Genomic DNA, 57,671 nt, shown 5'->3' on the forward strand with positions numbered 1-57,671 from the left:
TCCAATAACAAACAATTCAAAAAAATTTAAAATTATGATTAAAGTATGTATAGCCGATAATTATCCTGTTGTGCATTTTGGAGTAAAATCTTACTTTAAAGATAATGCTGACATCTCTATTGTAGCCAATGTGGGCAATTTCTTGATGGTACGAGATATACTTCAAACGAAAGACATTGATGTACTAGTACTGGATTTAGACTTGGAAGGACTTTCAAGTATCTTCGAGATCAAAACAATCTTGAAAGATTTCCCAAAAACAAAAGTGATTTTATACAGTGGCCTATCTGAACAGATTTATGCACCAAATGCCATTAAAGCCGGAGCATCTGGCTTTGTGCACAAATCCGAAAAGTTAGAAACACTAGGAATTGCTATTGTAAAAGTATCGCAAGGTAAGATCATCATGAATGAAACCGTGAAGAAAAACTTAGCCTTGATTGCAAAACAAAGTAAAAGTGAGCGTTTGTATCGCAAACTTTCAAACCGTGAGGTAGAAGTATTACGCTACTTGAGTGGAGGGAAAAAGAATCACGAAATTGCTGATATCTTAAACCTAAATGAAAAAACAATCAGTACTTACAAATTACGTTTATTAACTAAACTAAATGTTACCAATCTGGTTGATCTAGTAGACAAAGCAAAAAAATTAGAAATCGTTTAGTAATATCTTGACATTACTCTACCTAATTTTTTTGAAAAAGAATGGATTAAAATATTATAATCCATAACTAATGATAAAGGCTCTGTATTATCTGAATTTGGTTCAGATGATATAGAGCTTTTTAATTCTTCAATAATACTTCCTACAAGATACCAACGAAGCGTTAAAATAGTCTCTGAAACCTCTTGACCTATTGTTTCATTTTTAGTTTTTGGAAAAATATTTTGACCTACCCAATCATGAAGAACGAGTTGCTCATCTTCCATTAAAATATCTGTTACTTCTTGGGCAAAGTCAACATCCAAGCGCATTAAATACTGTTCCATACTAAAGGATTCATTCTCATTATAAAACGCTATAAGATCATTGTAAATTGCTCTAAATAATGGATTAGCAAGTTGCACCTCATCCTCTTGCAAACTGAGATAAATACGTTGGTAAACCTTATAATTTCTTTTTTCTGAAACAGTTTCAATTTCTCCTTCTGCATTTGTACGCAAAAAAACATCTTCAAATTCTTCTTCTAGATTGCCATACAACAGTAAAATTTCAATTATTTTACGTTCCAATCTATTTAATACATCAACTTTAGCGACAGCTATAGGATTTTCGTTTTTAACAATTTCAAAAGCTTGTTGCTCTTGTTTTTGTTTTTTTCCAACCTCGGCAACTTCTTTTTGAGATAATTGCGCCAGAGTACTTTGTAATACTTGCTCTGAAATATCCATAATTCGGGAACATTCCTGAATATAAATTTCGCGTTGAATTCGATCTGGAATTTTAGATATACTCCCTACCATATCTCGAATCAGGTCGGCCTTTTTTACCGGATCGTTTTTAGCTTCATTCATTAAGAGCGATGCTTTGAACTGAATGAAATCTTTAGAATTATTTTCAAGATAATAGACTAAATCATCGTACGACGTTTTTTTAGCAAAACTATCTGGATCTTCCCCATCGGGAAAAGTACATACTTTGACATTCATACCTTCTTCAAGTATCAAATCAATCCCACGCACAGAGGCGCGCAATCCTGCTGCATCACCATCAAATAAAACGGTAATGTTTTTTGTCAATCTATTTATCAGTCTAATTTGATCTGGCGTCAAGGCAGTTCCAGATGACGCTACCACATTCTCAATACCTGATTGATTGAATTGTATCACATCCGTATATCCTTCAACAAGGTAGCAATTGTTTAATTTTGCTATGGCTTGTTTGGCTTGAAAAATACCATACAGCACTTTACTTTTGTGGTAAATTTCACTTTCAGGAGAGTTTAGGTATTTTGCTGCTTTTTTATCATTGGTTAAGATACGACCTCCAAAACCTAAGACTCTACCCGACATGCTCTCAATAGGGAACATCACACGCCCCTTGAAGCGATCAAAAGGTCTGTCCTCTTTGGGAATTGTAAGTCCTGTACTTTCCAGAAATTCTAATTTATACCCTTTGCCAAGAGCTTCTTTTGTAAACGCATCCCAACTTTCAGGTGAATATCCTAGGCTGAATTTTTTGATGGTTTCATTTGTAAAACCTCTTTCCTTAAAGTAAGAGTAGCCTATGGCTTTTCCCTCTTCGGAATTTAAAAGTGTATTGTGGAAATACGTTTTGGCAAATTCCGAGACCAAATACATGCTTTCACGAGTATCTGTGAGTGCTTTTTCTTGATCCGTTTGCTCTGTTTCTTCAATTTCAATATTGTATTTTTTGGCTAGGTATCTAATCGCTTCTGGATACGTAAAATGAGAGTGCTCCATCAAGAAAGCAACAGCATTTCCGCCTTTTCCAGAACTAAAATCCTTCCAGATTCCTTTAGCCGGAGAAACCATAAATGATGGTGAACGCTCTTCAGAGAAAGGACTTAAACCCTTATAATTACTTCCTGCTCTTTTTAAATGAACAAATTCACCAATAACCTCCTCTACACGAGCAGTTTCATAAACAGTATCAATTGTAGCTTTTGAAATCAAGTTGAATAAAATATTTAGGGATTGAAAAATGTAAAATTACACAAATCAAATTGGATAATTCACAATCTAAAAAACAAAAAAGCACTTCTTTACAAAGTGCTGTTTTATGCTGCTAAAATACCATCAGCAATTAATTAAAATCAAAACGCAAACCTAGTGAAACGTTGTTTTGCTTGACAGCATTGTCTTTAAACAATGGGGTTAAATCGTATTTCAAGTATAAACTTGTAGCTTTATATCCTACATAAGTGCTCAATCCATAGACAAAATCACCTGTGTTAAAATCACCTTTTGTTTTTTCGGTTGATTTTAAATCTGAATTTTCATATTGTAAAATTTGTTTTGTTTTTAAGTTTACCCCTGCGTAACCGCCTAGTCCTACTCTAACACTTTGATGAGATTTAAAATAGGTTTTGTCGTTCTTAACCTCTGGCTTTGTAAAATCAAATTCTAAATGTAACGGAAATACCAAGCTTACATTTCTAAATCTAGAATCTTTTAATTCAATAGGATTCACCGTCAAATTAGTTTGATTGCCATTCACCTCAAAACTACGATTATCTGTAGGGCGGAGGTTATTGTACATCACTGACAAACCGTACTTGGCATGCAATAGGTTAGAATTGTTTAAAAGTCTAGAATTATAAGAAACGCCAATTTCATAAAAATGAGATCCTAAATACCTGAAATCTGATTTTTTAACTTCACCATCGGTAATGACATTGTTCAATCCTGCAGCAAAAACAAATTGTGACGTTGTTCTTTTGGATTGGCGTTCATCCTTATCCTCTTGTCCGTTGTACACTTTTAAAGAGGAAATATTAAATTCGGTTTGATTTGGTCCAAGCTCTTCAGAATTTGTTCCAAAAATAACCATTCTGCCACCACTTCTAGTGTCTTTAGCGTCTTGCACTTTTCCATCCACTTTATCTTGTACCAACTGGTTGAGTTTCTCTTCTTGAACACTAACTTTAGAATCAATATTTGCGGCGTGAACGGCTGCTTTCTTTAACTTTAAATCATCCGCTTGTTCCTTCGTAATTACTTTATTATCGAGATCTTTATCAATTTGTTCGATCTCTTTTTTTAAGGCATTTTTTTCTGAACTTATTATTGATTTAATTTCGTTACCAATGGCTTTAGCTCTGGTCTCAAATGGAATTGATTGGTGGTCTCTTCCCTTAGTAAGTCCCGTTTCAGGTGTAGTATCATCAACTATTTCCAATGCAATGTCTTTAAACCACATCTGACCTGTATCATCTAATAAAACTCCGTAGGAAATAGAAGTCGCATCTGCTGGCACATGCAACACAATTTCATATTTAGCCCAATCTTTTGTGCCTTTTATGGGATTTTTTCGCATGTTATCAAAAGCTAAAACAGCCACATTATAGTAATCGACACGCATCCATAAACCAGCCCAAGATTTAATATTATCACATTTAACATATCCCGACATTTTTACTGTTTTTCCTAAATACAAGTCTGGCTTAATTGATTTCATGATTGTACCAAAACCATTGATTTTACTTTTAACCGATTTAATGGTTAAGATATTTTCTTCTTTAAATTCGGAGTTCTTTTCAAGACTCATTTCATAATTTGGTGACACCGGTTGCCAATATGTCCAGTCCAAAATATTTTTATAAGTTCCGTTTTCTTGCGCATTAACTTTTGTTAAAAAGGCAGATAACAGTAGTACTGTGATTAAAATAATTTTTTGCATAATGTTCGATTTTTGATTGATGATTGATTATTCTTTTTCGTAATTTCTATTAGCCAAAACTGTTTTTATGGCGTTGTAATTTTTATTAAACTTGCTTATGGCCGACTCTCTAAAGGTTTGATTCATCTCTGTTTCTACATCCGACAATAAATTTTGAGGATTAACCGTGGTGCTTTTTATCGGTTTTTGATTGACTTGCAAACTAGTTGATGACTCCAGTTGTGTATTACTCACTTCTGCTAACAATCCAGATGCTGAAACATACCTGTTTTTAGTACCCTTTTTTAGATTATTATTTTCTACTAAAATGGTTAAACTATCATTTTTAGAATTCTTAATTTGGGCTGCAGCCAGTTCATTCTTTTCTAATTTCAATGATTTTTGCTGCGTTGAAGCTTGGTATTGAGGAGTAACAATGCCTTTTTGAACGTTAGGTTTTAAAGCATTTGACAGTGTATTTGTATTCTGTAACGTATCAGCTTTAGTAAAGTTGTTTTCTTGATTTTTTGAATCTTGAAATACAACTCCATTGTCTTGATTTACATTCACACTTTCTTTTTGATCAAGAAATAGGGTTCCAATAAGTAGAAAACCAACAAAACTTGCCGCCACATACAACCATGGGAATTTAGTTTTTTGTTTTTCTGTCTCAGAAAGCATTGTGTCGAGTTTATCCCAAGCCATGGCCGAAGGTTTAATTTCTCTAGCATTCAACTGCTCTTTTATTTGTATTTCAAATTTATTCGGTTCCATACTCATAATTTTTTATTGTACTAATTTGTACTTGCAGCATTTTTCTAGCATGCGATAATTGCGACTTTGATGTTCCTTCATTAATACCTAATAGGGTTGCAATTTCATGGTGTTTAAATCCTTCTATCGCAAATAAATTGAAAACCATTTTATAGCCATCTGGTAAATTATCTATTAAGGATTGAATGTAGTCTACAGATAATTGACTTTCAATAGCATTAAAACTTTCCTCATCGCGACCGATTACGAAATCATCTTCGATGTATTTAATTTTTTTATTTACTCTGATAAAAGAAATGCATTCATTAACCATAATCCTCCTGATCCAGCCTTCAAAACTTCCTTTGTTTTCGTAATTTTTAAGATTGGCAAAGACCTTCATAAAAGCAGTAATCATGACGTCTTCGGCCTGATGCATATCTTTTATGTATTGACGGCAAACACTTAGCATTTTAGGAGAAAACTGGGTATAAATTTGCTGTTGCGCTTGTCGATTATTTTCGACAGCCAACCGAATTAATTCCTTTTCCTCGTGATGTAAGTTGATTACTTTCATAAATAGTTTCAATGACAAAAATCAATATCAATGTCAATACATTTTAGTGCTGATGCAATTAAATCTTGATATTGAACCTCATCTCTATTTACATAGACGCTTTTCGATATAAAAAGGTTGCATGACATCTGATTTTTTTTTGATTTTGAACTTTGTAAATCAAAAAAACTAGTAAAATAAGGCGTTCAGAAGATAAAATATTTTAAAAAAAATTATTTCTTTCTTTCAATAACGTAGTTGACCATTAAAATTAGGGCGCTTTTATAATCGGATTCAGGGAAATCTTGAAGTAATAAAAGTGCTTCATGTTGAAAAGCAACCATTTTTGCTTCGGCATAAACCAAACCATTGTTATTTTTCACAAATGCAATAACCTCTTTAACGCGTTTTTTGTCTTTGTTGTGGTTTTTTATCGAATTGATAAGCCAGCTTTTCTCTTTTGGGGTACAGGTATTTAAAACATGAATAAGAGGCAAAGTCATTTTTTGCTCTTTGATATCAATTCCGGTTGGTTTACCAATGGCTTCATCGGTGTAATCAAATAAATCATCTTTGATTTGAAAAGCCATACCTATCAGTTCTCCAAACTTTCGCATTTTTTCGACTTGGACCTCATCTTCAATAACAGATTTTGCTCCAAGAGCACAACAAGCAGCTATAAGAGTAGCTGTTTTTTTTCGAATGATTTCGTAATAAATATCTTCGGTAATGTCGAGTCTACGTGCTTTTTCAATTTGAAGTAACTCACCCTCACTCATTTCTCGTACTGCAACAGAAATGATTCTAAGCAAATCAAAATCGCTGTTATCTATAGAAAGCAATAAACCCTTAGATAACAAATAATCACCCACAAGTACTGCAATTTTATTTTTCCAAAGCGCATTCAACGAGAAAAAACCTCTTCGGCGATTACTATCATCTACTACATCATCGTGAACCAGTGTAGCAGTATGTATAAGCTCTATCACACAAGCACCACGATACGTACGCTCATTTACAAGACCATTAGCAACCATTTTTGCTGTTAAAAAAACAAACATAGGACGCATTTGTTTCCCCTTGCGGTTTACTATATAATAGGTAATTCTATTAAGTAAAGCCACTTGCGAAGTCATAGATTCATAGAACTTTTTTTCAAAAAGTTCCATTTCTTTTAAGATGGGCTGTTTTATTTGAGAGGTGACATTCATTAAGAAATCAAAGTTACGTCTTTTAGTAAATATAAATACGCTAAAAACTAATTTTAGTATTCCAATTCTAAAAAAAACGTACTCCTAACATTGCTAACCTATCCTTAATCCTATTACGGTTTTTGTTAAAGTTACCTTAATCTCTTGACGATTCCTCCCTTCTAAGTTTGCAAAACAAAATAAAACAACAAACCAATGAAAATTTTAAGAAAAAATCTGCTCTTTCTTTTACTTCTATTTTGCGCACATATAACTACTGCGCAAACTAATGCAATATCAGGAAAAGTAACCGATTCATCCGGATTCCCGCTTACTGGGGCAACTGTTTTAGTTAAAGGAACTAAAACTGCAGCCACCGCAAATGAAAATGGAAACTACACTATTAATACCGAACTAGGCAAGACATTAGTTTTTAGCTACATGGGCTTTATTACTAAAGAGGTTGTGGTGACCTACCAACAAAATATGAATGTTACATTGCAAGAAGATTCTATATCACTTGGAGAAGTTGTTGTAACTGCTTTAGGAATTAAAAGAGATAAACGTGCTTTAGGATATGCTTCCCAAGAATTGAAATCAGAGGATATCAATAAAGTAAACTCGGCAAATTTTGTATCTAACTTAACAGGTAAAATATCAGGAGTACAAATTACTGGCTCTGGAAACGGAATCACAAGTTCTTCAAGAATTACTATCCGTGGAGACAAATCTTTGAACATCAATAATAACGGACCTTTGTTTATAGTTGATGGTATTCCAATCAATAATAATGTATATGGTATAGGAGGCGGTCCCACTACTCAGACTAACCTACCAACTGATTATGGCAATGGTGCTTCTGAAATTAATCAAGAAAACATTGAAAGCGTAAACGTACTAAAAGGTGCAGCCGCATCAGCACTTTATGGCTCTAGAGCAGCAAATGGTGTTATTGTTATTACTACTAAATCTGGCAAAAAAGGCAAAGGATTTGGTGTTTCAATCGCTTCTTCTTTCATGACAAGCGAAGCATTGCGCTTACCTGAAATTCAAGGTGTTTATGGTGCGGGATCAAAACAAGTATACGATCCTGGAGCAGATACAAACTTAGGTCCACGTTTTGACTCAGGAGTATCTTTATTACAGAATGGAAGTCCAGGATATTCAATAGGACAAGGACAAGTTTTACCATTTGAATTCAGATACAACTTAAATGACTTTTTTAGAAAAGGAAACTCGATTTCAAACTCAGTATCGATTTCTGGTTCAGATGAAAAAACTAATTTCAGGCTAAGCTATGGAAAAACTTCCAGCGAGGATATCGTACCTAATTCTAATTTAAAAAGAGAAAACATAAATCTCAACCTTAATTGCTCTATTTCAGACAAATGGAAAATTAGCACAGTAGCTACTTACACAAAAAGTGCTAGTGATAATACTCCAGTAACCGGTTACGGAAGTCAAGGGATTATGTACAATTTACTTTGGAATCATACCAATGTTGACTTAGATTGGCTTAAAGATTACTGGATTGTTAAAGATGTGAGGCAAAACAGCATGTTTGGTTGGGGAGACAATCCATTCAAAATTGCGTACGAAAACATTAATGCATTTAAAAAAGGGCGTCTTTTTGGGAACATTTCTTCCACTTATGAAATTGATGAAAACTTTTCGTTTATGGCTAGAATAGGAATGGACAATTCTAATGATTTTAGATGGTCAAGACGACCAATTGGATCTTCAAGATATGTTTCAGGAATGTACCGCGAACAAACGATTGGTTTTACAGAATACAATGCCGATATGTTGCTGAGCTACGATCATAATTTTGGGGATTTTTCGGTTAAATTATCCTACGGAGCAAACAGCATGAATCAATACACATCTGAAAGTAAAATTGAAGGACAAGGAATCAGTATTCCTGGAATTTACAATTTGCAAAACATTAATGTTATGCCTATTTCATCAAGAGATATTTTTAAAAAACGCATCAACAGCATGTATAGTTTTGCAAATATTGGATACAAAGATTTCCTATATCTAGATCTAACAGCAAGAAATGACTGGTCTTCTACTCTTCCAGCAGACAATAATTCTTACTTCTATCCTTCTGCTTCATTAAGCTTTATTCCAACTTCATTATTTGAAATGAATGAGAATATTGATTTCTTAAAACTGAGAGTAAACGCAGCTTCTGTAGGGAACGACACTGATCCTTATAAATTAGTTAAAACATACAACAATGGAACTTTAGCGGGAACATTGACTAATCCTAGCACTATTTTAAATAGTAATTTGAAGCCTGAAATTGCTACATCATATGAAGTAGGTGTTGAAGCTCAGTTTTTCAAAAAAAGAATTACGCTAGATGCTAGTTATTACATCACCGATTCTAAAAATCAAATCGTAGGTTTAGATGTGTCACAAGCCTCAGGATTTAATTCGAATGTAATCAACGCAGGAAAAATACAAAACAAAGGAATCGAGATAGGATTAGGAATTACTCCTGTTCGAACAGAAAATTTTGAATGGTCACTTAATGCTAATTTTACTCAAAACCGAGGTACCGTAAAAGAATTGACTCCCGGTATTGATAATTACATCATTGCTCAAGGACCTAATGGTGGTACGATTGAAGCACGTGTAGGCGAACGAATGGGAGACATGTACGGGCGTGGTTATTTAAGAAGTCCTGACAATCAAATTGTTTTCGATACTAATGGTTCTCCAATTTTAGATACGAAAATCAAAAAAATAGGAAACTACAATCCAGATTGGATGTTGGGCCTTAGCACCAATCTTAAATACAAAAACTTCAATCTTAATGCATTATTAGATGTACGCCACGGTGGTAAAATATATTCAATGACCAATTCAATTGGGATGGAAAGTGGCATCCTTGCCGTTTCATTACCAGGAAGAGAAACAGGAATTATAGGTAAAGGTGTTGTTCAAAATACAGACGGATCATACAGACCAAACACAACTTCTGTGAGTGCAGAAAACTGGTATTACTACAATGCTTATCGTAGAGATAACATTGAGGCCAATTCATTTGACGCTTCTTATGTAAAACTTAGAGAGGTAAGCTTGAATTACAAACTATCTGACAAATGGACCAAAGCGGTAAAAATGCAAAACTTAAGTATTGGATTAGTTGGAAACAATCTAGCCCTTTGGACAAAAGTTCCAAACATTGACCCAGAAACTCAAGCAATAAGTGGCGGTACATTACTACCTGGATTCGAAGTATTGCAACTCCCATCATCCAGAAATTATGGAATCAAATTAAATGCTTCATTCTAAAAAAATTATCATGAAAAAAATCTTAGCCTTTATAGTACTATTAACTCTTAGTATTTCTTGCACCGATGGGTTTGAAGAAATCAACACTAATAAAAATCAACCTACTGCTTCACAACCTAAGCAGATGCTTCCCAACGTTATTTTTAACTTGGCCAATAGTAACGTGACCAACTCCTACGACTTTGGAGACATCGTCGCTCAATATGGTGGTTTCTATGAGTACAACCAACTAGACGTTTATGATTGGGGAGCTGACAACCGTTTCTGGGGATTGTACAAATGGCTCAATGATATCTACGATATTAAAAAACAAGCCATCGCATTAAATGACAAAAATTACGAAGCCATTAGTCTTGTTCTTGAAACATATACGATGAGTCTTATTACAGACACCTATGGTTACGCACCCTATTCTGAAGCTTCAAAAGGAGAGTCTGGAATATTAAAACCTAAGTATGATTCTCAAGAAGCTATCTATAAACAACTGCTTTTAAATTTAGACAATGCAAACGCTTTGATAAATGTTAAATCAAAAGTTGAAGGAGACTTATTATATGGTGGAGACATGTTAAAATGGAAAAAATTCTGTAACTCTCTACATGTTCGTCTCTTGGTGCGAATTTCTAACAAGGTCAATGTTAGCGCTAAATTAAATGAGATTGTTACTAAACCAGCACTATATCCTTTATTCCAATCGAATATTGACAATGCAAATTATGTTTACTCAGGAAGCTATCCTAATATTTCACCTATGAGTGATGGAGTGAACAGATTGTACGGTTACAATATTGTGATTCCTTCCACAAATTTAGTGAATACATTAATTGCGAATAATGACCCTAGATTAGACGAATGGATTGATCCTATTGCAGGAAAAACAAATCATTTAGGATTAAAACCAGGATTACCGTTAGATCAAATTGGGGAACCAACAAAATATTCTAGAAGAGCAGAAGATTATTTTTATGGGAAAACAAAAATATCTTCTCTATTCATGACCTATAGTGAATTGAACTTCTTGCTGGCTGAAGCGAGCCAACGCAATCTTATTACAACTGGATCAGCCAAAATGTACTATGATACCGCAGTAACAGCTTCTTTCGGGCAATGGAATGTAACGATGCCAAATAATTACTTGACGGTTACAGCACCATATAACGCTACAAATGAAGTGCTATACACCCAAAAATGGTTAGCTTTATACCACACTGGAATAGAATCATGGTTGGATTGGAAAAGAACTGGAAAACCAAGTTTTATACAAGCAGGTCCTGGAGCTAAAAACAATGGCAAAGTACCAAGAAGAATCTTATATCCAAGTTTAGAGCAATCTGTAAACAAAGAAAATTACAGCGAGGCGATACAAAAAATAGGAGGAAGCGACAATATTAACGCGAAAGTATGGTGGGATAATTTTTAATAAAAAATGAAAATGAAAAAAATATTATTAATTCTGATCCTTTTTGTTGCGGTGAATTCCCAAGCCCAAAAAGCAGAGAACATCATTATCATCACCACTGATGGATTTAGATGGCAAGAGGCTTTCAAGGGAATGGACGAAAGTCTAGCTAAGGACAAAAAATTCAATCAGAACGACAGTGCTTATATTTATAAAAAATATTGGGCTGAAAATATAAACGAACGAAGAGAAAAATTAATGCCTTTTATGTGGTCTGTTCTGGCTAAAAAAGGACAGATTTATGGCAACAGAACCCTTGGTAACAAGGTAAATAATGCCAATCCCTATTGGTTTAGTTATCCTGGTTATAACGAAATCATGACAGGCTACGCTGATACTTTAATCAATTCAAATAAGTATCCTGCAAATCCAAATGTTACTATTTTAGAATTCTTAAGCAAACAAGCTAAGATAAAAGGTAAAGTTGCTGCTTTTGGGGCTTGGGATGCTTTTGATAATATCCTAAATGAAAAAAGAGCAGGCTTTCCAGTGGTATCTGCTTTTGACAAGGTAGGAGGAAAATCACCTACAGAGAGACAAAAATTAATTAATGCTATGCTAGCAGATTCATTTAAACCTTTTCACGAGGAAGAATGTCTGGATGTATTTACACATTATGGCGCTCTTGAAGAATTGAAAACAAACAAACCAAAAGTATTATACATCTCTTATGGCGAAACGGATGAGTGGGCTCATGCTGGATTTTATCGTTCCTATTTAGATGCAGCACATCAAGTGGATGCTTGGATCAAAGAGATTTGGGACTTTGTACAAAACGATCCTCAATACAAAGACAAAACGGCTTTAGTATTTACAACAGATCATGGCAGAGGCGATCTCACAAAAGCAGAATGGACGAGTCATGGACCACAAATAAAAGACGCTTCAGAAATTTGGTTTGCTGCTATGGGACCAAAAATTGAAGCAAAAGGGGAAATGAAAGAGGAAAATCAATTGTATCAAGATCAATTTGCGCAAACCATAGCTAAGATTATGGGATATACATTTGAAGCCAATCATCCCATTGCGAAAGAAATCCCTTCAGTACTAAAATAAAAATAATATTTAAAAAAAAAGCTGTCCAAAAGTACTTTTCGGACAGCTTTTTTTATGCTTCTTTATTGGCCAGTTGTCCGCAAGCAGCATCAATATCCTTACCTCTACTTCTGCGCACTTTAACCACAATTCCGGTTGCTTCAAGTGCTTTTATATAGGCATTTATAGATTCTTCAGATGCTTGCTGGAATTCTCCATCATCGATTGGGTTGTATTCGATGAGATTCACTTTACAAGGAACATATTTGCAAAATTTGACTAGAGCATCAACCGCTTCTTTAGTGTCGTTGATGCCTTTCCAAACTACATATTCATAGGAGATTTTTGATTTTGTTTTTCGGTACCAATATTCTAATGATTCCCGTAATTCAGCCAAAGGAAAATTAGCACTAAAAGGCATAATTCGCGCACGAACTTCATCTATTGCCGAGTGTAATGACACAGCTAGTTTGAATTTTACATCGTCATCGGCTAGTTTTTTAATCATTTTAGGAACTCCAGAAGTGGAAACCATAATTCTTTTTGGAGACATCCCTAATCCTTCAGTGGAAGTAATCATTTCAATGGCCTTCAAAACATTGTTGTAATTCATCAATGGTTCGCCCATTCCCATGAAAACAATATTCGATAACGGATGATTGTAATACAAACGGCTTTCTTTATCAATAGCAATTACCTGATCATAGATTTCAGCAGGTTCTAGATTTCGCATTCTTTTTAATCGCGCTGTAGCGCAAAAGTTACAATCCAAACTACACCCAACTTGACTAGAAACACAAGCGGTAGTTCGTGTATTTGTAGGTATCAAAACCGACTCTACTACTAAACCATCGTGTAACCGAACCGCATTTTTTACGGTTCCATCTTCACTACGTTGCATGGTATCTACTTTGATGTGATTGATTACAAAATGCGTTTCCAGCATAGTCCTAGTTTGTTTCGAAACATTGGTCATGTCCTCAAAACTGTGAGCTCCTTTGCTCCACAACCATTCATATACCTGATTTCCTCTAAAGGCTTTGTCATTATTGGCAACAAAAAAATCACGCAATTGTTCTTTTGAAAGGGATCTTATATCTTTTTTTTCGATTTCCATGCTGCAAAGTTAATAAGTATTTTGAGGTTTTCGTTATTTGTGAATTTGGTTATTTGTAATTTTGTGAAAAATTTAAAATAATGCATTTCATTTCTCCAGAATTAGAAGATTACATTGAGCAACATTCTGAAAAAGAGCCAGCTTTACTAGCAGCTTTAAACAAGGAAACCTACCAAAAGATTTTGCTTCCGCGAATGTTGAGCGGGCATTTTCAAGGCAGGGTTTTGAGCATGTTGTCAAAATTGATTCGCCCTCTGAATATTCTGGAAATTGGCACGTATACAGGTTATTCAGCGTTGTGTCTGTGTGAAGGCATGCAAGAAAACGGACAATTGCACACAATTGACATCAAAGAAGAATTGGTTGATTTTCAACGCAAGCATTTTGACAAATCTCCTTGGTGTGCGCAAATTGTTCAACATCTTGGCGAAGCGGTTGACATCATCCCAACGATTGACTTAAAGTTTGATTTGGTTTTTATTGATGCTGATAAAGAAAACTACTTGAACTACTTTGAATTGATCTTACCCAAAATGAATAAAGGAGGGATTATACTATCTGATAATGTTTTATGGAGCGGGAAAGTTTTGGAACCACTAAATCCTAAAGATTTGAGTACGAAAATATTACTAGAATACAATCGTTTATTAGCAACGGATCCAAGAGTAGAGACCGTTTTACTGCCTATTCGTGATGGTTTAACGGTAAGCAGAGTTCTTTAGTTTAAAAATTCTGCTGAAAACAACTGCCCTAGCCCTGATAGAAGCGGCATCTCCCGATCTTAAAAAACAAGGCTCTTTTTGCCGTAGTTTTTTAGATCGGGAATACAGCGGATAGCAGGAAATAGCTCCTAAATAAAAAGAGTTATGAAAGCTCCTGAGGGAAATATTTCTTTTGTGCTTTTTTGTATAAAAGGTGCATTAGATACCCAAAAACAAAGCCGAAGAAATAGCCCGTGAGTATGTCTAATGGATAATGCAAGCCTAGATAAATCCTACTGTACGCGAAAACCAAAGGCCAAAGAAACAAGAATCCAAGATACTTGATTCTACTTTTGAATACAAAGTATAAAAAGCTAGCAACAGCCATAGAATTTGCGGCATGCCCTGAAAAAAAGCTATACGAACTCCTCGATTGAACCACCCTGATAAACGTATTAATATCAGGATTGTTACAAGGGCGTAAACGCTGAAAACCATTTTTGAAAGCGTTTGTAGTTTGATCTGTAAAGGCAATTAATAGTGCTACAAATAGCAGTAAATAGAGGGTTTGTTTTGTTCCTAATTTTTTGTAAACCAAAAATAATAGCAATAAAAAAAAGGGAAGCCAATTGATTTGTTTGGTCAAAAACAACCATGTAGAATCAAAGTTTTCATTGCCAAGACTATTCAAGTAAACAAAAAGTTCTACATCAAGTGCACGTAGTTTTTCTAGCATTACATTTGTCGTTTTATAGGTCCTGTAATTTCATCTTCAAGTGAAGAAGTTGCCTCTTCAACAGGTTTTGTTTCGGCAAGTAAACTATCTTTTACTTTTGTAATTTCATCCGTTACACCTGATGTAATAGAATCAAATGGAGAGGTATCGCCCAAGATAGATTCTTTTGCTTTATTAATTTCGCTATTGATCGATCCTGTTATGTTAGAAATAGATTTGGTGTCAAAACCATTTGTTTCTGCTCCTTTTTGAATTTCACTTTTTATATCATTTGTAGCATTTTTTAACTGCGCCATTGCTTTACCCATGGTTCTAGCAATTTCTGGTATCTTATCTGAACCAAAAAGCATAAGTACAATAAACATGATAAAAATTAATTCACCTCCTCCTATACCAAACATAATTTTATATTTTTTATGATTACAAAGATATTACTTTTTGAATGGTTGACTTTTAATTATTTCATAAAAATACCCCCAAAGAGCAGTTGCTTTTGGGGGTATTTTATTTTAAAAGTAATTAATCAAATTTTGATTTCACTTCTTCTTTTGGCCAAGTATTATTAGTTACATCAATATCAGCCGTTTCTAATTTTGGATCTACAATAATTTTTTTGATCGCTTTGTCTGTAGCGTACACTTTCTTAGCAGTGTCATTGTTTTTTCTCCAAATTTGAGCTGGGTATTTAAACGTTTCTTTTGAGTCATCCTCATACGTTAACTCCACAATGATTGGCATTAACATTCCTCCTGGCTTGTTAAACTCCACTTCGTAAAAATATTTTGGTGCTTTTAATGCTGATTTTTCCTCGGCAGTAAAGTTTTTTTCTACATACTCTGATAATAAACTTACCTCGTTAATAGCCAATGCTTTTTTATCTTTAGCGCTTAACTCCTCACTTGTAGCAGGAACTAAGTATACGAATGGTCCTTTTTCTTGACCAAAACGCCCTCTACGAACTACTGCATCTTTCAACTCTTTTGTTGCCGTTTCAGATACATAATATTGTTTTACCTCTTTTACACCAATGTCTACAAAATCAGTGGAGTAAAACCATCCTCTGAAAAACCAGTCTAAATCAACTGCCGAAGCATCTTCCATAGTTCTAAAAAAGTCCTCAGGAGTTGGGTGCTTGAATTTCCATCTGTTAGCGTAAACCTTAAACGCATGGTCAAACAATTCTCTACCCATAATGGTTTCTCTAAGAATGTTTAATCCTGTCGCAGGTTTTCCATAGGCATTAGCTCCAAATTGCACTATGGTTTCAGAATTTGACATGATTGGCTCTAAGAATTTTTGATCACCACTCATGTAAGGAACTATTTTACTTGCTGGTCCGCGGCTTGAAGGGAAATTAACATTCATTTCTTGCTCAGCCATGTATTGCATGAAAGTATTCAATCCTTCATCCATCCAAGACCATTGACGCTCATCTGAGTTTACAATCATTGGGAAAAAGTTGTGTCCCACTTCATGAATTACAACACCTATCATTCCGTTTTTAGTACGCTCACTAGTAACTCCTTTTTCATCAGGGCGACCGTAATTCCAGCAAATCATTGGGTATTCCATCCCTTGATCCTCTGCTGAAACTGAAACTGCTTTTGGGTAAGGATAATCAAAAGTATGTGCTGAATAGCTCTTTAAAGTATGCGCTACTGTTCTAGTTGAAGTTTCTCCCCACAATGGGTTGGCCTCTTTAGGATAAACAGAAACGGCCAATACGGTTTTATCATTTAGTTTCACCGCCATGGCATCATAAATGAATTTTCTAGAAGTTGCAATACCAAAATCTCTAACGTTTTTAGCACTGAATTTCCATGTTTTCTTTTTGTCTGAGAAACCTTTTTCAGCCGCCTCAGCTTCTGCCTGCGTTACAATAACCACTGGCTTATCATATGATTTTGTTGCCAATTCGTATCTTTTCACTTGCTCCGCAGTAAAGACTTCGCTTCTATTGGTTAACTCTCCTGTTGCTTCCATTACGTGATCAGCAGGAACTGTGATATTTACATCAAAATTACCAAATGGCAATGTAAACTCTCCTGTGCCCCAAAACTGCATGTTTTGCCATCCTTCAACATCGTTGTACACCGCCATTCTTGGATAAAACTGAGCGATTACATACAATTTGTTGCCCTCTTTTTCAAACAATTCATATCCAGAACGACCGCCTTCTAGTCTGTAATTATTAATGTTGTACCACCAGTTGATAGAAAAAGAAAATTTTTCTCCAGGTTTTAATGGTGATGCCAAGTTAATACGCATCATAGTTTGATTGATCGTGTACGATAAAGGATTTCCTTTAGCATCCTTAACTTGTTCAATATTAAAACCGCGTTCTGCTGGCTCTTTTAAAAATTTAGTAGCAAAACTTCCCGCTGGAAAAACTTGCTCCATTCTTTGGCTATCTGCCAATGGTGTCTGCGAGTTTTTAGCAGCTTGATTTTGATCTAATTGAACCCATAAATACTCTAACGTATCTGGTGAGTTGTTGGAATAAGTCACGGTTTCTGAACCTGTCAATCGTGATTTTTTATCGTCTAGTTCAATGTTAATTTTATAATCCGCTTGTTGCTGGTAGTAAGCAGGTCCGGGAGCTCCAGAAGCAGTACGAAACATGTTTGGCGTTGCCAAAACATCGTACATCTGGCTAAATTTGTTGTTGTCATATCTCCCTGTTTGCTTAGGAGTTACAGGTGCGGTTTTCTCTTGAGCAAATAGCATTGCCGGAAGCAGCAAGAATAAGGATAATTTTTTCATAGTTGGAAATCTGGTTATTTCAATGGGTGAAAATAATATTTTTTTTGTTTAAAAAAGCACTAATTAATATTTTAACACTCCTTTTGATGTTGATGTCGTAAATAAAAGTGTGTTTTTGACCCCTAAAACATTAAAATGCATAATGTTTTGTTGCTCAGCATTGTTTTGTGTCAATACTGCATTATATATATCTAGCGCCTTCATTTTTTTGATTTCTTTGATACTCAAATAACAAATAAGCACATCCCCTTCCATCTCTTTGCTCACAAAATTTATAACTTTGGTTTGTCCATCTACTTTCACAATAAACTTTTCATTAAGATATTTTTTTAAAAGCAGGACATCGTCTGCTGTCTCCATTTCTGAACCTAGATTTACTTTTCTATTTTGCTTTTTTTCCAAGGCATTATTCAAATCGTCTACAAAAATACGAGCAGTGATTTGAATCATTTTTTTCTCAGAAACATAATTTACTTGAAACAGGGCAACATAAAATTTGTGCGCCGCAAAAGATGACATGGAGAGAATGAGTACTACAAAAAGAACTCTTGTAATTATTTTTTTCATTTTTCAAAAGTAGTGAATCTTTTAAATTCTTTGTTCTTGTTGACCAAAAAATCCATTAGTAAAAAGGTATCTGTATCCTTTAAATACTTACTTGAAGCAGCATCGTTTTTACAATAATCTAAAAATAAATTGACTTCCGCTGGTTCTAGTTTTAAAGTATGCGAAAAAAAATAGCAATCAATTCGGGACAACACCATTTCTGGAAATTGATCCGTATTGTTGCTTTTAGATTCATCTACATTCTTCTTTGTGAATGCTTTTTTAAGCATTTTAAAAACGCGTACAAAATCTAATCCGTTTTCAATGGATCTATCCGATGGCATGGCGCTATTCTTTACAGCTGATTTTTCATCGCTTATGAATTTCATATCAACTATTTTTTGGGTGTTAGGCAAAGATGGTTTTGGATCTAACTTTCCTTTGACCACAACTTCTTTTAAGGCCGTCAACTGAGATTCCATATCAAATAAAGCGAGCGGCTTTAAAAAATCATTTTCAGAAACAATGATTTTTCTCGACTTAAAATTTAAACTAGAAATGAGCAACGTATCTTTGGCTTGAGCCAAAATATCAAAGAAACCCTGCTTGCTGATAAACGTTTTGGTCTTGGCATTCAAATTAAAAACATACCCATTATCTACAATGGTAAAATCATTGATCAATCGCGCATGCAATGGCTTTCTATCTTTATTTTGAGCCCATAAAACGTTTCCAAAAAGGATAAAAATAAGTAAGAGCTGCTTCATATTATTGTTTTTTCAAAATTGCTATTTCAGTTGCCTTGTAATTTATCTTTATATTCTTGTGCCAAGGGTATCATGCAAAAAATAATTTGATCTTTGTCCCGAGTGAGCAGTGTTTTTGTAAAGTTATCATTTTCAACTAAATAATATTTAAACCCACTGATATATTCCTGTTTAATTCCTAATTGATTTGTAAAAAAGGCATCTTGAAACTCCTCGGAAATCCATTTGATATTCAGTTCTTTCTTTTCGAGAACAATCAATTTTTTTAAGCGTTTGGTTCTACCGTTTATTTTATTAATTAAGGGATCTAATTCCATTGAACCACCTAATAGACCCAACAGCATGATGGGTTTCCAATCTCCCGCTGTTTGTAACTTTCGTTCTGCAGGAGTGAACTTTTTAGTGTTTTTTGACGCTATTCCTAAGGTGTAAGCATCAATTTTTTTCCCTTTGACAACAACTTCTTTCAATACCGTATTCTTTAGTTGCATCTCTATTACAGAATCTGCTTTTTCTAAATCGGCTTCTGTAATTATTTTTTGCTTCTTTTGTAAGTGAACGGCGTCAAAAACTAGAGTATCTTTGACATGAACTGTTATAGAAAATAAGCCATCTTGGTTTGTACTTACTTGCAAACCTGTTTTTTTATTGGTAATGGTTACACCTGCTACAATCTGATTGCTTACTATTACTTTTCCAGTATAAACCTTCTCAACAGTAGATTGGCCAAATGCAATTTGGAATAAAAAAAGAACACAAACTACTATTTTAAACTTATTGCGACGCATTCATTTCATTATAAATTTCGGCGAGCTTTACAATTCTGAACATTAATTTCCACTTGTTATTGCTTTTTAGAGACGAACTAAACTCTGCATCTTCTATACAATAATACTGAAACCCTTTGATGTAATCTTTGTCAATTTTTAAGGTTTCAACATAATATTTATCCTGAAAAATCCCATCAAGCCTATTTAATGCTGCTATATTCCGTTCTACTTTAAGAGCATTATCAAGCGCCGGATTTTTACCAGTTATCATTATTTTTATTGCTTGCAGTGGTCCATTAGGCTGGGAATATCTACCGCGTTGCGCTGGCGTTACTACTTTTTGATTTTTAGGAATTATACCTAATGCCCTTGCATTAATTTCTGGATGAGCATTAACGTAAACCACTTGCAATTCAATTGCTTTTATGAACATTTCAATATCTAAACGTTTTTGATGCATATTCTCTTCATCAATGCTTTGTCTATGGATTTCTAAATTCGGCGCTGTAAAAACCAAAAGATCGTCTGGTTTTGCCATAATATTAAAAACACCCAAACTATCACTTACCGTTTCTTTTTCATTAACAATATTCAAGACATGAACACCAGCTGCAGGCTTTGCATTTGCTATAATTTTACCTGTTAGGAGTTTTTCATTTATAACCTGTCCTTGAGTACAAATACTCAGTAATGTTGCTATTAGTGCTATACTATTATTTTGTTTCAAGAGCTATGATTTCGTTATAATTTTGAGCTAATTTGGATATTAAAAACATGGCCTTCCATTTATTTTTAGCAGCAAGTGCAGCTGCAAAGTCAACATCATCTACACAATAATACTGGAATCCTAAAATATGTTCCTGAGGGATTTCCAAGGTCTCTACATAATATTTATCTTCAAAAAAGTTGGCAAACCTGGCCAATAGTTGTTCCTTTTTCTCCACAATCATTTCTTTTTTCAGCATAGCCTTGCGTCCAGATATGGTGTTAAGTAACCCATCTATTCCTCCACCAGAGGTTGCCGTATACATCTTTCGCTCCGCGGGAGTGTACTTTTTTTGACCGTAAGGAATAATTCGCAAACTTTCTGCCGAAATACTATTATCATTGACAATAACCTCCCTTAAAACGATACTTTTGGGATTCATTTTTACCAATAAAAGCGTTTGCTCAAGATCTTGTTTCTCAATTTTTTTTCGGAGTCCTTCTAGATTTACAGCGGTAAAAACAAGTATATCACCTTCCTTTACAGGAATTGTAAAGAAACCATTTGCATCAGATGTTGTTGCTTTCTCGGTAGTTATATTTACAATATTAATGCGATCTACAGCAACAGAATCTGCTGCTATTTTTCCTCTAATTTCTTTTACAGCTGCATCTTGACTGTACATTGATTGCACCATCATAAACAGCACTAACAATAATGTATTTTTAATTTTCACGAGCTATTATTTCTTTATATTTTAATGCTAAATCTCCCATCAAAAACGCAGCTAAAGCAACATTTTTTGACTTTAAAGCAGCTATAAAACTATCATTTTCAATACAATAATATTCAAATCCTTTTACGTACAAAACCGGAATCTTCAATTTAGTAACAAAATATTCTGGAGTAAATAAATTCTCTATTTGTAAAATATAAAATTGATTTTTCTCTGCATTCAACTCCTTTTTCAGCATTTTTGTTCTACCTGAAATCCAGTTTAGCAATGGATCCACCGAGACTGAACCACCAGCCATTGATCCTGCATTAAAAGAAGCATTCAAGTCAGTTGCAGTATATAATTTTCTTTCAGCTGGAGTGTACGTCTTTTGTCCTTTTGGGATAATTCCGAGTGCCCTAGCATTGATTCCGTTTTGAACTACAACTTCCTTTAATTGATACGAGCGTAAGTTTGCTTGTACCGAAATAAATCCTTGAAGAAATTGCTGTGCCGATATTGGAAAATAAATATCTTTTATTTGCAATCCTGTAAAAACCAAAGTATCTCCAACCGCTGCAAGTATCGAAAAATTTCCTTGAGCATTTGTACGAGTGGTTTCTTTAGTCTTTTTGTTCACAACATCAACACCCTCTAAAACATCATCTTGCACCATTACCGAACCCTTTAGAGCAATTCTAGACATCTCTTGCGACTCCATTTGTGTAGTCATCAAAACAATAAGCAAGCACAGCACTTTAAACATTCGTTAAAAAAAGTATTGATTCGTTGTAAAAGTATCGTAATGCTTTGCAAATTAATTACTAATAGGATGGTAAAAAAATGTTAATTAAAAATCACAGTTAAAAAAGACGGTTTTAATATCTTTATAAAAAAAATAACACCTTAACAATGAAAAATATGATTATTGCAAGTACCTCAACACTTGCTCATCAAAGTTACTTAGAGTATCTATTGCCTACCCTAACCAAACATTTTAAGGATTGCAACAGTATCCTTTTTATTTCATATGCCAGACCTGGCGGTATTACTCACGAGGAATACACAGCAATTGTTAGATTGGCTTTCGCCAAAATTAATATTACTGTAAATGGAATTGAGGAATTTGAAAATCCCGTGCAAGCCATACAAGAAGCATCTGGAATTTTTACAGGTGGCGGAAACACCTTTGTACTGGTATCTCAATTGTATAAAAACAACATCATGCAACCACTTGCTGATGCTATTAAGAAAGGAACCCCGTATCTAGGCACAAGTGCAGGCAGTAATATATGCGGACTTAGCATGCAAACTACAAATGACATGCCTATTGTTTATCCGCCTAGTTTTAAAACTTTAGGAATGATTCCGTTTAATTTAAATCCGCATTACCTTAATCCAGATACAACATCTACACACATGGGTGAAACACGCGAAACTAGAATTAAGGAATTCCACGCATACAATTCGGTTCCCGTATTAGGATTGCGAGAAGGCAGCTGGCTAGAAGTAAAAGGAGATAAAATAACTTTGAAAGGCAATTTAACCGCAAGATTGTTTGGTCAAAATCAAACTCCCACAGAACTTGAAACAGAAACCGACTTGAGTTATATTAAATAATTTAAAGAAACTTTTGAAACAAAAAAAGCCGAAACATAAAGTTTCGGCTTTATAAAGCGAAAGACGAGGCTTCCCGTATCTCTTCGTTCACAGGATATCCCGAAGCTTCGGGACTAGCACAACCTTAAAACAAAAAAACCCCAAACAAAAGTTTGAGGTTTTAGAGCGAAAGACGAGGCTCGAACTCGCGACAACCAGCTTGGAAGGCTGGAGCTCTACCAACTGAGCTACTTTCGCATTATAACAGTAAAAAAATTTCTAAGTAAAACTTGAAACTTAGAGCGAAAGACGAGGCTCGAACTCGCGACAACCAGCTTGGAAGGCTGGAGCTCTACCAACTGAGCTACTTTCGCATTAACAACGGTGCAAATATACTTAATAAGTTTCCTTTAATGCAAGTTTTTTTTAGAAAAAGTCAAAGCTATCAACCGTTCAACCTTTACATAAACCCAAATTTAAAACCCTAAATAATTTAATATGAATTTATTATAACCCTTGAAAGCTTTAAAAAAAATTATAAAAAATATTTTAAAAACACCTGTTTTAAGTACTAATAAGATAAAAAACACTACTCAATATGCGTTCCTACCCATATTAAGATGCATTATGAAATGCTTTTATTTCCAAAAACTGTTGCTCTTGACGGATGATAAATAAAAAAACAAGATTTATTTTGTATCGTAGTGATGATCTCTTTAGACATTTCTGCGGGAACAGCCGGACATCCTTGGCTACGGCCTAAGCGTTGATTGTTTTTTATAAAAGAATCAGATACGTAATCAGCGGCATGCATGACAACACCTCTTGCGCGGGCATTATCATTTACTCCTTTTTCTAAACCATCTAAACGCAGTGACATACCGTGTTTTCCGGTATAAATTTCGCCCGTGGCATAGAAACCCAAGCTACTTTTATACGATTCTGAAGCATTAGAAAATTGAGAAGCATACTCTTCACCGGTGTTGCGACCATGTGCTACCAGTGAATGAAATAAAATTTCACCTGTATCAATATTAATAACCCAAAGTCTTTTAACATTAGATGACAAACTAAAATCAATGATAGTAAGAATCTCTTTTTGGATCATCCCTTTCTCCTTTAAAGAATAATATCCTTTAAGAGCCTCAGAGAAACTTTCCAGTTTTGGCAGTGAAAATTTATCCGAATTTAATCTTCGGTACACTTGTTCCATTTTTGATTCTTCGGTAGGTACAGCATTATTTGCATATACGTTGTGACTGCTTGGGGTTTTATCAACAAAACGTGGTTTTTCTGTCAATGAAGTAAATAAAAGCAATAAAATAGTAGGTAGCATCGTATAAATCATTCGAGTCTATTAGATTATAATTTGATTTGGAGTCGCAAAATTACACATAATAACATGTCATTCAACGGGTTTAACATAATTTTATTTAAAAATTACTTGATAATGAATGTTTTAAATCGCGTATACCTCCGCTACCACTACTCTACACCTACTTGAATTTGTATTGTTTTAAAAGTTTTAGTTCTTCCTAATGTCCATGTTTCACGAGGCAATCATACATTTAATGATTATTTGTTTTAATAAAGTGTAACAATACTATAAAAAATAAGTCTATTATGACAAACTATGGATTTACACAGAAAACATTACTGTAAAAGCAATGGTTTTACACATCAATCATTTTATAATCACTGCATGAAGAATCTATTTTTATTTTGTTTCATTACTTTCTCTTTCATTGGCTACAGCCAAAAGAAAACATTACAAACCAAGTTCATTTCTGAAAAAATAGAAATTGACGGTAAACTAAATGAAGCTATTTGGAACTCTGCAGCTGTAGCGGGTGATTTCATCACATTTGAACCTGATAATGGAAAGCCCATCCCCGAAAACAAAAAATCAGAGGTTCGGGTTTTATATGATAATGACGCCATTTACATAGGCGCAATGCTGCATGATGAAAATCCTGATAAAATTTTAAGAGAAATCACACAGCGAGATGATTTTGGGACTTCGGATATTTTTGGGGTGTTTATAAATGGATTTAATGATGGTCAACAAGATTTTCAATTTTTTGTAAATGCTGCTGATGGTCAAGCTGATTGTATTACAACCGATTCAAATGGAGAGGATTATTCTTGGGACGCAGTCTGGGAAAGTAAAGCTGTTATTACTGATAAAGGCTGGGTTGTAGAAATGCGAATCCCATATGCTGCACTTCGCTTTTCGGCAGAAAACAAACAAACTTGGGGACTGAACTTTTTTAGAGAAGTAAGAAGAGATCGATATAAATATTCTTGGAATTTTATTGACTCAAAACTAGGGACTTTTACACAGCAAAACGGAACACTAGAGGGTATTGAAAACATCAAACCTCCCGTTAGGCTTTTCTTATTGCCGTACTCCTCTTTTTATGTAAATGCCAATGCTAAACAAAAAACATATGGCACACTTAAAGGCGGACTGGATTTGAAATACGGTATCAACGATGCTTTTACGCTAGACATGATTTTGATACCTGATTTTGGACAAACAAAATTTGACGATCAAATCTTGAATTTGGGTCCGTTTGAACAGCAATTCAATGAAAACAGACCTTTTTTTACAGAAGGAACGGATTTGTTTAGCAAAGGAAATTTACTGTATTCGAGACGTATTGGCGGAAGCCCAAGCACTAGACCTAACTTAGCAACTAATGAAGTTGTTGATGCTAGTCCAGCCACTGTAAACCTAATTAATGCCTTTAAAGTTTCGGGTAGAACTAAGGGCGGACTGGGTGTGGGAATATTGAATGCCGTTACCGAAAAAACAACCGCATCGATTCGTAATACTGAAACTGGCGCTAGACGAGAAGAGCTTATTGAACCCCTAGCCAATTACAATGTACTCGTACTAGACCAACGCTTTCGCAAAAACTCCTCAGTTGCATTCATAAACACTAATGTTACTAGAAATGGGAATTTTAGAGATGGGAATGTTACTGCACTAGCATGGGATTTAAACACTAAGAAAAACACCTATAATTTAGCTGGAGATTTTAAGTACAGCTACATTAACACTACAGAAGATAAGAAAGGAATCAATTCTCAACTTAATTTTTCCGAAACTAGTGGTAAATACAGATACGGTATTGGTGCTGATATTATGACAAAAGATTTTGACAACAATGACCTGGGAATTAATTTTCAAACCAATTATTATAGTGTATACGGAAATGCAAGTTATAGAATTTTAAATCCTACTAAGTATTTTAACTCTTTTAATACCAGGATTAATGCTTATACACAATTTCAAAAAGAAACAGGAAAAATTCAATCCAACAACCTCAATATTCAAATCAACTCTGATACCAAAAAAAACCATTACATCGGTTTTGGCATCAATAGCAACCCACTAGAATCCTACGATTATTACGAACCAAGAGCTGAGAATAGATTTGTCATTATACCGGAGCGCATAGGTGGATTTGTATATGTATCTACTAATTACAACAACCGTTTTGCTATTGATTTGAATCCATCTTATGCCGTCTTTAATGAAAAAGGACGCGAATCTTATGGTTTTGCGATAGGACCAAGGTACCGTTTCAGTGACAAATTATCCTTGAATTACAACTTCAATTTTTTTAGACAAAACAACAATAAAGGATATATTGACACCTATATCAATCCTGACCCAAGTAGTAATTCAGATCAAACTATTGTATTTGCCAATAGAAATGTAGTAACGTATTCAAACACCTTGTCAGGAAAGTATGGCTTGAACAGTCAAATGACTTTCAATGTTGCAATGCGTCATTACTGGTCTTATGCCGAAAATAAAAACACATTATCCTTAGAACAAAATGGCAGGTTTACAGATTTTAAAGATTATACCGCAAACAAAAATTCAAGTTTTTATTCTTGGAATGCTGATTTGTCATACACCTGGTGGTTTGCTCCAGGAAGTCAAGTAACCGTCTTGTATCGAAATAATGCTGGTGCTTTTGAACGAAATATCAACAAAGAATTCAACAGCAATGTAACTCGACTACTCAATAATGATGCTTTGAGCCATGTATTTTCGATCAGCTTACGCTATTTTATAGACTACAATCAGGTGAAGAATACATTTTGAATGCATTAATTACAAAAATAGATGCCTCTCATAACTAAATAGTCATTTTTTGTATGCGTTCCCCTTTTAATATATAATAGTTATTTCTGGAGATTTGAACCTTTTTAGAAATACTTTATCTTTGTTTAAAAGACACGATAATGAATAAAAAAGTAATTCTTATGATATTGGATGGTTGGGGAAAATCACCAGATCCAAAAGTTTCAGCTATTGATAATGCAAATGTCCCATTTATAAATAGTTTGTATCAAAATTATCCTAGTGCTCAACTAAGAACAGATGGCTTAAATGTAGGTCTTCCAGAAGGACAAATGGGAAACAGCGAGGTGGGTCACATGAATCTGGGTGCAGGACGAATTGTGTACCAAGATTTGGCCAAAATTAACTTGGCGGTAGCTCATAGAACGTTAGCCCAAGAACAAGTACTTGTAGATGCATTCACTTATGCTAAAATTAATAATAAAAAAGTACACTTTCTAGGACTAGTATCTGATGGTGGTGTACACTCACATACTTCGCATTTACGAGGATTGATTGATGCATCGCAAGAATATGGTTTAGAGAAAGTATATGTTCATGCTTTTACAGATGGCCGTGATGTAGATCCTAAATCAGGAAAAAATTACATTCAAGATTTGCAAGAATACATTAGCAACACTTCTGTTAAAATAGCATCGGTTATTGGTAGGTATTATGCTATGGATCGAGACAGACGCTGGGAAAGAGTTAAACTGGCTTATGATTTATTGGTAAATGGAAAAGGCACACCAGCAACAAATGCTGTAAATGCTATACAAGAAAGTTATAATGCAAATATTACAGATGAATTCATAAACCCAACCGTAATCACTACCTACAACAGTGAACCAATCGCTGTAATTGAAGATGATGACGTAGTTATTTTCTTTAACTTTAGAACAGACCGAGGTAGAGAATTAACGGAGGTACTATCACAAATGGATTGTCATGAGCAAAACATGCACAAGCTTAATTTGTATTATGTTACCCTTACCAATTACGACGAAACGTATCAAAACGTAAAAGTAGTTTACAATAAAGATAACATCACTGAAACACTGGGTGAAGTTTTAGAAAAAGCAGGCAAAACACAAATTAGAATTGCTGAAACAGAGAAATATCCACACGTTACATTCTTCTTTTCAGGAGGTCGAGAACTTCCATTTATTGGCGAAAGCCGAATTTTAAAAAATTCTCCAAAAGTAGCTACTTACGATTTACAACCTGAAATGAGTGCGAATGAACTAACGGAGGCACTTATTCCAGAACTTGAAAAAGAGGAAGTTGATTTTGTATGCTTAAACTTTGCCAATGGAGATATGGTAGGGCATACAGGTATCATGAGCGCGGCAATAAAAGCTTGTGAAGCAGTTGACCAATGTGTTGAAAAAGTTATCACTACAGCACTTGCTCACAATTACACCACTCTTGTAATTGCTGATCATGGTAATTGCGAAACAATGATTAACCCTGATGGAAGTCCAAATACGGCTCACACCACAAATCCAGTCCCACTAATTCTAGTAGATAAGGACTTAACTATGATTAAAAACGGTGTGCTAGGTGATATAGCCCCTACAATACTTGAATTGATGGGTGTTGAAAAACCTGAGGTAATGACTTGTAATTCTCTACTATGAAAAAGTATATGATTGCGCTATTAACTATAACTTTATATAGTTGCAGCTCATTAGGAACAGGACATAACGGCAGCCCTGGTGAGAATGGCTCAAATGCAATAGGAAACGAGAATGGGAAAAGTGGCGCTCCTGGTAAAAACGGTAAGTCCCACTATAACTAACAATAATTAATAAAAAAGAGGCTTTCAAAAGTATTTTTGAACAGCCTCTTTTTTTGTTAAGAATACTCTCATATCTGAATAGTATTCACATCTTAAATTAAAGTTAAATAAACAATAACAATAGTATTACTATTAATTATGCTGTATTTTTGCTTGAATTAAAAATTCTTTTTATGAAAACATACTTTACAACTGTCCTTGTTCTTCTTATTTCAACTAGTTTGTGGAGTCAAATTAAGTATGAAAAAAATAAAGAATTCAATAATTTAAATGATGCTTTGAATAATCCCGAGCTTATTTATCGATTGAATTTAAGCAATCAAAACATAAAACTCGATACAGTGGATTGGTCTAAATTTATAAATCTAGAATACTTAAGTTTAAAAAACGACCATTTGACCGAAATTCCAAGCGGTATTTCAAACATAAAAACTTTGAAATCAATTGACTTAAGCGGGAATGATTTTGATGTCCTTCCTAGTGATTTCTCAAATTTAAAATTACTTGAAGAAGTACGATTAAACGATGAAAGTAAGATGGACTTACCCAAAACACTTGATGTTTTAGCTAAATTACCAATGCTTAAATCTTTGTACTTGGAAAATGATCAGCTCAAAACGCTACCAACTGAATTATTAAAAATAAAAAATCTTGAAAATTTATATCTTGGAAACAATGAAATTGAGAAGGTTCCAACTTTAAAAAAATTAGACCATCTTAAATATTTAGACTTAAAAGACAACAAAATCAAAAATGACTTGCAAGACATGAAAAATTTGAATTTTGGACTAAAAGTAAATTTCTAATAAGATTAAATTAAAACAGATTATAAATACAAAATTGAGCTTAAACAAATATTATGGACGCTATTTTATCAAATATAAGTATTGCTATTAACGAGAAGTTGTACGTTAAAAACCCCGAAACCTCCACTCTAGGCAAGAAAATAATAGAAAACAGTATCTTACTTATTGATGAAATTGGCTTTGATAATTTTACCTTCAAAAAACTAGGAGAACGAATTGGGTCTAACGAAAGTTCTATATACCGCTATTTTGAGAACAAACATAAACTCCTTTTATACTTATCGTCTTGGTACTGGGGATGGATTGAATATAAACTAGTATTTGCCACTAATAATATTCTTATACCCATTGATAGATTGAAAAAAGCAATTACAATCGTAACCGAAAAAATTGAGGATGATTATGCTACAACTCACATCAATGAAAACATCTTGAACAAAATTATTATTGCAGAGTTTACTAAAACCTTACTCACTAAAGAAGTAGACGAAGAGAATAAAGAAGGCTTTTTTTTAGTTTACAAAAGAGTCATAAACCGCTTAATTGAAATGATAGTTGCTATCAACCAAGAGTACCCTTTTGCAAAAAGCTTGGCCTCATCAATAGTTGAAGGAGCCTTGCACCAACATTTTTTAAAAGACCATTTAAAAACCATAACAAATTGTAATGAAACCATTTCGCCAACAGATTTTTACATAGATCTAGTAGAAAGAATTGCAAAATAAATACTATGAAAAACACTCCTTTAAAACGATTTTACAACTTACTTACCTTAGATAGAAAAGATGTTTACCAAATTTTCTTCTATGCGATTTTTGCTGGATTAATAAGTTTATCACTCCCATTAGGTATTCAAGCCATTACAAATTTTATACAATCAGGACGCGTGAGTGCTTCATGGATTGTGCTAATTGTTTTAGTTGTTTTTGGGGTAGCTTTAGTAGGGCTTTTATCTTTAATGCAGCTCCGAATTACGGAAAACTTACAACAAAAAATATTTGTGCGTTCCTCATTTGAATTTGGTGCTCGTTTACCCAAAATAAAAATAGAAGAACTCTACAACACCTATCCCCCAGAACTTGCCAATCGTTTTTTTGATACTTTAGCAATACAAAAAGGAACATCAAAATTACTTATTGACTTTTCGGCTGCCTTACTTCAAATTATTTTTGGTATTATATTGTTGTCTTTATACCACCCTTATTTTATTGTATTTGGAGCATTACTGTTTTTATTGCTTTATTTTATATTCAAATTTTCATACAAAGCTGGACTTGAAACAAGTTTAAAAGAATCTAAGTTTAAATACAAAGTGGCTAGTTGGATTCAAGAAATGGCTAGAAACAGCTACAGTTTTAAAAACGATTTAAATTATAATTTTGGGTTACAAAAAAACGACAATCTCGTGAGTGATTACTTGTCTTACAGAGAAAAGCATTTCAAGATTATTCAAAGACAATTCAGTCAATTGATTATTTTTAAAATAATAATTACAGCTAGTTTACTCTCAATTGGTGGTTTTTTAGTGCTGTCACAACAAATGAACATCGGTCAATTTGTGGCTGCAGAAATTATTATCCTATTGGTCATCAACTCTGTTGAAAAAATTATTTTGGGACTTGAGACATTTTATGACGTATTAACATCAGTTGAAAAAATAGGGCAAGTAACTGATTTAGAACTTGAGCAGGAAATGCCTTTTACGAGTGATACCTGTTACAATAAAATTTCACTTGAAATGGACGGAATGAGTTTTAAATTCCCTGATTCAACAAAAGAAATTTTAAATGGCATAACATTAAAAATTGACCAAGGGGAACACATAGCAATTGATGGTGAAAATGGATCTGGCAAGTCTACATTAATCCGAATTTTATCGGGTTTACTAGAGCCTACATCGGGTGCTTTATATATAAATGATGATACTTTCAAAAAAATAAACATAAAACAATATCGATCTCAAATAGGATCTATAATTACTGGAGAAACCCCATTTGAAGGTACTTTGCTCGAAAACATTACCTTTAATGATAAATTCATAAGCACTGAGGATCTAAGATGGGCAATAGATGGTGTCCAACTCACTTCATTTATAAAATCACTACCTAAAGGACTTGATACCAATATATTACCCGAAGGAAAACAACTTTCGTCATCGAATTGCCAAAAGATTTTATTGGCCCGAAGCATCATTCATAAACCTAAAATTTTGTTTTATGAAGATCCAACTGATAAAATGGATACCACTGTTGCAAATGAAATTATAGATTTTATAACGTCCGAGAAACACAAATGGACCATCATAGTTTCGTCAAAAAATCCATATTGGAAAACCAAATGCTCCCGAGTAATCATTATGAATAACGGTGTAATCGAACAAGATTTAAAAAAATAATTAGCCATGCTAAACATATCCGAAAATAACACAAAACTGCCTTCATTTGATCGTTTCACTACGGTACATAACCTTGCTAATAGACCTCATTATAAGATTTTAAATAAAATTATAGCGGCCGTTTCAATCATAGGAGTAATCGCTTTGTTCTTACCTTGGACACAAAATATATCTGGAAGCGGTAGCGTAACCACTTTAAAACCAAATCAAAGACCCCAATCCATACAAAGTGTAATATCTGGTAGACTTGAAAAATGGTATGTACAAGAAGGTGATTATGTAAAAAAAGGGGACACAATTGTTTTTATCTCAGAGATAAAAGAAGACTATATGGATCCTAACTTGGTACAGAACACTAGAAATCAAATTAACGCTAAGAAACAATCCTTAGAATCCTATAGCTCAAAAGTAAGTACATTAACCGGACAAGTAGAAGCTATTGAAAGAGAAAAGGATTTAAAACTGGAGCAAGCTCAAAATAAAATTAAACAATCTGTTTTAAAAATTAAAAGTGATAGTATTGATTTGGTAGCTGTAAAAACGCAACTAAAAATTGCGACAACACAATTCAACCGTTCTGTTGCGTTAAACAAAGAGGGATTAAAGCCATTGACTGATATCGAAGAAAAAAGATTGAAATTACAAGAAGTTGAGGCTAAGATAATCACTCAGGAAAATAAATATCTTACTAGTAAAAATGAATTTATAAATGCCAAAGTTGAAATAAATAGAATAAGTGCTGAGTATGCTGAAAAAGCATCCAAAGCTACTAGTGATAAGTATACCGCATTGAGCAGCCAGTTTGATACAGATGCACAAGTAAACAAACTAGAAAATCAATATGCTAATTACAGTATTAGAAACGGCATGTATTATATCAAAGCATCTCAAAATGGATATGTAAATAGAGCGTTGCAATCTGGTATTGGCGAAACCATAAAAGAAGGAACTCCAATAGCTACGATTATGCCTTCAGAATATGATATTGCTGTTGAAACCTTTGTGAATCCTATTGATTTACCACTATTAAGTAGAGGTGAAAAAGTACGTGTTTGGTTTGATGGATGGCCTACTATTGTATTTTCGGGTTGGCCTAACATGTCCTACGGAACCTTTGGTGGAAAAATTGTAGCGATTGAGAATTTTATCAGTGCAAACGGTAAATATAGAGTGCTAATTGCTCCTGATGAAAACGAAGACAAGTGGCCAAAACAATTAAGTATAGGAGCTGGTGCTCAAACTATAGCTTTACTTGACAATGTTCCTGTGTGGTTTGAACTTTGGAGAACACTTAACGGTTTTCCTCCTAATTATTACAAAACAGCAGATCAACCTACAAAAGATAAGAAGTAATGAAACAAATACTAGTAGCGTTTTTATTTTTTGCCATCTCATTATCCGCACAAACTACGGTTACAAAGGAGTTCTCTTATACTGAATTTTTAGGTTACGTAAAAAAATACCATCCTTTGGTGAAAAATGCTAACCTAGAAATAAACAAAGCTCAAGCCAACTTGATGATGGCTAGAGGTGGTTTTGATCCGAAAATTGAAGTCGATTTTAGCAAAAAACAATTCAAAGACAAAGAGTATTATTCTATTTTAAACAGTAGTTTTAAAATACCTACTTGGTATGGTATCGAAATTAAAGCTGGTTTTGATAACAATGAAGGCGTATATCTCAATCCTGAAAATACAGTACCTAATCAAGGGCTAACTTCTCTGGGAGTTACTGTTCCGCTTGGACAAGGCTTGTTAATTAATCAAAGAATGGCTGATGTTCGAAAAGCAAAAATGCAAATAAAACTAAGCGAAGCTGAGCGAAAACTGCAAGCCATTGCTGTACTTTATGACGCATCAGTGGCGTATTTTAACTGGAAAAAAAACTTCAATGAAGTACAACTTTACGAAGAATACAATCAAAATGCGCAAATTCGTTTTAAAGGAATACAATCCCTGATCAATCAAGGAGACAAACCTGCTATAGATAGTGTTGAGGCAGGAATTATTGTAAAAAACAGAGCTTTAAGCCTAGAAGATTCTAAATTAAAACTGACCAAAGCCAAATTAGAACTGTCTAATTATTTATGGCTGGAGAACAACATTCCGCTAGAATTAGCTGAAGATTTAATTCCAGAAATTCAATTGGAGTTTACCATTCAGGAAAGTTTAAGAACAAATGATCTGGTTAATCAAGACTTTTCGATTACCAGTCATCCAAAAATAAACGCGCTTGAAAGTAAAATCGACATGTTAACTGTAGATCAAAAACTGAAAGCCAATATGCTTTTACCCAAAATTGACATCGGTTATTCCTATTTGTCTGAACCGAGCTATATAGACAATTACCGCTTTGAAGATTATAAGGTTGGGGTTAACTTTTACTTTCCTCTATTTTTAAGAAAAGAAAGAGGAAGTCTTAAATTAGCTAAATTCAAAGTACAAGAAACAGAATTTGCCTTGAATCTTGAAAAAGTACAATTGACGAACAAGATTAATGCTCAAAAAATAGAAATCGAATCTTTATTAAAACAAAAAGAATTAATAAAAGGTCTGGTAAAAGACAATCAAACCATGCTGAATTCTGAGGAGCGCTTATTTTCATTTGGCGAAAGCTCACTGTTTTTAATCAATACCCGAGAAAACAATTTAGTGAGTGCGCAACTCTCAAAAATAGCATTGGAAAACCGCTTTTACATTTCAAATTCGGAGCTGTTTAAAATTATGGCCAATCCGGATTAAATAATTATAAAATCGTACTTTTGCCAACTGAAAATTCGAAATTATGATTATAGCAAAGTCACGTGAAGAAATAGAATTAATGCGCGAAAGTGCCTTAATCGTATCCAAAACTTTAGGAATGATTGCCTCTGAGATCAAAGAAGGAGTAACAACATTATACTTAGACAAACTTGCCGAAGCCTTTATTCGTGATCACGGCGCAGTACCAAGTTTCTTAGGATTGTACGGTTTTCCAAATTCACTATGCATGAGTCCTAACTCACAAGTAGTTCATGGAATCCCAAACAACAAACCATTAGAAAGCGGTGATGTAATTTCGGTGGATTGCGGTGCTTTCAAAAACGGATATCATGGTGATCATGCGTACTCTTTCGAAATTGGAGAAGTGGCACCAGAAACAAAAAAATTATTACAAGTTACAAAGGAATCCTTGTACGTAGGAATTCGCGAGCTTCGACTTGGAAATCGTGTGGAAGATGTGGGAAATGCTATTCAAAAATATACCGAAGCACATGGATATGGTGTAGTACGTGAGCTTGTAGGTCACGGCTTAGGCCAAAAAATGCATGAAGATCCCGAAATGCCAAATTACGGTAAAAAAGGTCGTGGTAAACTTTTTATTGAAGGTATGGTGGTTGCCATAGAACCGATGATCAATATGGGAACCCGCAACATCAAACAACACAAAGACGGCTGGACTATTACTACTGCCGATGGAAAACCAAGTGCCCACTTTGAACACGATGTGGCCATTATTGATGGAAAACCTGAAATTTTATCCACTTTTGCTTACGTTTATAAAGAACTGGGAATTGTGAGCAATGAGGAAGAAGAGTTTACAAAAGTGCCTTTGGTTATTTAAACACGAATTGCACGAATTACCACGAATCTAAAACTTATGAAAATTTCAGAAATAATGCCCTTGATTATTTAACCAATAACATACAAAATGCATGAACTTTATTTGAAAGAAGAAGCTTATTCAATAATCGGAATTTGTATGGAAGTTCACAAAATTCTGGGAAAAGGACACAGTGAAAAGGTTTATGGTGATGCATTAGAATATGAATTTAAGAAAAATAACATCCCTTATTCCAGAGAATCCAAATTCAATATTGAGTACAAAGAAATAATTTTACCAACTTATTATTTTGCTGATTTTTTGGTCTTCGACGAAATCATACTCGAAATTAAAGCAATACAAGAATTGAGTAAAAGTGAAATTAAACAAACACTTAATTACTTAGCAGCATCAAAAAATAAACTCGGAATTTTGATCAACTTTGGTGAAGATAGCCTTAAATATAAAAGAATAATCCTGTAACAAACACGCACTTTTTGGCTTTCAAAACAAAATCAACTTTTGTAATTAGTGCAAATTCGTGAAATTCGTGTTTTAATTAATATGTAAATGAAATCTGCTTTTAAACTTATCCTAAATACCATTCCGCGTCCGCTTTTAATTCGTTTGAGTTATGTGGCTCGACCAATAATAGCCTTTACTTTAAAAGGTGATAAATTCACTGATCCTATTGATGGTAAAAGCTTCAAATCGATGTTGCCGTATGGATATGAAACACAGCGTAACAACGTGCTTTCGCCAAGTACGCTTTCTTTAGAGAGACACCGTTTGTTGTGGTTGTTCCTCAACGAGCAAACTGATTTTTTTAAATCTGAACTTGATTCAGATTCTTTAGTTACAAACGCTAAAAGAATTAAACTGAGAGATGCTGAAACAAATTCAGCATTAAAAGTATTGCATTTTGCTCCTGAACAAGCTTTTTATAAATTGTTTCGAAAGCAAAAAAACTTAGATTATACCACTACTGATTTGTTTTCGCCTTTGGCAGATGTGAAAGCAGATATTTGCAATTTGCCTTTTGAAGACAATCAATACGATGTCATTTTGTGCAACCACGTTTTGGAGCACATTCCAGATGATACCAAAGCGATGCAGGAATTGTATCGTGTTTTGAAACCTGGTGGAATGGCCATTTTACAAATTCCGCAGGACTTAAAAAGAGACGTAACTTTTGCAGATGATAGCATTACCGACCAAAAAGAACGTGCCAAAATATTTGGACAATACGATCACGTTCGCATTTATGGTCGTGATTATTTTGACAAATTACGCCGTATTGGTTTTACAGTTGTTGAAGAAGATTACACTAATAAAATTACTCCTGAACTAGTCGAAAAATACTGTTTGGCTAAAGGAGAGATCATACCAGTTTGTTTTAAATAATATTTAACAGACTTAAATCCTACACAGATTCCACAAATTAGCACATATTAATCTGTGTGAATTTGTGGAATCTGTGTTTAAAAAATCTAAATAATTAAATAACGTATTGCTTTTGGAACCCGATAACCATTTCCAGTTTTGCTTTGATCTTAGTTTTGAAGCAAAACTCAATTGCTATATTCCTACTTCGTATGTGGTTGGGCATACGGAAACCATCACGTATTTACAAAAAAAAGCAAGCGCAGAAGTGCTGCAAAGCATGGGTATTGAGACAAAGCAACTCCCGCTTGCAACGCAAAAAACACTTAGCATTTGCGAAAGCTTGCAGCCAGATGTCCTGTTCAAAAAATACCGAACAAAAAGTAAAGCCGCCAAGAAAATTGAGGACTTATTGCAAGACGAAAAATTAAAATTCGGAATCACACAATTCATACAACTGCAATTAGCGTCCTTTTATGGTTTAGTTCGCGAACATAATTTTCCGCTTTCGTTTCAATTAGGTAAAGAAAAAGATTTTCGCATCAGTCGTATTGGCACTCAAAATCCAGCTTTGGAAACCGAACTCCATTTTGATAAACACGAAAACGGAATTTCATATACTTTAAAACTAAAGGAAAATGACCTTGCTTTTTATCCCTCGAACACTTCAGTAACATTGTTGTTGGACGAACCGGGATGGTTGGTTGCACACCATAAGCTGTATGCGTTAAAAAACATCAATTCTAAAAAAGTAACCCCTTTTTTAAATAAAAAAACGGTCGAAATCCCTTCAAAACTAGTCCCCGATTATTTTGAAAAATTCATTAAGGACATTGCCCAAAAAGTAGATATCAGCGCTACGGGTTTTGAAGTAATCACCCAAACCGCTATATGTACTTGCAACCTACAATTGGTGCATGATTTTTTTAAAAACACCTACTTCATCAGTCTTTCTTTTGATTATAACGGATACATTTTTGATGCCACTAAAACCAAAAACACGCATACCGAAATTGATTTAAAAAACTTAGAGAACATAAAATTAATTCAATACAAGCGCAGTCAAGCTGAGGGTAAATTCAGCGAATCCTTACAAAAACTTGGGCTTAGCAAACAAGAGAACCAGCTTTTTGGGATTTTGCAAAAAATAGAACAAAAAGATACTTACGCTTCTATTCAATGGGCATTAGAAAATCGTGTAAAATTAGAATCATTAGGTTTTTCGTTAGAGAATCTCAAAATCGACGGAAAAAATATTGATAATAATGCAGTTACCATTACATTCTCCAACACCATTCAAAACGATTGGTTTGATATTAAAATGACTGTGATTTGTGATGATTTTGAATTCAATTTCAGCGACTTAATTCCGAATATAAAAAGCCACAATCGCCTTTTTCTCTTACCCAATGGCAATTATTTTTTAATTCCGCTTGAATGGATGACGCGCTATGCAGCCATGGCTAAACTGGCTAAAATCAACAACGGAACTATGGCAGTACTCAAAAGCAATTTTGCGGTTTTTGAAGACATTCCGCAATTAAAACAGACTTTACACGTAAAAGAAACTGCTCAATACCAACCTTCGGATTTGGTTAAAGCCACGTTGCGACCGTACCAAATAGAAGGCGTACAATGGCTTCTAGAACATTACAACAACGGTTTAGGTGCTTGCTTGGCCGATGATATGGGATTGGGAAAAACATTGCAAACCTTATCCACGCTCGTCGCCGTTCAAGAAAAATTAGATTTTGAAAAAGCCGAAAACATGCAACTCGATTTGTTCGGCAATGAAATTCCTATTGCCAAAGAGTACCTAAAAGCTTTGATTGTGCTTCCCTCCTCTTTGGTGTTCAACTGGTACAACGAAGCTAGAAAATTTACTCCTCATTTCAGGAGAATTCAATATGTAGGACAAGATCGAAAACTAATTTCTAAAAAATTAGAAAAATACGACTTGATCTTTACGAGTTATGCGTTGGTGGCGAGAGATCTTTCCATTTTAGAAAAGTACCAATTTCGTTTTTTGATTTTGGACGAAAGTCAATACATCAAAAATAAAAATTCGAAAATTTTTAAGGCTATAAATCAAATAAAAACGACTCATAAAATCTCGTTGAGTGGAACGCCAATAGAAAACTCGTTAGACGATTTGTGGTCACAAATGCAATTTATCAATCCGAATATTTTGGGGAGTTACGCTTTTTTTGCGGAGCATTACAAAGTTCCCATTGAGAAAAAACAGGACGAAAACAGTCTATCAGAATTAAGAAATTTAGTCAGTCCGTTTATTTTACGTCGAACCAAAGAACAAGTTTTAAAAGACTTACCTGAACTCTCGGAACAAGTTTTTTATTGTGATATGGAACCCGAACAAGAGAAATTGTATGAAGAAGAAAAGTCAAAAGCAAGAAACGCACTTTTAAAAACCGATGGTTCTGGCATTGACAAAATCAATATTATCAATACGTTGATGCGCTTAAGGCAATTGAGCAATCATCCTAAAATGATTGATAAAAAATCAGAACTTGATTCAGGAAAATATATTGCAGTGACACGATATTTAGAAACCTTAGTGCAATCCAATCAAAAAACAATAGTTTTCAGTTCGTTTGTGTCTAACTTGGAATTTTATAAAAAATGGAGCATCGAAAACAAAATTGATTTTTGTGAATTAACTGGTGCAACCCCACAAAATGAACGCGCGTATCAAGTGCAAAAATTTCAGGAACAGGAGCGTGCTAAATTGTTTTTCATTTCCTTAAAAGCGGGTGGCGTGGGACTCAATATCACAAAAGCTTCGTATGTCTTATTTTTAGATCCATGGTGGAATCCCTTTGCTGAAAAGCAAGGAATTGGTCGGGCTCATCGTATTGGGCAGTTGAACAAAGTAAATGTCGTTCGATTCATCACTAAAAATACGGTGGAGGAAAAAATCATTCGATTACAAGAAAACAAAAAACTGCTTTCGGATGCATTGCTTGATGAAAACCACATCAGCCCTGATATTGAAGAAAATTTAGATTTTATACTAGCATAAAAAAAACCTGCTACTTCAATGAAATAGCAGGTTTTAGTTTTAAGACTAAAAAAATTATTTTTTCTCTGGCATCAATATACCTATCACTTTATCTTTTGTAAGATATTGTTTTGCTATGTTTTGAATGTCTTTAGCAGTAACTGCATTTACCATTTCTTCAAATTTGAAAACATCCTCTGGGCTGTATCCATTGATGTAAGATCTTGTTAGATTAGACAACCAGTATCTGTTTTCTTTACTGTCTTTTCTAAAATCAGCAAGTTCACCTTCCTTGAATTTAGCAATATCTTTCTCATCTGGTCCTTTGTCAATAATGTTTTGAAGTTCTTTTAATGCAGATGCAGTTAACTTCTCAGCATTTTCTGGTCCACAAGGGAAACCTATCGAAAAATTGTATGATCCGTAAGGCATTTTACTGATGCTACCTCGTGCATTTACACCATACACACCACTTTCGTTTTCACGCAATTGCTCTGTCAGTTTAATAGTAAGAACTTCGCCTAAAGCTTGTATACTCATAGCGTCTTTAGCAGAATATTTAGCATCCCCATAAAACATGATGGTAACGTTACTCTTTGGATCTGCTCCTTTATTTACTACTTTTTTCAAGTCTCCTTTTAGCAATCTGTAACCTAAATCTACTGCTTTTTCTTTGTTATTATTAGCTGGTAATGAAGCTATGTATTTTGCTGCGAATGCTTCGATTGTTGCATCATCAACGTTTCCAACAAAATAAAATTCGAAATCAGCAGCATTTGCAAAACGCTCTTTGTATTTTTCATACGCTATTTTATAATCTGTATCTGCCCATGATTTATCAGTAGGCATCACTCCGTTGAATCTTGGATTCTCCTTGTTCAAGTAGGTGTAAAACTCTTGTTGAAAATAGTTTTGAGGTGTAGAAGCCATGTTTTTGAAAAAACTAGACTGCTTTTGCTTAAAGCCTTCAAAAGCTTCCTGATCAAAATTTAAATCTGTAAAATAAGCATAAGTCATTTGGAAAAGATATTCTAAATCCTTAGGTGTTGAAGAACCACGTAAACCTTCGGTAGTAGCACCAATGTACGGATTTACTCTTGCTATTTTACCCGTCATGAATTTATTGATATCGTTCAATTTTAATCCTGAGAAACCTGCCTCAGCAAGTGCTCCATTGGCAAACTGAACTTTTTTCATTTCTTCATTCGAATACAAATTAGAACCACCTAAACTTACTGCCTCAAAAAGAACCTCATCATTTTTAAAATCAGTATTCTTGTAGGTTACCTTGGCACCATTAGACAAAACAAGTGTTTTTGTACCTAATTTTGCATTGCTTTCTCTGCTTACAATAGTTCCTGGTTTTACTTCGTTTCTTAGTAAACTAGTAGCAACGGCAGCATCTTCGTACGGTTTTAATTCGTCAGTATTCACTTTTATTGCAGCTAATACTTCTTGCTCTGTTACTTTTTTCAAGCCTTCTTTTTCAGGACCAGTTAGAATAATAACTCGGTTATCCTCTTTAACGTACTCTTTAATTAACCCATTTACATCTTTAAGATCAATCATAGGTAAGATTTGCTTGAAGGTTTGAAAGGTCCATTCAATTCCTGGAGCAGGTTCGTTTTCAAGGAAATTTGCTTGAAACTCCCCAACAAAGTTCTCTGAATTCGTTTTACTTCTATCATTGTATGCTTTTTCAATAGAAGCCATAAATTCAGACTTAGCACGATCTAATTCTCCTTGTGTGAATCCAAATTTCTTAGCACGCTCATTTTCTGTTACCAATACTTTTAAGGCGCTTAGTTGCTTATCTTCTTGAGACATTGCAACGGATTGATATGCTTTTTTGGTTCTTGCAAACGTTCCACCATAATAAGAATACCCGTAAGTAAATGGTGGTGTTGAAGAATTGGTCAACTCATCAAGACGCGTATTTAAAAGCGTTGCAAATAAATTCTCAATCATGTAATTTTTGAAATCACCTAGATTTACCATTTTCTTAGGTGCAGCATAATCTTTGTACAATAATTGTACTTGAGTACTTGAGGCTTCTTTGTCACTTTCTACAGCTACAAAAGTTTCTTTGTGATTAGGAACCTCAAATACCTTTCTTGGTTTTTCATTTGAAGGATTTTTATAAGCAGAGAAGTGAGAAATAATTTTTTTCTCCATTTCGGCTACATCAATATCACCTACTACAATAACACTCATCAAGTTAGGGCGGTACCAATCTTTGTAAAAATTAATTAAAGACTGATGTTTGAACTTTTCTAATACCTCTTTTTGACCAATTGGTAAACGAGTAGCATATTTAGAATCATGCATCATTTTAGAAAGATAACGACCCATCATTCTTTTTCCAGCACCTAAACCTAAACGATATTCTTCTAATACTACGCCTCTTTCTTTATCAATTTCTTCTGGTGTCAAAACAGTGTTGAACGCCCAGTCCTCAATAATTTGGAATCCTTTTTCTAATTTTTCAGGATCATCTGATGGAATTGGTAAAAAATAAACCGTTTCATCAAAACCAGTGTAGGCATTTAAATGTTGACCAAATTTTACACCAATGCTTTGTAAGTAATCCACCAATTGGTTTTTAGGAAAACGCTTGGTTCCATTAAAACACATGTGCTCAATGAAATGCGCTAATCCTTGTTGATCATTTTCCTCGAGAATAGAACCCGCGTTAACAACCAGTCTAAGATCTACCTTCTTTTCTGGTTTGGCATTTTTCTTGATGTAATACGTTAACCCGTTTGGTAGTTTTCCAGTTTTTACCGAAGGGTCTAAGGGAATTGCTGTTGAAAAATCCATTTGCTGTGCAAAAACAGCCGCTGGAAACAACATAATCCCTAGTACTAATTTGTTTAATTTTTTCATAAGTTTTGTTTGTTTGCAGTAAAAATAGCACCCAAAACCTTAATACATTACAACATTATGCTTTTTTTAACAGAATTTACATACGTAAAACATACTATAGGTGAATAAATAAATCTGCAACAAAGAGCAGTAATCCTTATATTTACACAATCTTAAGCATCCCATAATGAGTACCTTCTTTTCTAAAATAGTTCTACTTATCACTGCCATTAGCTTCAGCAGCGTAACATTTGCGCAGGCAGAAAAAGAGATCACACCACCTTTTAACATCAAAACAATTTCCTTTATTCAGAATGATCAAAACATCATTCCATTTTTAAAATTAGGCGAAGGATTTCAATTAGAATTTGATGATCTGTATGGCAATGAAGCCAATTATTATTATGAAATAATTCATTGTGACTACAACTGGATTCCCACCCCTATTCCCAAAAATGAATACCTCGAAGGTTTTGACAATCAAAGAATACAAGATTATACAAATTCCTTTAATACGCTTCAGATTTATTCGCATTACAAATTAGCGATACCCAACCAGTTTACGCAACAACTCAAAATCAGTGGTAACTACATGTTAAAGGTATTGGACGAAAACAAAGAGGTTGTTTTTTCTAGAAAATTCATTCTTTACGAAGACCTTGTTACAGTTCCCTTGCAAATAAAAAGAGCAAGAACAGTACAAAGCAATGATGCAAAACACAATCTTGATTTTAGCATTAAATCTAGCAGCATTACTTTTCAAAATCCAATTAAAAACGTGAAAGTTCTTATTTTACAAAACGCACAGTTTAAAACCGCATTAAAAAATATTAAACCTCAATATACAATAGGTAATGACCTGATTTACAAATACGATATTGAGACGCAGTTTTGGGCAGGTAATGAATTTTTATTTTTCGAAAACAAAGACATTCGCTCAGCAAGCAACAATGTGGCCCGAATTGATTCTAGCACACCTATTTATGGCACTTTTTTACACACAAATGCCGCTCGTGCAAATTTCCCGTATACTTTTACTCAAGATGCCAATGGTGCCTTTGTTACGAAAAATATAAACACAATAAAAAGTGAGATAGAAGCTGATTATGCTTGGGTATACTTCAACCTATCTGCTCCAACTTTCAGAATGAACAAAAATGTGTACGTAACAGGAATGTTCAATAACTACGCCTTAACTCCAGAATATCAGATGGAGTATAACCCAAAAAATGGCAGGTACGAAAAAGCTATTTTAATGAAACAAGGATTCGCAAATTTTCAATATACAATTGCCAATGATACTGGCATAATTGACCAAGAAAACAGTGTTGATGGCAACTTTTATCAAACCGAAAATGAGTACACCATATTGGTCTATTACAAAGAAAGTATTGATCGGTACGAGCGCGTGGTTGGTAAAGGCGTAGCGAGTTCCTTGAACATCATTAACTAGAAAAAACTTTTTATAGAATGGACTGATTTAAGACCATTTTTTTGTAAATTTGTCAATAATAAACACATATTCACTCTTTTAATATGGTTTCTCAAATAACAAGAGGCATAAAAATTTCAGTATTAACTAGTTTTGAAGGTACCTACTTCAAGAACTATAAGATTCACTTTGCCTTTAGTTATGTAATTACAATTGAAAATCACAGTAAGGATTCAGTACAATTAATCTCACGTCATTGGGAAATCTTTGATTCTCTTAACGATATAGAAATTGTGGATGGCGAAGGTGTTATTGGAAAAAAACCAGTATTAAAACCTGGCGAACAACATACTTACAGCTCAGGTTGCTTATTATCCTCACCGTATGGTGCCATGAAAGGATACTTCAACATGATTAATTTTACTTCAACTAGAAATTTCAAAGTAATCGTGCCTGCTTTTAGGCTATGTGCACCATTTGCACTTAATTAATACTTTTCATAAGGAGCTAATCCTGCTATTCATTACAAGTTTTTTTGTGTCAAGCTAATTTTGCTAGCACTAAAAAGAGCTTCTTTGGGTCGCTTTTTTAGCACTGCAAAAATAGGCTTTCCACTTCAAAAAGCTTTTCATTACTATCAGGGCTATACCTTTCAAAGTAACACCACGAGGATTTAGATTACTTTAAAAAATGTCAAATCTTTAAAGAAACCTTTGTACTTTTGTTTAAAGTTTAAAAAACAAGACAACACTATTTTTAACCCAATAAAAACATTAATATGTTAAAAGGATTTTTTCACGTACCCAACGCAGTAAACGAACCTGTAAAAAGTTATGCACCAAACTCACCTGAGAGAGCAGCAGTTTCAGCAGCATATGCCGAAATGTGGAACGCTACAGTAGACGTTCCTCTTTATATAGGAAACGAAGAAGTTAGAACTGGAGACATTAAAAAAATGTCTGCACCTCACGACCACCAGCATATTGTAGGGGTATATCACCAAGCCGAAAAAAAACATATAGAAGCTGCAATTTCAACAGCACTTGAAGCTAAAGAAGACTGGGCTAAAATGGCTTGGGAACAACGCGCTGGAATTTTCTTAAAAGCAGCCGAGTTACTAGCAGGACCATACAGAGCTAAGATTAACGCAGCTACTATGATTGCGCAGTCTAAAACAATTTACCAAGCAGAAATTGATGCGGCTTGTGAATTAATTGACTTTTTACGTTTCAACGTACAGTACATGACACAAATTTACAACGAGCAACCCAAGTCAACCTCAGACATGTGGAACCGAGTTGAATACAGACCTCTTGAAGGATTTGTATATGCCATTACTCCTTTTAACTTTACAGCAATTGCTGGAAACTTACCTACAAGTGCTGCCTTAATGGGTAACGTTGTGGTTTGGAAACCTGCGGCTACTCAAGTTTATTCTGCTAATTTATTGATGCAAATTTTCAAAGAAGCAGGTTTACCAAATGGTGTTATCAATATGGTAATGGGAGACTCAGGAATGATCACCGAAACCTTATTGGCTAGCCGTGATTTAGCTGGAGTTCACTTTACAGGATCTACTGGGGTGTTCAATGATATTTGGGCAAAAATTGGTACTAATATCAGCAAATACAAAACATATCCACGTATTGTAGGTGAAACTGGTGGTAAAGATTTCATCATTGCACACCCATCTGCTCACTCAAAACAAGTTAGTACAGGTATAGCACGTGGTGCTTTTGAATATCAAGGTCAAAAATGTAGCGCTGCTTCACGCGTATACATTCCACAAAGTTTATGGCCAGCTGTACAAGATGAACTAGAAGCTGATTTGAAATCAATGAAAATGGGATCGCCACAAGATATGAGCAACTTTATCACTGCGGTAATCTCTGAAGGTTCATTTGATAAATTGGCCAAAGCCATTGACCAAGCCAAAGCTGATACTGATGCAGAGGTAATTATCGGTGGAAATTATGACAAATCAAAAGGATACTTTATAGAGCCAACAGTGATTCTAACTACCAATCCAAAATATGCTACAATGGAAACCGAATTATTCGGACCAGTCGTAACTATTTACGTTTACGAAGATGCTAAATGGGCAGAAACATTGGAATTAGTAGACACTACATCAGAGTACGCTTTGACAGGAGCTGTTTTCAGTCAAGATCGTTATGCTATTGAAGAAGCTACTGTAAAATTACAAAACGCAGCTGGAAATTTCTACATCAATGATAAGCCAACAGGAGCTATTGTAGGGATGCAACCGTTTGGTGGGGCAAGAGGATCAGGAACTAATGATAAAGCAGGATCTATGCAAAATTTATTGAGATGGACCTCTGCAAGAACTATCAAAGAAACTTTTGTAACGCCGGTTGATTACAGATACCCATTTTTAGGAGAGTAGTTTTTAGTCCTAAAGTTTTAAAGTCAAAAGTCTTTTAAGCATTTTAGCAAATACCAAAAAGCCGAATCTAAAAATTTAGATTCGGCTTTTTTTTATCTAATTCTTTCTTTAGACTTTATGACTTTCGACCTTTAGACTATACCGTAAACTTCAACGGCAAGTGTACCACTTTCTTAGTCTCAAAAAACTCATCCTCAAAAAAATCAGCTAAGTTGTACTCGGTAGCCTTTGGGAAATCTTTTAACTCTTCGGTTAAGTCGCCTCCTTTTAGGTAGAGGATTCCGTTTTTCAATTCGTGTTTGTTGTTCTTTTTGATTTTGGTTTTTACCCAAGACACAAAATCAGGCATATTGGTTACCGCGCGACTCACAATAAAATCGAAATCACCTTTTACATTCTCAGCACGTATTTGCTCTGCTTTTACATTTTTCAACTCTAAACCTTCGGCAACAGCCTGAACCACTTTTATTTTCTTGGCAATAACATCAATCAAATAAAAACGCGTTTCGGGAAAAAGAATCGCCAATGGAATTCCTGGAAATCCACCGCCAGTTCCCACATCTAAAACGTACGTTCCAGGTTCAAATTTCATTATTTTAGCAATTCCAAGTGAATGTAAAATATGTTTGGTATATAAAGAATCAATATCTTTTCTCGAAATCACATTGATTTTTTCGTTCCATTCGTGGTATAAAAAATCGAGCTTTTCGAACTGTTCCTTCTGAAGATCACTTAAATTAGGAAAATACTTTAGAATCTCGTCCATCTATTATTTTTTTAACAAAAGTAATACTTTATGGTTAAAATATTTATCTCAAATTTGTATACCAAAAAATTTTTAATAATTACCTTTGAACCTTATCCTCATTATATGAATAACAATGCCCCTACTTTTGCTAAGCAAGATAGCCTAAAATTTTTTAGAACACTTAACTCTCGGGTTAACAACTACTTCAAAGAGAACAACATTCAAAAAACAGGCAACTGGCAATTATACCTGAAAACGATTATTTTATTTTCTGTTTTTCTAGCACCTTACTTTTTAATTCTAACCCTTGGTATGCCATTTTGGGCGCACTTATTATTGACAATCGTCATGGGAATTGGTATGGCAGGTGTTGGAATGAATGTGATGCATGATGGAAATCACGGATCATATTCAAACAAATCATGGGTTAACAAATTCATGGGCGGAACGATATACGTACTAGCCGGTAATGTGTACAACTGGCAAGTTCAACACAATGTTTTGCACCATACCTACACCAATATTCCGGGACATGATGAAGATCTTGATGCTGGTCGTGTTATTCGTTTTACCAAAGAAGCCAAGTGGTACAACTTTCACCGTTTTCAACAATACTACTCTATTTTCTTGTACGGTTTATTGACTTTCAATTGGGCGATTACTACCGATTTTAAGCAAATGCGTAACTACTTAAAAAGAAAATTATCTTACGGAGAAGCTAAGAGCCCAAAAATACTTTGGACAACGCTAATTATTACCAAAGTTATTTATGTTGCTATTTGGATTGTATTACCAATCGTAATTGGGATCACTTGGTGGAAAGTACTAATAGGATTTTTTGTAATGCACTATACTGCTGGTTTGATCTTGAGTGTTGTCTTTCAATTGGCGCACGTAGTAGAAGAAACTACAAACCCTACACCAAACGAATTAGGCGAAATGGACAATACTTGGGCCATTCACCAATTGTTTACCACTACTAATTTTGCACCAAAAAACGCAATTGTAAACTGGTACACTGGCGGATTAAACCACCAAATTGAGCACCATATTTTCCCAAATATAAGCCACGTGCATTACGGTAAAATTGCAAAAATTGTAAAAGAAACTGCTGCAGAATGCAACCTACCATACTACGAATATAAAACGATGAGAAGTGCCGTGATTGCTCATTTCAAACATTTAAAAGATTTAGGACAAAATCCAGCATTAACCGCATAAAAAAGCCCTTATGGGCTAGTAACATATTAAAACTAACTACAACTTAATACAAATGAATCCATTATCCGATAGAATAAATAATTTATCTACTTCACAAACCTTAGCCATGGCGGCTTTAGCCAGAGAATTAAAAGCACAAGGCAAAGACATCATCAGTTTAAGCCTTGGTGAACCTGATTTTAATACGCCTGATTTTATCAAAGAAGCAGCAAAACGCGCTATTGATGAAAATTACAGCACCTATTCTCCTGTTGAAGGTTACCTTGAACTGAAAGAAGCCATTTGCCGAAAGTTTAAAAGAGATAATAATTTAGACTATAAACCCACACAAATTGTGGTTTCTACCGGAGCGAAACAATCGTTGTACAACATTGCCCAAGTAATGCTAAATGATGGTGACGAAGTAATTTTACCAGCACCGTATTGGGTTTCGTATTTCGAAATTGTAAAATTATCAGGAGGTGTTCCTGTTGAAGTTCCTACATCTGTAGAAACAGATTTCAAAATAACACCTGCACAATTAGAAGCAGCCATTACACCGAAAACAAAAATGATGTGGTTCTCCTCACCATGTAACCCATCAGGATCTGTTTACAGCCGTGAGGAATTAACAGCGCTTGCTGCTGTATTAGAAAAATACCCTCACGTATATGTAGTTGCAGATGAAATTTACGAACACATCAATTTCTCGGGTACTTTTTGCAGCATCGCTTCCATCCCAGGAATGCTAGAAAGAACCATTACTGTAAATGGTGTAGCCAAAGCTTTTGCCATGACAGGTTGGAGAATTGGATACATTGGCGCTCCAGAATTCATTGCAAAAGCGTGTACAAAAATCCAAGGACAAGTAACCTCAGGAGCCAATTCTATAGCACAACGCGCTACAATTACTGCTGTTGATGCTGACCCAAGTGTTTTAAAACACATGGTAGATGCTTTCCACAGCCGTAGAGACTTAGTTGTAGGATTACTGAGAGACATTCCAGGAATCAAAATCAACGTTCCAGAAGGTGCTTTTTATGTATTTCCAGACGTTTCATCGTTCTTTGGAAAAACACTTAAAGGAACTTTTATCAAAGATGCCAATGATTTTTCTATGTACCTTTTAAGCGAAGCTAATGTAGCTACTGTAACTGGTGACGCCTTTGGGAATCCAAACTGCATTCGTTTCTCTTACGCTACTAGCGAAGAATTATTAAAAGAAGCATTGCGTCGCATTAAAGAAGCAGTCGCATAAAACTAGTATTTAAATATTTAAAACACAATGCCTCAAGATTTATTTCTTGGGGCATTTTTTTATACTTTACAGTAATGAAGCTATTATAAACAACAGTAAATCAATAGTAACAGAGTCGATTTCGATAACAAAAAAGTCACAAACATTAGCTTTAATTCTGTAACAATTTATCAAGCCAATAGCGCCAACTTTCAAGTAATTATTAACTAACAATATTTGCTATGACACACACAGATGAAACCAGAAAAGAAGCCATCGATACATTTGAAGGACTTATTTCGATTCTAGAAGACGGAAAGCTAGGCTACACAAATGCAGCAGAACATGTAGACAATCATGCTGTAAAAACCGATTTACTAGGGTATGCACGAGAACGAGACCTCTTTATTGTAGCCATGCAAGATGAAATTAATAAACTTGGAAAATCTACTGATACAGCTGGCGGTGGACTTTTAGGGACCTTACATCGTACTTGGATTGACATTAAATCATCTCTTACAGCAGGTGACTCTGATGCAATTTTAAATGCTTGCATCACAGGAGATCAAGCTGCAGTTATGAGATACCAAAAAGTATTAGAAGAAAATAATCTTGAAGCTACACAAATTGACATAATTGCTAAGCAATTAAAAAGCATTCAACACACTTTGACTGAAATTAAAGCCAAAAAAGCACACTAAACACCATCCAAATTTCGATGTTAAAACCACTTTGTTCTATCGCAAAGTGGTTTTTTATTTAGTATCAAAAATTTCATATTCTATTCTAAAATAGCTCTTTTGTAGTAGGACAATTTAAATCCGAATGGAGTACTTCTTTTATTTCTAAAAAATCACCTATTCATTAGAAATCTTGAATTATTTATTAGACCTTTGCTCACTTTTTTTTTGGAACCACCAAAAAAACTAAAGTGTTAAAAAACAACTAATTTATCATCAAATCGATGAAGAAAAAAATAGAAATTCTAGCACCTGCCAAAGATTTAATTCATGGTATGGCAGCTATCAATAGTGGGGCTGATGCCGTTTATATTGGTGCACCACAATTTGGAGCCCGTTCTAATGCCACCAACTCTATCGAAGATGTGGCTGCTTTGGTGGAGTATGCGCACCTTTTTAATGCACAAGTTTTTGTGGTAATCAACACGATCTTGTATGATAACGAGCTAGAAACTTGCCGTCAGATGATTTGGCAATTGTATGATATTAAAGTTGATGCTTTAATTGTGCAAGATATGGCCATCATGGAAATGGACTTGCCTCCTATCGTGCTACACGCGAGTACGCAAGCCAACAACCGTGACCCTCATAAGATTAAATTCTTAAAAGAAGCCGGAATGAAACGCGTCGTTTTGGCTCGTGAATTGAACCTACACCAAATCAAAGAAATCGCTGATACAGCTGATGTGGAATTAGAATTTTTTGTAACCGGTGCACTTTGCGTGTCATTCAGCGGAAACTGTTATATGAGTGTGGCCAATGGCGAGCGTTCGGCTAACCGCGGTTCCTGCGCACAAAACTGCCGTTTGCCGTACAACTTAATTGATGGTAATGGCGACACTTTAATCAAGAACAGTCACTTACTTTCGATAAAGGATTTTGACGTTTCGGATCAAATTCCAAATCTTGTAGAAGCCGGCGTAATGTCCTTTAAAATCGAAGGGCGTTTAAAAGATATCGTGTACGTAAAAAATAACGTTTCTTATTTACGTCAAAAATTAGATGCTTTCTTGGAAGGGAATGAAAACTACACCAAAGCTTCTTCTGGAAAATGTACTTTTACTTTTGACTCTGCTTTGAACAAAAGTTTCAATCGTGGATACACCGATTATTTTGTAAACGAAAGACATCAATCTATCGGTTCTTGGGAAAGTCCAAAATCAAAAGGGCAGTATATCGGGAAACTAATTCGTACTGTGGGTAACGCTTACGAAATAGAAAATGGCGAATTACTCAACAACGGCGACGGTTTGTGTTACATCAATGAGAACAACGAGGCTGACGGAATTTATGTAAACAAAGTCGAAAACGGCTTGGCTTACCCAAATGTATTAAAAGAACTAAAAGAGGGCACTTTTATTTACCGTAACAACGACGCAGCTTTTATCAAAATTGTAGAACGAGAAGACAGTGCGGTTCGTAAAATAAGTACCACTTTGCACTTATCCGAAACAGAAAATGGCTTTGAATTAAAAGCTACTGACGAAGATGGTAATGTGAGCAAGGTTCAATTGGCACACCCAAAAGAAAAAACCAAGAACAACGAGTCAATTGAAGAAAACTTCAAAATTAACTTGGCAAAAACAGGTTTCACGCCCTACACAGCCGATGAAATTACAATTGCATTTTCTGAAAATTGGTTCCTACCAATATCCAAAATCAACGAAATGCGAAGAACGGTTTACGAACAACTGTCGGAAATTCGTTTGGCTAATTACAAAGTTGAGGAACACCAATTGGTTAAAACATCGCATCCTTATCCGGAAACCAAATTGGATTTTATGTACAATGTTTCAAACAAACTGGCGCGTAAATTCTACGAACGTCACGGCGTTACCGAAATCGAGAAAGCCTTTGAATTGCAATGGGATCCTGGAAAATCACGTGTGATGACCACGAAATATTGTATAAAATACGAATTAGAACGTTGCCCAAAATACCATCGTGAAAATATGGACAAGAAGGTAAAAGAACCTTTGGTACTGAAACAAGGCGAATTAGAATACAAACTCAAATTCAATTGCAAACCCTGCGAAATGGAGATTTGGGAAAAAGATGCTGAATTCGAAATTGAAGAAGATCATTTTCATTAAAATACAAAACCGATGCTTTATTAAAAAAAGGCATCGGTTTTTTTATATCCAATTGTTTGTATTGCTTGCGCTAAAATACTTAAAAAAATGAATAACTAAAGGATTTGACAACTTCCAGAAAAGATGTCAAATCTTTACAATTCAAAAAATTGAGTCTATAAATTAAAGAACATTCCAAACTGATTAGTACTGCCTACCATCCCACCGTACTTGTTATCAAACGGCACCGAAACATTATAAAAGAGACCTAATCCTTTAACTTTAAACCCAACACCCATAACAAACTGACTTATATCTGTGTAACCAACTTGAAGCCAAAATTTATCTAAATAATTAGCACCAACGGTTGAAGTAAATTCGTACTGCTCATTTTCAGTCTGCAGCATTAAAACAGATGGAGAAACATCCCATTCTTCATTTAATACAAATTTATAAGCCGTATAAGCAGTGACTCCCCTATAATTTCCATTTTGTTGTACTACGGCTGGCATAGATAATGAAATTTGAAAATTATCATATCGGTACACTGCGCCAATTTCTAATCCTAAATCATTTTCAGTATAATTATCTTTATTTAAATAGGGATCACTTAAATCTACATATTCATTTGGATTAAATCCATTTTTATAGTTTAAAGACTCCCTATTCAATCCAAAGCTAAAGCCCACTGATAAGTTTTGCTTCTCAGAAAATTTAACTTTGTAAGCAAAAGCTTGTTTAATTTGCATTTGAGAAAAGTTACCTTGAGAAATATTTGAAAAAGTAGTTCCTGTTGATAAATTATCTTTCAAAGGAATCTCTAATGTAGCTTGTTGCCATAGATAATTATTTGCGTTTTCTAATTTCGTAGGGGTATAACTTCCAATCAATGCTATTCGAGTTTTACCATATTCACCAGCATAGGCAGGGTTTATACCGAATTTATTCTGTTGAACCATTCTATTATTTAATTGATATTGGGCCTTAGTTGTAATTGTAAAAAACAATACACCAATAACCAATGCAATATTGAATTTGAATATATTTTTCATTTGTAATTATTATTATATTAACATAAAACCAAAAGATTTCCTGTAGTATTAACAAAGTGTTTTTAGGAAAACACTTAATTAACGACTAAATTGATAACTTCTTTATAAATAAACTCTTCATTATTACTATTTTTTCCAATGAAGTACAAGTAGTATTCTCCTTGTGAAAGTCCCTCTCCAGACCAGTTATTTTTATATTGAACTACGCTAAACACAAGTTGACCTCTTACGTTGTAAATCGATAAATTATAGTCTTTGTAAAGTTGAATGTTTTCAATTACTAGGAAGTCGTTTTTACCATCGTTATTTGGGCTTACAAAGTTGTTGAAGGCTAATTTAGCTTCTATTTCATCTTTTATTTCAATTTCAACATTGACCGCGTCATTTAATTGTGGCGTTCCATTATCTGTAACAACTACTTGAAAAGAATATTTTGATTTTTTCTCATAATCAACTGCTCCGACTAAAGTGACAACACCATTAGCATCGATAGCAAAAGGCAATTTCTCATCTGAAACAATTTTATAAGTATGGCTATTAGCCTTATCTTGATCTGTAATTTCAATTTTACCAACGATAGTATCTTTTGGATCTAATTCAGATACCGAAAATGCTATAAGATTGTTTGCATTAGCATTCAGAATAACAGGATTCTCATTAACATCAACAACAGTGAAAAGTAAGGTTTGAGTAACCTCGCCGCCTCTTCCGTCATTACTAACTAAATCAAATTGAAAACTCTTTTGAGTTTCATAATCTAGTCGTTGCTTTAACAATAACTCATTACCCGAAATTTGAAAATATTTGTAATCCGATCCGGTATTTAAAAAACTATACTTAGCAACATCTGGATCTTGATCTTTAGTAGTAAGAACTGCAACTACACCGCCAATTTCAAAGTCCTCCTTAATACTATAATTAGTAGAGGTAATTAAAACCGGAGCATCATTGACATCATTAATGTGTATTACGAAATTAGCATACAACACATCTCCAATTGTGTTTTCAGCTTTGATACGAAGACGAAAAGATTTTTTATCCTCAAAATCATAAATTAATTTAGATTTCAAAGCACTACCAACCAATTCAAATGAAGTGTTATCTTCTCCTCCAACTCCATCACTCAATGAAAGTTTAAAATTATTTCTATTTTCTTTGACAACATTAAAATCACCAATGATAGTACCAACTACTAAATTCTCGTCAATATTATCTTTAGACAAGCTGAAAACTGTTGGTAAATTATCATCCTTAACGTTGATTTCAAAGGTTTGTTCTAAAATATCACCTCTTGTACTAACCGCTTTAACACGGATTCTGTAAGCGCTTTTAGCTTCAAAATCGAAAATACTTTTTACTTTTAATGCGTTGGCTATAATTTCAAAGGATGCATTATCTTCTGCTCCAGCTCCATCAATTAATGAAAGAGCAAATACAGAACGATCTTCTTTTACAACAGTGAAATCTCCTACTATACTCCCAACGGGTTTATTTTCGTCAATAACTACTTTTGACAAAGCGAAAACTGTTGGTAAATTATCATCCTTAACGGTAATTTCAAAGGTTTGAAGAAGGACATCGTTTTGAGCATTTGTAGCTTGAGCTCTAATTTTATATATGGATTTTGTTTCAAAATCAAAAATCGCTTTGTTGCGTAATTGATTATTTACAATTTCGAACGAAGCATTGTCATCTCCACCACTTCCCGAAACCAAGGTTAAATCGAATACATTTCTATTTTCTTTGGCTACATTAAAATCACCTATAACAGAATTAACAGGTAAATTTTCGGTAGTTTCATTTTTAGACAAGGTAAAAACAGTAGGTAAAGCATCATCAACAACAGCAATCTGAAAGGTTTTTACAATCTTACCCATTTTAGGATCTTCTGCTTGTATACGGATCGTATAACTACTTTTGGCTTCGAAATCTAAAGAAGATTTGGCATAAATAGCTCCATTAAGAATTTCGAAAGCTGTATTATCTTCAAAACCAACACCATCTAAAAAAGTAAAAACATGTGTATCAGAAAGATCTTCATCGACAACGTTTAAAGTACCAACTAGAGAAGAAGTAGGTTTGTTCTCCTGAATTGTCAAATTAGACATTGTCAAATCAGTAGGGACATTATTATCTTTAATTACAAGTGGATTAACAAAAGTTCCTACATTTCCATCCGCAATAAACTTTAATGGCAGTGTAACTGAGCTCGTTACTTTATTTGTAACTCTATTATACATCTTGAATGTAACCAACTCGTTGAGATTGTTACTATAAATTACAAAATAAGCTATGTAACGATTTGAAGCTACAATAGGTGTAATAGCTGACCCAACACCTCTTACTTCAGAACCAATAAAAGCAGCAACAACATCCTGTGTATCTCGAGATTCTACAGAACTCATATTCAAAACAGCAGTAACAGTCATTGAATTATTATATGCGCTTGGATTTACAACCCAAGTTGCTGGAGCTTGTGCATATATCGATGGCAAACTTAGAATGAATAAAGTAAATACCCCTAGTAGATTTTTTTTCATTTTTAATTATTTATACGAATTCACACTGCCAATATATAACTGGCAGTATGAATTTAATTTTACTTTATTTTTTTATTACTTTTTGAGACTCAATAACATTTCCATCAACATCATAAAATAAAAGAATATAAACTCCAGACGAAATCTGTTCTACACCCCATGTATAACTAGCCACAGATTTAGGTATTTCTACTGATTTCAAAATCCTTCCTTGCACATTGACAAGTACTATTTTAGAAACAGTGTGACCCACATAAAAATTTATATTAAGCTGATCTGCAAATGGATTTGGTGAAACTTGTAATGAATTTATTGATGCATCAAAAGTCCCTTTTAGTGTTAAAATAGTTGGTGTGGCTAATGCGCCTAACACAACATCTTTTTCAAAAGCTACAACTTCATTTACATCAACAACAGAACCTTTATCATCAACAAATTCAAATCGAACTTTTTCGATATTTGATTGACCATAGACTGTTACAAAATAAGAAGTCTTTTTTGTAAGAGGGTTAAAGACAGGAAGTGTTTCACCTCTTAATTCAGTTCCAACATAAGCTCTTAATCTGTTATTCATTGATTGATTATCTCCCAGAACCTCAGCCACTGCATTCATTGTATTGGAATACTTTGAACTTACTGGTAAAACTGAGGATTGAACAATTTCCTTACTTGTACTTGATTTATTTGTCGAAGCACTGTAACTCAAATTAGGATAGAAGAAACTTCCTGATTGAGCAGTTTTCATCATATAACCCTCACCCGGTTTCAAGCTTGTCAAATCGCCTACCCATCCCACATTTTGAGTATATATTGCTAAATTGTATTGGTTTTTTATCACATCGCCTTCGCTAACATTTCCAAATCCAGCTAATGCTTGATTGATTGGCGTATTTTTAAAACCAACATATCCAATCCAGTTCCAACCTTTTACAACATCAATTTTTACTTGATCGCCTTTTAACAAAAGACCATTATATTTTAATTGATTTGCATTAGATAAGAATATCTTATACCCTTTTCCGCTTTTAATTCCTCCTGTAGCAGAAATAGTTCCAGTCCAACCTGCCTGAGTATCATAACCATCAAAAATATCAATGGAACGAATTAAATCTCCATTTTCAGCTTTAAGTGGTTTTAACAAATCATTCGTTGTTAATTGTTTGTTCGGGTTATAATTATAATCCAAATGA

General features: G+C 34.3%; 46 protein-coding genes and 2 tRNA genes (1 of these 48 running past the window's edge). 25 read left to right on the plus strand and 23 right to left on the minus strand.

All coding sequences use genetic code 11. From position 1 onward, the window contains the following. The first annotated feature begins 34 nt into the window (after positions 1-34). A complete protein-coding gene (locus DNC80_RS03655) occupies positions 35-664 on the plus strand; it encodes a response regulator transcription factor (protein WP_182649317.1) in 630 nt (209 codons plus the stop codon). Here DNC80_RS03655 and dnaG read toward each other — a convergent pair. The 5 genes from dnaG to DNC80_RS03680 all read right to left on the minus strand — a co-directional run bounded on the left by dnaG (position 661) and on the right by DNC80_RS03680 (position 6,862). Further along, the gene (gene dnaG, locus DNC80_RS03660; RefSeq protein ID WP_182649319.1) at positions 661-2,637 is read right to left on the minus strand and encodes a DNA primase; all 1,977 of its coding nucleotides are present in this window, start codon (positions 2,635-2,637) and stop codon (positions 661-663) included. The two genes, DNC80_RS03655 and dnaG, sit on opposite strands and share 4 nt — an antisense overlap. Before the next feature lie 130 nt (positions 2,638-2,767). After that, positions 2,768-4,363 carry a hypothetical protein gene (locus tag DNC80_RS03665; protein WP_182649321.1) on the minus strand — a complete coding sequence of 532 codons (1,596 nt, stop codon included), beginning with the start codon at positions 4,361-4,363 and terminating at the stop codon, positions 2,768-2,770. Between the two features lie 27 nt (positions 4,364-4,390). Continuing rightward, positions 4,391-5,116 carry a hypothetical protein gene (locus tag DNC80_RS03670; protein WP_182649322.1) on the minus strand — a complete coding sequence of 242 codons (726 nt, stop codon included), beginning with the start codon at positions 5,114-5,116 and terminating at the stop codon, positions 4,391-4,393. Beyond that, positions 5,103-5,672 (minus strand): RNA polymerase sigma factor, encoded by a 570-nt coding sequence (locus DNC80_RS03675; protein WP_182649324.1) that lies wholly within the window; start codon positions 5,670-5,672, stop codon positions 5,103-5,105. Before DNC80_RS03675 ends, DNC80_RS03670 begins: the two co-directional genes overlap by 14 nt. A gap of 212 nt (positions 5,673-5,884) precedes the next feature. Continuing rightward, on the minus strand, positions 5,885-6,862 hold the full coding sequence (locus tag DNC80_RS03680; protein ID WP_182649325.1) for a polyprenyl synthetase family protein: 978 nt from the start codon (positions 6,860-6,862) through the stop codon (positions 5,885-5,887). Positions 6,863-7,057: 195 nt separating this feature from the next. Here DNC80_RS03680 and DNC80_RS03685 point away from each other — a divergent pair, with 195 nt between their 5' ends. The 3 genes from DNC80_RS03685 to DNC80_RS03695 are packed head-to-tail and all read left to right on the plus strand — an operon-like array spanning position 7,058 to position 12,662. After that, a complete protein-coding gene (locus tag DNC80_RS03685; protein WP_182649327.1) occupies positions 7,058-10,147 on the plus strand; it encodes a SusC/RagA family TonB-linked outer membrane protein in 3,090 nt (1,029 codons plus the stop codon). Between the two features lie 10 nt (positions 10,148-10,157). Then, positions 10,158-11,567, plus strand: a complete 1,410-nt coding sequence (locus DNC80_RS03690) for a SusD/RagB family nutrient-binding outer membrane lipoprotein (protein WP_182649328.1) — start codon at positions 10,158-10,160, stop codon at positions 11,565-11,567. Between the two features lie 12 nt (positions 11,568-11,579). Beyond that, entirely contained in the window at positions 11,580-12,662 is a 1,083-nt protein-coding gene (locus DNC80_RS03695; protein WP_182649330.1) for an alkaline phosphatase family protein, read from the plus strand. 52 nt (positions 12,663-12,714) lie between these two features. Here DNC80_RS03695 and rlmN read toward each other — a convergent pair whose 3' ends face one another. Next, positions 12,715-13,758, minus strand: a complete 1,044-nt coding sequence (gene rlmN, locus DNC80_RS03700; protein ID WP_182649331.1) for a 23S rRNA (adenine(2503)-C(2))-methyltransferase RlmN — start codon at positions 13,756-13,758, stop codon at positions 12,715-12,717. Between the two features lie 80 nt (positions 13,759-13,838). On the opposite strand from rlmN, the gene DNC80_RS03705 reads away from it, so the two are divergent. After that, on the plus strand, positions 13,839-14,480 hold the full coding sequence (locus tag DNC80_RS03705) for an O-methyltransferase (RefSeq protein WP_182649333.1): 642 nt from the start codon (positions 13,839-13,841) through the stop codon (positions 14,478-14,480). 142 nt (positions 14,481-14,622) lie between these two features. Here DNC80_RS03705 and DNC80_RS03710 read toward each other — a convergent pair whose 3' ends face one another. From DNC80_RS03710 to DNC80_RS03750, 9 genes are all read right to left on the minus strand, one after another. Next, entirely contained in the window at positions 14,623-15,195 is a 573-nt protein-coding gene (locus DNC80_RS03710; protein WP_182649335.1) for a phosphatase PAP2 family protein, read from the minus strand. Further along, positions 15,195-15,596 carry a twin-arginine translocase TatA/TatE family subunit gene (locus DNC80_RS03715; RefSeq protein WP_158729564.1) on the minus strand — a complete coding sequence of 134 codons (402 nt, stop codon included), beginning with the start codon at positions 15,594-15,596 and terminating at the stop codon, positions 15,195-15,197. Before DNC80_RS03715 ends, DNC80_RS03710 begins: the two co-directional genes overlap by 1 nt. A gap of 118 nt (positions 15,597-15,714) precedes the next feature. Continuing rightward, positions 15,715-17,958, minus strand: a complete 2,244-nt coding sequence (locus tag DNC80_RS03720; protein ID WP_182649337.1) for a M1 family metallopeptidase — start codon at positions 17,956-17,958, stop codon at positions 15,715-15,717. A 63-nt stretch (positions 17,959-18,021) separates the two neighbouring features. After that, positions 18,022-18,525, minus strand: coding sequence for a DUF6702 family protein (locus DNC80_RS03725; RefSeq protein ID WP_182649339.1), 504 nt, complete (start codon positions 18,523-18,525; stop codon positions 18,022-18,024). Next, on the minus strand, positions 18,522-19,271 hold the full coding sequence (locus DNC80_RS03730; RefSeq protein WP_182649340.1) for a hypothetical protein: 750 nt from the start codon (positions 19,269-19,271) through the stop codon (positions 18,522-18,524). Before DNC80_RS03730 ends, DNC80_RS03725 begins: the two co-directional genes overlap by 4 nt. 26 nt (positions 19,272-19,297) lie before the next feature. After that, a complete protein-coding gene (locus tag DNC80_RS03735; RefSeq protein WP_182649342.1) occupies positions 19,298-20,059 on the minus strand; it encodes a carboxypeptidase-like regulatory domain-containing protein in 762 nt (253 codons plus the stop codon). Next, positions 20,046-20,768, minus strand: coding sequence for a hypothetical protein (locus DNC80_RS03740; protein ID WP_182649343.1), 723 nt, complete (start codon positions 20,766-20,768; stop codon positions 20,046-20,048). The genes DNC80_RS03735 and DNC80_RS03740 overlap by 14 nt, the downstream gene beginning before the upstream one ends. Further along, complete coding sequence (locus tag DNC80_RS03745) at positions 20,755-21,483, minus strand: hypothetical protein (protein WP_370628685.1); 729 nt, start codon at positions 21,481-21,483, stop codon at positions 20,755-20,757. The genes DNC80_RS03740 and DNC80_RS03745 overlap by 14 nt, the downstream gene beginning before the upstream one ends. Beyond that, positions 21,473-22,195 carry a hypothetical protein gene (locus DNC80_RS03750; RefSeq protein WP_255493155.1) on the minus strand — a complete coding sequence of 241 codons (723 nt, stop codon included), beginning with the start codon at positions 22,193-22,195 and terminating at the stop codon, positions 21,473-21,475. Before DNC80_RS03750 ends, DNC80_RS03745 begins: the two co-directional genes overlap by 11 nt. A 179-nt stretch (positions 22,196-22,374) precedes the next feature. On the opposite strand from DNC80_RS03750, the gene pepE reads away from it, so the two are divergent. Further along, complete coding sequence (gene pepE / locus DNC80_RS03755) at positions 22,375-23,082, plus strand: dipeptidase PepE (protein ID WP_182649347.1); 708 nt, start codon at positions 22,375-22,377, stop codon at positions 23,080-23,082. A gap of 164 nt (positions 23,083-23,246) precedes the next feature. Here pepE and DNC80_RS03760 read toward each other — a convergent pair. From DNC80_RS03760 to DNC80_RS03770, 3 genes are all read right to left on the minus strand, one after another. Beyond that, positions 23,247-23,319 (minus strand) — tRNA-Gly (locus DNC80_RS03760). Positions 23,320-23,362: 43 nt separating this feature from the next. Next, positions 23,363-23,435: transfer RNA gene (locus tag DNC80_RS03765), tRNA-Gly, on the minus strand. A gap of 251 nt (positions 23,436-23,686) precedes the next feature. Then, the gene (locus DNC80_RS03770; RefSeq protein WP_182649348.1) at positions 23,687-24,409 is read right to left on the minus strand and encodes a murein L,D-transpeptidase catalytic domain family protein; all 723 of its coding nucleotides are present in this window, start codon (positions 24,407-24,409) and stop codon (positions 23,687-23,689) included. A gap of 354 nt (positions 24,410-24,763) precedes the next feature. Between DNC80_RS03770 and DNC80_RS03775 the strand changes: the two genes are divergently transcribed. The 12 genes from DNC80_RS03775 (at position 24,764) to DNC80_RS03830 (ending at position 40,209) form a co-directional block, all read left to right on the plus strand. Beyond that, positions 24,764-27,184: a DUF5916 domain-containing protein gene (locus tag DNC80_RS03775; RefSeq protein WP_182649350.1), complete on the plus strand. Its 2,421-nt coding sequence runs from the start codon at positions 24,764-24,766 to the stop codon at positions 27,182-27,184. 140 nt (positions 27,185-27,324) lie between these two features. Next, a complete protein-coding gene (gene gpmI, locus DNC80_RS03780; protein ID WP_182649351.1) occupies positions 27,325-28,842 on the plus strand; it encodes a 2,3-bisphosphoglycerate-independent phosphoglycerate mutase in 1,518 nt (505 codons plus the stop codon). Positions 28,843-28,850: 8 nt separating this feature from the next. Further along, the gene (locus DNC80_RS03785) at positions 28,851-29,003 is read left to right on the plus strand and encodes a hypothetical protein (protein ID WP_182649353.1); all 153 of its coding nucleotides are present in this window, start codon (positions 28,851-28,853) and stop codon (positions 29,001-29,003) included. 173 nt (positions 29,004-29,176) lie between these two features. Next, complete coding sequence (locus DNC80_RS03790) at positions 29,177-29,809, plus strand: leucine-rich repeat domain-containing protein (RefSeq protein WP_182649355.1); 633 nt, start codon at positions 29,177-29,179, stop codon at positions 29,807-29,809. A 53-nt stretch (positions 29,810-29,862) separates the two neighbouring features. Continuing rightward, positions 29,863-30,534: a TetR/AcrR family transcriptional regulator gene (locus tag DNC80_RS03795; RefSeq protein WP_182649357.1), complete on the plus strand. Its 672-nt coding sequence runs from the start codon at positions 29,863-29,865 to the stop codon at positions 30,532-30,534. Between the two features lie 5 nt (positions 30,535-30,539). Then, positions 30,540-32,204: a peptidase domain-containing ABC transporter gene (locus DNC80_RS03800; RefSeq protein WP_182649359.1), complete on the plus strand. Its 1,665-nt coding sequence runs from the start codon at positions 30,540-30,542 to the stop codon at positions 32,202-32,204. Between the two features lie 6 nt (positions 32,205-32,210). After that, positions 32,211-33,557 (plus strand): HlyD family secretion protein, encoded by a 1,347-nt coding sequence (locus DNC80_RS03805; RefSeq protein WP_182649361.1) that lies wholly within the window; start codon positions 32,211-32,213, stop codon positions 33,555-33,557. Next, positions 33,557-34,945 carry a TolC family protein gene (locus DNC80_RS03810; RefSeq protein ID WP_182649362.1) on the plus strand — a complete coding sequence of 463 codons (1,389 nt, stop codon included), beginning with the start codon at positions 33,557-33,559 and terminating at the stop codon, positions 34,943-34,945. Before DNC80_RS03805 ends, DNC80_RS03810 begins: the two co-directional genes overlap by 1 nt. A gap of 43 nt (positions 34,946-34,988) precedes the next feature. After that, positions 34,989-35,807, plus strand: coding sequence for a type I methionyl aminopeptidase (gene map, locus DNC80_RS03815; protein ID WP_182649364.1), 819 nt, complete (start codon positions 34,989-34,991; stop codon positions 35,805-35,807). A gap of 87 nt (positions 35,808-35,894) precedes the next feature. After that, positions 35,895-36,269, plus strand: coding sequence for a GxxExxY protein (locus DNC80_RS03820; RefSeq protein ID WP_144889389.1), 375 nt, complete (start codon positions 35,895-35,897; stop codon positions 36,267-36,269). Positions 36,270-36,356: 87 nt separating this feature from the next. Beyond that, complete coding sequence (locus DNC80_RS03825; protein ID WP_182649366.1) at positions 36,357-37,190, plus strand: class I SAM-dependent methyltransferase; 834 nt, start codon at positions 36,357-36,359, stop codon at positions 37,188-37,190. A 112-nt stretch (positions 37,191-37,302) separates the two neighbouring features. Next, positions 37,303-40,209 (plus strand): DEAD/DEAH box helicase, encoded by a 2,907-nt coding sequence (locus tag DNC80_RS03830; protein WP_182649368.1) that lies wholly within the window; start codon positions 37,303-37,305, stop codon positions 40,207-40,209. 54 nt (positions 40,210-40,263) lie between these two features. On the opposite strand, the gene DNC80_RS03835 is transcribed toward DNC80_RS03830, so the two are convergent. After that, positions 40,264-43,074 carry a pitrilysin family protein gene (locus tag DNC80_RS03835; RefSeq protein ID WP_182649370.1) on the minus strand — a complete coding sequence of 937 codons (2,811 nt, stop codon included), beginning with the start codon at positions 43,072-43,074 and terminating at the stop codon, positions 40,264-40,266. Positions 43,075-43,240: 166 nt separating this feature from the next. Between DNC80_RS03835 and DNC80_RS03840 the strand changes: the two genes are divergently transcribed. From DNC80_RS03840 to pruA, 3 genes are all read left to right on the plus strand, one after another. Next, complete coding sequence (locus DNC80_RS03840) at positions 43,241-44,506, plus strand: DUF5103 domain-containing protein (protein ID WP_182649371.1); 1,266 nt, start codon at positions 43,241-43,243, stop codon at positions 44,504-44,506. Between the two features lie 83 nt (positions 44,507-44,589). After that, the gene (apaG, locus tag DNC80_RS03845; RefSeq protein WP_182649373.1) at positions 44,590-44,976 is read left to right on the plus strand and encodes a Co2+/Mg2+ efflux protein ApaG; all 387 of its coding nucleotides are present in this window, start codon (positions 44,590-44,592) and stop codon (positions 44,974-44,976) included. 287 nt (positions 44,977-45,263) lie between these two features. Then, positions 45,264-46,892 (plus strand): L-glutamate gamma-semialdehyde dehydrogenase, encoded by a 1,629-nt coding sequence (pruA, locus tag DNC80_RS03850; protein WP_182649375.1) that lies wholly within the window; start codon positions 45,264-45,266, stop codon positions 46,890-46,892. A gap of 136 nt (positions 46,893-47,028) precedes the next feature. Here pruA and rsmG read toward each other — a convergent pair whose 3' ends face one another. Further along, entirely contained in the window at positions 47,029-47,658 is a 630-nt protein-coding gene (gene rsmG, locus DNC80_RS03855; protein ID WP_182649377.1) for a 16S rRNA (guanine(527)-N(7))-methyltransferase RsmG, read from the minus strand. A 105-nt stretch (positions 47,659-47,763) separates the two neighbouring features. Between rsmG and DNC80_RS03860 the strand changes: the two genes are divergently transcribed. The 4 genes from DNC80_RS03860 to DNC80_RS03875 all read left to right on the plus strand — a co-directional run bounded on the left by DNC80_RS03860 (position 47,764) and on the right by DNC80_RS03875 (position 52,910). After that, positions 47,764-48,861 carry an acyl-CoA desaturase gene (locus tag DNC80_RS03860; protein WP_144889782.1) on the plus strand — a complete coding sequence of 366 codons (1,098 nt, stop codon included), beginning with the start codon at positions 47,764-47,766 and terminating at the stop codon, positions 48,859-48,861. A gap of 52 nt (positions 48,862-48,913) precedes the next feature. Beyond that, positions 48,914-50,098, plus strand: coding sequence for a pyridoxal phosphate-dependent aminotransferase (locus DNC80_RS03865; protein WP_144889405.1), 1,185 nt, complete (start codon positions 48,914-48,916; stop codon positions 50,096-50,098). Between the two features lie 221 nt (positions 50,099-50,319). Continuing rightward, on the plus strand, positions 50,320-50,778 hold the full coding sequence (locus DNC80_RS03870) for a PA2169 family four-helix-bundle protein (RefSeq protein ID WP_182649379.1): 459 nt from the start codon (positions 50,320-50,322) through the stop codon (positions 50,776-50,778). A gap of 263 nt (positions 50,779-51,041) precedes the next feature. Next, positions 51,042-52,910, plus strand: coding sequence for a U32 family peptidase (locus DNC80_RS03875; RefSeq protein ID WP_182649381.1), 1,869 nt, complete (start codon positions 51,042-51,044; stop codon positions 52,908-52,910). Between the two features lie 155 nt (positions 52,911-53,065). On the opposite strand, the gene DNC80_RS03880 is transcribed toward DNC80_RS03875, so the two are convergent. From DNC80_RS03880 to DNC80_RS03890, 3 genes are all read right to left on the minus strand, one after another. Beyond that, positions 53,066-53,941, minus strand: a complete 876-nt coding sequence (locus tag DNC80_RS03880) for a PorP/SprF family type IX secretion system membrane protein (RefSeq protein ID WP_182649383.1) — start codon at positions 53,939-53,941, stop codon at positions 53,066-53,068. Positions 53,942-54,015: 74 nt separating this feature from the next. After that, complete coding sequence (locus tag DNC80_RS03885) at positions 54,016-56,481, minus strand: cadherin domain-containing protein (RefSeq protein ID WP_182649385.1); 2,466 nt, start codon at positions 56,479-56,481, stop codon at positions 54,016-54,018. Between the two features lie 64 nt (positions 56,482-56,545). Next, positions 56,546-57,671: the final stretch of a LamG-like jellyroll fold domain-containing protein gene (locus tag DNC80_RS03890; protein WP_182649387.1), read on the minus strand. It continues 8,735 nt past the right edge of the window; 1,126 of the gene's 9,861 nt are visible here — the last part of the coding sequence; its start codon lies beyond the right edge, outside the window; its stop codon occupies positions 56,546-56,548.

It is taken from the genome of Flavobacterium sp. SOK18b (genome assembly GCF_014156605.1).
GTDB classification, from domain to species: Bacteria; Bacteroidota; Bacteroidia; order Flavobacteriales; family Flavobacteriaceae; genus Flavobacterium; species Flavobacterium tiangeerense.

Coding starts and splice junctions, on each gene's coding strand:
- gpmI (WP_182649351.1), top strand. CDS start 27,325: ATGAATAAAAAAGTAATTCTTATGATATTGGATGGTTGGGGAAAATCA.
- DNC80_RS03775 (WP_182649350.1), top strand. CDS start 24,764: ATGAAGAATCTATTTTTATTTTGTTTCATTACTTTCTCTTTCATTGGC.
- DNC80_RS03770 (WP_182649348.1), bottom strand. CDS start 24,409: ATGATTTATACGATGCTACCTACTATTTTATTGCTTTTATTTACTTCA.
- DNC80_RS03665 (WP_182649321.1), bottom strand. CDS start 4,363: ATGCAAAAAATTATTTTAATCACAGTACTACTGTTATCTGCCTTTTTA.
- DNC80_RS03885 (WP_182649385.1), bottom strand. CDS start 56,481: ATGAAAAAAAATCTACTAGGGGTATTTACTTTATTCATTCTAAGTTTG.
- DNC80_RS03840 (WP_182649371.1), top strand. CDS start 43,241: ATGAGTACCTTCTTTTCTAAAATAGTTCTACTTATCACTGCCATTAGC.
- DNC80_RS03655 (WP_182649317.1), top strand. CDS start 35: ATGATTAAAGTATGTATAGCCGATAATTATCCTGTTGTGCATTTTGGA.
- DNC80_RS03690 (WP_182649328.1), top strand. CDS start 10,158: ATGAAAAAAATCTTAGCCTTTATAGTACTATTAACTCTTAGTATTTCT.
- DNC80_RS03675 (WP_182649324.1), bottom strand. CDS start 5,672: ATGAAAGTAATCAACTTACATCACGAGGAAAAGGAATTAATTCGGTTG.
- DNC80_RS03710 (WP_182649335.1), bottom strand. CDS start 15,195: ATGCTAGAAAAACTACGTGCACTTGATGTAGAACTTTTTGTTTACTTG.
- DNC80_RS03880 (WP_182649383.1), bottom strand. CDS start 53,941: ATGAAAAATATATTCAAATTCAATATTGCATTGGTTATTGGTGTATTG.
- DNC80_RS03695 (WP_182649330.1), top strand. CDS start 11,580: ATGAAAAAAATATTATTAATTCTGATCCTTTTTGTTGCGGTGAATTCC.
- pepE (WP_182649347.1), top strand. CDS start 22,375: ATGAAAAATATGATTATTGCAAGTACCTCAACACTTGCTCATCAAAGT.
- DNC80_RS03820 (WP_144889389.1), top strand. CDS start 35,895: ATGCATGAACTTTATTTGAAAGAAGAAGCTTATTCAATAATCGGAATT.
- DNC80_RS03730 (WP_182649340.1), bottom strand. CDS start 19,271: ATGAAGCAGCTCTTACTTATTTTTATCCTTTTTGGAAACGTTTTATGG.
- DNC80_RS03685 (WP_182649327.1), top strand. CDS start 7,058: ATGAAAATTTTAAGAAAAAATCTGCTCTTTCTTTTACTTCTATTTTGC.
- DNC80_RS03875 (WP_182649381.1), top strand. CDS start 51,042: ATGAAGAAAAAAATAGAAATTCTAGCACCTGCCAAAGATTTAATTCAT.
- DNC80_RS03825 (WP_182649366.1), top strand. CDS start 36,357: ATGAAATCTGCTTTTAAACTTATCCTAAATACCATTCCGCGTCCGCTT.
- apaG (WP_182649373.1), top strand. CDS start 44,590: ATGGTTTCTCAAATAACAAGAGGCATAAAAATTTCAGTATTAACTAGT.
- map (WP_182649364.1), top strand. CDS start 34,989: ATGATTATAGCAAAGTCACGTGAAGAAATAGAATTAATGCGCGAAAGT.
- DNC80_RS03680 (WP_182649325.1), bottom strand. CDS start 6,862: ATGAATGTCACCTCTCAAATAAAACAGCCCATCTTAAAAGAAATGGAA.
- DNC80_RS03785 (WP_182649353.1), top strand. CDS start 28,851: ATGATTGCGCTATTAACTATAACTTTATATAGTTGCAGCTCATTAGGA.
- rsmG (WP_182649377.1), bottom strand. CDS start 47,658: ATGGACGAGATTCTAAAGTATTTTCCTAATTTAAGTGATCTTCAGAAG.
- DNC80_RS03795 (WP_182649357.1), top strand. CDS start 29,863: ATGGACGCTATTTTATCAAATATAAGTATTGCTATTAACGAGAAGTTG.
- DNC80_RS03860 (WP_144889782.1), top strand. CDS start 47,764: ATGAATAACAATGCCCCTACTTTTGCTAAGCAAGATAGCCTAAAATTT.
- DNC80_RS03720 (WP_182649337.1), bottom strand. CDS start 17,958: ATGAAAAAATTATCCTTATTCTTGCTGCTTCCGGCAATGCTATTTGCT.
- DNC80_RS03870 (WP_182649379.1), top strand. CDS start 50,320: ATGACACACACAGATGAAACCAGAAAAGAAGCCATCGATACATTTGAA.
- DNC80_RS03715 (WP_158729564.1), bottom strand. CDS start 15,596: ATGTTTGGTATAGGAGGAGGTGAATTAATTTTTATCATGTTTATTGTA.
- DNC80_RS03810 (WP_182649362.1), top strand. CDS start 33,557: ATGAAACAAATACTAGTAGCGTTTTTATTTTTTGCCATCTCATTATCC.
- pruA (WP_182649375.1), top strand. CDS start 45,264: ATGTTAAAAGGATTTTTTCACGTACCCAACGCAGTAAACGAACCTGTA.
- DNC80_RS03805 (WP_182649361.1), top strand. CDS start 32,211: ATGCTAAACATATCCGAAAATAACACAAAACTGCCTTCATTTGATCGT.
- DNC80_RS03725 (WP_182649339.1), bottom strand. CDS start 18,525: ATGAAAAAAATAATTACAAGAGTTCTTTTTGTAGTACTCATTCTCTCC.
- DNC80_RS03705 (WP_182649333.1), top strand. CDS start 13,839: ATGCATTTCATTTCTCCAGAATTAGAAGATTACATTGAGCAACATTCT.
- DNC80_RS03790 (WP_182649355.1), top strand. CDS start 29,177: ATGAAAACATACTTTACAACTGTCCTTGTTCTTCTTATTTCAACTAGT.
- DNC80_RS03750 (WP_255493155.1), bottom strand. CDS start 22,195: ATGACTACACAAATGGAGTCGCAAGAGATGTCTAGAATTGCTCTAAAG.
- DNC80_RS03800 (WP_182649359.1), top strand. CDS start 30,540: ATGAAAAACACTCCTTTAAAACGATTTTACAACTTACTTACCTTAGAT.
- DNC80_RS03735 (WP_182649342.1), bottom strand. CDS start 20,059: ATGCGTCGCAATAAGTTTAAAATAGTAGTTTGTGTTCTTTTTTTATTC.
- DNC80_RS03670 (WP_182649322.1), bottom strand. CDS start 5,116: ATGGAACCGAATAAATTTGAAATACAAATAAAAGAGCAGTTGAATGCT.
- DNC80_RS03865 (WP_144889405.1), top strand. CDS start 48,914: ATGAATCCATTATCCGATAGAATAAATAATTTATCTACTTCACAAACC.
- rlmN (WP_182649331.1), bottom strand. CDS start 13,758: ATGGAAATCGAAAAAAAAGATATAAGATCCCTTTCAAAAGAACAATTG.
- DNC80_RS03835 (WP_182649370.1), bottom strand. CDS start 43,074: ATGAAAAAATTAAACAAATTAGTACTAGGGATTATGTTGTTTCCAGCG.